Source organism: Pseudomonas sp. SWRI77 (assembly GCF_014269105.1).
Lineage (GTDB): Bacteria > Pseudomonadota > Gammaproteobacteria > Pseudomonadales > Pseudomonadaceae > Aquipseudomonas > Aquipseudomonas capeferrum.
This window is the reverse complement of the sequence record NZ_JABWRV010000006.1, coordinates 112,129-169,382: the sequence shown is the minus strand read 5'-3', so window position 1 is coordinate 169,382 and position 57,254 is coordinate 112,129. Positions and strand designations below refer to the sequence as shown.

55 protein-coding genes (2 of these 55 only partly in view) are annotated in these 57,254 nt (G+C 59.6%); 21 read left to right on the top strand and 34 right to left on the bottom strand.

The genetic code is table 11. From position 1 onward, the window contains the following. The 5 genes from zwf to HU766_RS08850 form a co-directional block, all read left to right on the top strand. Positions 1-761: the 3' portion of a glucose-6-phosphate dehydrogenase gene (zwf, locus tag HU766_RS08870; RefSeq protein ID WP_033702404.1), read on the top strand. Its footprint begins 682 nt before the window's first position; the window shows 761 of its 1,443 coding nt (coding positions 683-1,443); its start codon lies beyond the left edge, outside the window; the stop codon is at positions 759-761. A gap of 88 nt (positions 762-849) precedes the next feature. Next, positions 850-1,167, top strand: coding sequence for a hypothetical protein (locus HU766_RS08865; protein WP_186655559.1), 318 nt, complete (start codon positions 850-852; stop codon positions 1,165-1,167). Between the two features lie 107 nt (positions 1,168-1,274). Further along, complete coding sequence (gene uvrD / locus HU766_RS08860; RefSeq protein WP_186655556.1) at positions 1,275-3,458, top strand: DNA helicase II; 2,184 nt, start codon at positions 1,275-1,277, stop codon at positions 3,456-3,458. Positions 3,459-3,607: 149 nt separating this feature from the next. Beyond that, positions 3,608-4,462 (top strand): TIM44-like domain-containing protein, encoded by an 855-nt coding sequence (locus tag HU766_RS08855; RefSeq protein ID WP_186655552.1) that lies wholly within the window; start codon positions 3,608-3,610, stop codon positions 4,460-4,462. Between the two features lie 114 nt (positions 4,463-4,576). Further along, the gene (locus HU766_RS08850) at positions 4,577-4,984 is read left to right on the top strand and encodes an SMI1/KNR4 family protein (RefSeq protein ID WP_033702408.1); all 408 of its coding nucleotides are present in this window, start codon (positions 4,577-4,579) and stop codon (positions 4,982-4,984) included. Positions 4,985-5,085: 101 nt separating this feature from the next. Here the strand turns inward: HU766_RS08850 and HU766_RS08845 are convergent, their stop codons facing one another. Next, on the bottom strand, positions 5,086-6,846 hold the full coding sequence (locus HU766_RS08845) for a cation:proton antiporter (RefSeq protein WP_033702409.1): 1,761 nt from the start codon (positions 6,844-6,846) through the stop codon (positions 5,086-5,088). A gap of 321 nt (positions 6,847-7,167) precedes the next feature. On the opposite strand from HU766_RS08845, the gene HU766_RS08840 reads away from it, so the two are divergent. Beyond that, positions 7,168-7,653, top strand: coding sequence for an acyl-CoA thioesterase (locus HU766_RS08840; RefSeq protein ID WP_186655542.1), 486 nt, complete (start codon positions 7,168-7,170; stop codon positions 7,651-7,653). On the opposite strand, the gene pdxY is transcribed toward HU766_RS08840, so the two are convergent. Then, entirely contained in the window at positions 7,650-8,522 is an 873-nt protein-coding gene (pdxY, locus tag HU766_RS08835) for a pyridoxal kinase PdxY (protein WP_186655539.1), read from the bottom strand. The genes HU766_RS08840 and pdxY overlap by 4 nt on opposite strands. 120 nt (positions 8,523-8,642) lie before the next feature. Between pdxY and HU766_RS08830 the strand changes: the two genes are divergently transcribed. Next, positions 8,643-9,035: a DUF3301 domain-containing protein gene (locus HU766_RS08830; RefSeq protein ID WP_095063947.1), complete on the top strand. Its 393-nt coding sequence runs from the start codon at positions 8,643-8,645 to the stop codon at positions 9,033-9,035. On the opposite strand, the gene HU766_RS08825 is transcribed toward HU766_RS08830, so the two are convergent. The 3 genes from HU766_RS08825 to zigA are packed head-to-tail and all read right to left on the bottom strand — an operon-like array spanning position 9,036 to position 11,879. After that, positions 9,036-10,007 carry a CobW family GTP-binding protein gene (locus tag HU766_RS08825; protein WP_186655537.1) on the bottom strand — a complete coding sequence of 324 codons (972 nt, stop codon included), beginning with the start codon at positions 10,005-10,007 and terminating at the stop codon, positions 9,036-9,038. A 40-nt stretch (positions 10,008-10,047) separates the two neighbouring features. Continuing rightward, positions 10,048-10,674: a DUF1826 domain-containing protein gene (locus HU766_RS08820; protein WP_186655535.1), complete on the bottom strand. Its 627-nt coding sequence runs from the start codon at positions 10,672-10,674 to the stop codon at positions 10,048-10,050. Then, positions 10,671-11,879, bottom strand: a complete 1,209-nt coding sequence (zigA, locus tag HU766_RS08815; protein WP_186655533.1) for a zinc metallochaperone GTPase ZigA — start codon at positions 11,877-11,879, stop codon at positions 10,671-10,673. The genes HU766_RS08820 and zigA overlap by 4 nt, the downstream gene beginning before the upstream one ends. Before the next feature lie 115 nt (positions 11,880-11,994). Between zigA and HU766_RS08810 the strand changes: the two genes are divergently transcribed. Both HU766_RS08810 and folE2 read left to right on the top strand, forming a co-directional pair. Next, positions 11,995-12,375 (top strand): hypothetical protein, encoded by a 381-nt coding sequence (locus tag HU766_RS08810; protein ID WP_047582508.1) that lies wholly within the window; start codon positions 11,995-11,997, stop codon positions 12,373-12,375. A 24-nt stretch (positions 12,376-12,399) separates the two neighbouring features. After that, positions 12,400-13,305: a GTP cyclohydrolase FolE2 gene (gene folE2 / locus HU766_RS08805; protein WP_186655531.1), complete on the top strand. Its 906-nt coding sequence runs from the start codon at positions 12,400-12,402 to the stop codon at positions 13,303-13,305. Here folE2 and HU766_RS08800 read toward each other — a convergent pair. Continuing rightward, positions 13,289-13,816 carry a DUF3617 domain-containing protein gene (locus HU766_RS08800; protein WP_033702418.1) on the bottom strand — a complete coding sequence of 176 codons (528 nt, stop codon included), beginning with the start codon at positions 13,814-13,816 and terminating at the stop codon, positions 13,289-13,291. The genes folE2 and HU766_RS08800 overlap by 17 nt on opposite strands. 131 nt (positions 13,817-13,947) lie before the next feature. On the opposite strand from HU766_RS08800, the gene cls reads away from it, so the two are divergent. After that, complete coding sequence (cls, locus tag HU766_RS08795) at positions 13,948-15,387, top strand: cardiolipin synthase (protein WP_186655529.1); 1,440 nt, start codon at positions 13,948-13,950, stop codon at positions 15,385-15,387. A 67-nt stretch (positions 15,388-15,454) separates the two neighbouring features. Here the strand turns inward: cls and cfaB are convergent, their stop codons facing one another. After that, positions 15,455-16,639 carry a C17 cyclopropane fatty acid synthase CfaB gene (gene cfaB, locus HU766_RS08790; RefSeq protein WP_095063950.1) on the bottom strand — a complete coding sequence of 395 codons (1,185 nt, stop codon included), beginning with the start codon at positions 16,637-16,639 and terminating at the stop codon, positions 15,455-15,457. 208 nt (positions 16,640-16,847) lie between these two features. On the opposite strand from cfaB, the gene lpdA reads away from it, so the two are divergent. The 7 genes from lpdA (at position 16,848) to HU766_RS08755 (ending at position 26,288) form a co-directional block, all read left to right on the top strand. Next, positions 16,848-18,248 (top strand): dihydrolipoyl dehydrogenase, encoded by a 1,401-nt coding sequence (lpdA, locus tag HU766_RS08785; RefSeq protein WP_186655526.1) that lies wholly within the window; start codon positions 16,848-16,850, stop codon positions 18,246-18,248. Positions 18,249-18,410: 162 nt separating this feature from the next. Next, positions 18,411-19,217 carry a shikimate dehydrogenase gene (locus tag HU766_RS08780; RefSeq protein ID WP_186655521.1) on the top strand — a complete coding sequence of 269 codons (807 nt, stop codon included), beginning with the start codon at positions 18,411-18,413 and terminating at the stop codon, positions 19,215-19,217. A gap of 146 nt (positions 19,218-19,363) precedes the next feature. Continuing rightward, positions 19,364-20,173 carry an IclR family transcriptional regulator gene (locus tag HU766_RS08775; protein WP_033702422.1) on the top strand — a complete coding sequence of 270 codons (810 nt, stop codon included), beginning with the start codon at positions 19,364-19,366 and terminating at the stop codon, positions 20,171-20,173. A 250-nt stretch (positions 20,174-20,423) separates the two neighbouring features. Beyond that, on the top strand, positions 20,424-21,767 hold the full coding sequence (locus HU766_RS08770) for an aromatic acid/H+ symport family MFS transporter (RefSeq protein ID WP_186655518.1): 1,344 nt from the start codon (positions 20,424-20,426) through the stop codon (positions 21,765-21,767). A gap of 37 nt (positions 21,768-21,804) precedes the next feature. Then, complete coding sequence (locus HU766_RS08765; protein ID WP_186655515.1) at positions 21,805-22,614, top strand: TIM barrel protein; 810 nt, start codon at positions 21,805-21,807, stop codon at positions 22,612-22,614. A 43-nt stretch (positions 22,615-22,657) separates the two neighbouring features. Continuing rightward, positions 22,658-24,376, top strand: a complete 1,719-nt coding sequence (locus HU766_RS08760; RefSeq protein ID WP_186655512.1) for an FAD-dependent oxidoreductase — start codon at positions 22,658-22,660, stop codon at positions 24,374-24,376. An 88-nt stretch (positions 24,377-24,464) separates the two neighbouring features. Then, positions 24,465-26,288, top strand: a complete 1,824-nt coding sequence (locus HU766_RS08755; protein WP_238338579.1) for an FAD-dependent oxidoreductase — start codon at positions 24,465-24,467, stop codon at positions 26,286-26,288. A 21-nt stretch (positions 26,289-26,309) separates the two neighbouring features. Here HU766_RS08755 and arsH read toward each other — a convergent pair whose 3' ends face one another. From arsH to HU766_RS08710, 7 genes are all read right to left on the bottom strand, one after another. Beyond that, positions 26,310-27,023: an arsenical resistance protein ArsH gene (gene arsH, locus HU766_RS08750; protein ID WP_186655509.1), complete on the bottom strand. Its 714-nt coding sequence runs from the start codon at positions 27,021-27,023 to the stop codon at positions 26,310-26,312. A 23-nt stretch (positions 27,024-27,046) separates the two neighbouring features. Next, a complete protein-coding gene (locus HU766_RS08745) occupies positions 27,047-27,517 on the bottom strand; it encodes an arsenate reductase ArsC (protein WP_186655494.1) in 471 nt (156 codons plus the stop codon). A 14-nt stretch (positions 27,518-27,531) separates the two neighbouring features. Next, positions 27,532-28,815, bottom strand: a complete 1,284-nt coding sequence (locus tag HU766_RS08740) for an arsenic transporter (protein ID WP_186655492.1) — start codon at positions 28,813-28,815, stop codon at positions 27,532-27,534. A 29-nt stretch (positions 28,816-28,844) separates the two neighbouring features. Continuing rightward, positions 28,845-29,201 (bottom strand): metalloregulator ArsR/SmtB family transcription factor, encoded by a 357-nt coding sequence (locus HU766_RS08735; RefSeq protein WP_033702429.1) that lies wholly within the window; start codon positions 29,199-29,201, stop codon positions 28,845-28,847. Between the two features lie 816 nt (positions 29,202-30,017). Beyond that, on the bottom strand, positions 30,018-30,740 hold the full coding sequence (locus tag HU766_RS08720; protein ID WP_186655488.1) for a TraX family protein: 723 nt from the start codon (positions 30,738-30,740) through the stop codon (positions 30,018-30,020). Next, positions 30,737-31,177: a YqaA family protein gene (locus HU766_RS08715; RefSeq protein WP_186655486.1), complete on the bottom strand. Its 441-nt coding sequence runs from the start codon at positions 31,175-31,177 to the stop codon at positions 30,737-30,739. Before HU766_RS08715 ends, HU766_RS08720 begins: the two co-directional genes overlap by 4 nt. A 29-nt stretch (positions 31,178-31,206) precedes the next feature. Beyond that, positions 31,207-31,524 (bottom strand): metal-sensing transcriptional repressor, encoded by a 318-nt coding sequence (locus tag HU766_RS08710; RefSeq protein ID WP_186655483.1) that lies wholly within the window; start codon positions 31,522-31,524, stop codon positions 31,207-31,209. A 511-nt stretch (positions 31,525-32,035) separates the two neighbouring features. Between HU766_RS08710 and HU766_RS08705 the strand changes: the two genes are divergently transcribed. Then, entirely contained in the window at positions 32,036-32,773 is a 738-nt protein-coding gene (locus HU766_RS08705; RefSeq protein WP_186655474.1) for a HupE/UreJ family protein, read from the top strand. Between the two features lie 11 nt (positions 32,774-32,784). Then, complete coding sequence (locus tag HU766_RS08700) at positions 32,785-33,441, top strand: hypothetical protein (protein ID WP_186655472.1); 657 nt, start codon at positions 32,785-32,787, stop codon at positions 33,439-33,441. Between the two features lie 232 nt (positions 33,442-33,673). On the opposite strand, the gene HU766_RS08695 is transcribed toward HU766_RS08700, so the two are convergent. Beyond that, positions 33,674-34,645, bottom strand: coding sequence for a zinc ABC transporter substrate-binding protein (locus HU766_RS08695; RefSeq protein ID WP_172229069.1), 972 nt, complete (start codon positions 34,643-34,645; stop codon positions 33,674-33,676). A 52-nt stretch (positions 34,646-34,697) separates the two neighbouring features. After that, a complete protein-coding gene (locus HU766_RS08690) occupies positions 34,698-36,002 on the bottom strand; it encodes an MFS transporter (RefSeq protein WP_186655469.1) in 1,305 nt (434 codons plus the stop codon). 156 nt (positions 36,003-36,158) lie between these two features. Here HU766_RS08690 and HU766_RS08685 point away from each other — a divergent pair, with 156 nt between their 5' ends. Further along, positions 36,159-37,100, top strand: coding sequence for a chromate resistance protein ChrB domain-containing protein (locus tag HU766_RS08685; RefSeq protein WP_186655467.1), 942 nt, complete (start codon positions 36,159-36,161; stop codon positions 37,098-37,100). Beyond that, positions 37,093-38,454, top strand: a complete 1,362-nt coding sequence (gene chrA / locus HU766_RS08680) for a chromate efflux transporter (RefSeq protein ID WP_186655464.1) — start codon at positions 37,093-37,095, stop codon at positions 38,452-38,454. The genes HU766_RS08685 and chrA overlap by 8 nt, the downstream gene beginning before the upstream one ends. Before the next feature lie 97 nt (positions 38,455-38,551). Here the strand turns inward: chrA and HU766_RS08675 are convergent, their stop codons facing one another. From HU766_RS08675 to mnmG, 18 genes are all read right to left on the bottom strand, one after another. Further along, entirely contained in the window at positions 38,552-39,217 is a 666-nt protein-coding gene (locus HU766_RS08675; RefSeq protein ID WP_186655462.1) for a DUF2076 domain-containing protein, read from the bottom strand. A 256-nt stretch (positions 39,218-39,473) separates the two neighbouring features. Continuing rightward, positions 39,474-40,787, bottom strand: coding sequence for a hemolysin family protein (locus HU766_RS08670; RefSeq protein ID WP_186655459.1), 1,314 nt, complete (start codon positions 40,785-40,787; stop codon positions 39,474-39,476). Between the two features lie 817 nt (positions 40,788-41,604). Then, entirely contained in the window at positions 41,605-43,440 is a 1,836-nt protein-coding gene (gene glmS, locus HU766_RS08665) for a glutamine--fructose-6-phosphate transaminase (isomerizing) (RefSeq protein WP_033702430.1), read from the bottom strand. Between the two features lie 2 nt (positions 43,441-43,442). Beyond that, positions 43,443-44,219, bottom strand: a complete 777-nt coding sequence (locus HU766_RS08660; protein ID WP_033702431.1) for a DeoR family transcriptional regulator — start codon at positions 44,217-44,219, stop codon at positions 43,443-43,445. A 260-nt stretch (positions 44,220-44,479) separates the two neighbouring features. Next, a complete protein-coding gene (gene glmU, locus HU766_RS08655; RefSeq protein ID WP_033702432.1) occupies positions 44,480-45,847 on the bottom strand; it encodes a bifunctional UDP-N-acetylglucosamine diphosphorylase/glucosamine-1-phosphate N-acetyltransferase GlmU in 1,368 nt (455 codons plus the stop codon). 122 nt (positions 45,848-45,969) lie between these two features. Further along, positions 45,970-46,389: a F0F1 ATP synthase subunit epsilon gene (locus tag HU766_RS08650; RefSeq protein WP_033702433.1), complete on the bottom strand. Its 420-nt coding sequence runs from the start codon at positions 46,387-46,389 to the stop codon at positions 45,970-45,972. Positions 46,390-46,432: 43 nt separating this feature from the next. Then, positions 46,433-47,809, bottom strand: a complete 1,377-nt coding sequence (gene atpD / locus HU766_RS08645) for a F0F1 ATP synthase subunit beta (RefSeq protein ID WP_016489910.1) — start codon at positions 47,807-47,809, stop codon at positions 46,433-46,435. A gap of 27 nt (positions 47,810-47,836) precedes the next feature. Beyond that, positions 47,837-48,697 (bottom strand): F0F1 ATP synthase subunit gamma, encoded by an 861-nt coding sequence (atpG, locus tag HU766_RS08640; protein WP_033702434.1) that lies wholly within the window; start codon positions 48,695-48,697, stop codon positions 47,837-47,839. Between the two features lie 48 nt (positions 48,698-48,745). Beyond that, positions 48,746-50,290 carry a F0F1 ATP synthase subunit alpha gene (atpA, locus tag HU766_RS08635; protein ID WP_012274911.1) on the bottom strand — a complete coding sequence of 515 codons (1,545 nt, stop codon included), beginning with the start codon at positions 50,288-50,290 and terminating at the stop codon, positions 48,746-48,748. A gap of 21 nt (positions 50,291-50,311) precedes the next feature. Next, positions 50,312-50,848: a F0F1 ATP synthase subunit delta gene (locus tag HU766_RS08630; RefSeq protein WP_003253191.1), complete on the bottom strand. Its 537-nt coding sequence runs from the start codon at positions 50,846-50,848 to the stop codon at positions 50,312-50,314. A gap of 12 nt (positions 50,849-50,860) precedes the next feature. Beyond that, complete coding sequence (locus HU766_RS08625; RefSeq protein WP_003260032.1) at positions 50,861-51,331, bottom strand: F0F1 ATP synthase subunit B; 471 nt, start codon at positions 51,329-51,331, stop codon at positions 50,861-50,863. 58 nt (positions 51,332-51,389) lie between these two features. Continuing rightward, positions 51,390-51,647 carry a F0F1 ATP synthase subunit C gene (gene atpE, locus HU766_RS08620; protein ID WP_003097235.1) on the bottom strand — a complete coding sequence of 86 codons (258 nt, stop codon included), beginning with the start codon at positions 51,645-51,647 and terminating at the stop codon, positions 51,390-51,392. Between the two features lie 142 nt (positions 51,648-51,789). After that, positions 51,790-52,659, bottom strand: a complete 870-nt coding sequence (gene atpB, locus HU766_RS08615) for a F0F1 ATP synthase subunit A (protein WP_033702435.1) — start codon at positions 52,657-52,659, stop codon at positions 51,790-51,792. Positions 52,660-52,675: 16 nt separating this feature from the next. Then, complete coding sequence (locus HU766_RS08610; protein WP_033702436.1) at positions 52,676-53,083, bottom strand: F0F1 ATP synthase subunit I; 408 nt, start codon at positions 53,081-53,083, stop codon at positions 52,676-52,678. A gap of 149 nt (positions 53,084-53,232) precedes the next feature. Beyond that, complete coding sequence (locus tag HU766_RS08605) at positions 53,233-54,105, bottom strand: ParB/RepB/Spo0J family partition protein (RefSeq protein WP_033702437.1); 873 nt, start codon at positions 54,103-54,105, stop codon at positions 53,233-53,235. A gap of 9 nt (positions 54,106-54,114) precedes the next feature. Further along, positions 54,115-54,906 (bottom strand): ParA family protein, encoded by a 792-nt coding sequence (locus tag HU766_RS08600; protein ID WP_027592075.1) that lies wholly within the window; start codon positions 54,904-54,906, stop codon positions 54,115-54,117. Positions 54,907-54,924: 18 nt separating this feature from the next. Continuing rightward, a complete protein-coding gene (gene rsmG, locus HU766_RS08595) occupies positions 54,925-55,575 on the bottom strand; it encodes a 16S rRNA (guanine(527)-N(7))-methyltransferase RsmG (RefSeq protein WP_033702438.1) in 651 nt (216 codons plus the stop codon). Continuing rightward, positions 55,572-57,254, bottom strand: the 3' portion of a protein-coding gene (gene mnmG / locus HU766_RS08590) for a tRNA uridine-5-carboxymethylaminomethyl(34) synthesis enzyme MnmG (protein ID WP_186655455.1). 210 nt of this gene lie beyond the right edge of the window; only the last 1,683 of its 1,893 coding nucleotides appear in the window; the start codon falls outside the window, past its right edge — the gene reads right to left on this strand; its stop codon occupies positions 55,572-55,574. Before mnmG ends, rsmG begins: the two co-directional genes overlap by 4 nt.

The window sequence follows — 57,254 nt, the reverse complement described above, 5'->3', positions numbered from 1 at the left end:
CGACCCGCGACATGCTGCAGAACCACCTGCTGCAGTTGCTGTGCCTGGTGGCCATGGAGCCGCCGGCGCAGTTCGAGGCCGAGGCCGTGCGCGACGAGAAAGTGAAGATTCTGCGTGCGCTCAAGCCGATCTGCGGCCAGGACGTGCAGGACAAGACCGTGCGCGGGCAGTACGGTGCCGGGCACATCGGTGGCCAGGAAGTACCCGCTTACTATTTCGAGAAGGACGTGGACAACGACAGCGACACCGAAACCTTCGTGGCCGTGCACGCTCACGTCGATAACTGGCGCTGGGCCGGGGTGCCGTTCTACCTGCGCACCGGCAAGCGCATGGCGCGCCGCTCGTCGCAGATCGTCATTCAGTTCAAGCCCGTGCCGCATGAGCTGTTCAACGGCGGCCAGGTCAACCAGCTGCTGATTCAGCTACAGCCGCAAGAGCGCATCAGCCTGCGCATGATGACCAAGAGCCCGGGCAAGGGCATGCGCCTGGAGCCGGTCGACCTGGACCTGAACCTGGCCCAGGTATTCGGCCAGACCCGCCGCTGGGAAGCCTATGAGCGCCTGCTGCTGGACGTGCTGGAAGGTGATTCGACGCTGTTCATGCGCCGCGATGAAGTCGAAGCGGCCTGGGCCTGGATAGACCCGATCATCAAAGGCTGGGAAGAGCACTTTCAGGCCCCGCGCCATTACGCCGCCGGTAGTAACGGGCCGGAGCAGGCCAACAGCCTGCTGGCCAGGCACGGCAGCCATTGGCATGGCTGAAAGCCTGCCCGATCCCATTACCCCTTTGGAGCAGAGACAGTAGCGCTGCGCCTGCTGGCGCACACCTCAAACTGCAAAGGGATCCATCATGAGCAAAATCGAAAACCTCTATGCGTACAACAGCGAAGTGCCAGGCGAACCGGTCTGCTTCGAAGTTCAGGGAACGGTGACCGTTGCTCACCCAGGCATCGAACCCGTTCTGGTGGCGCCCAAGATTCGCCACAAAGGTGGCTGGGAAGTGCTTCAGCTGAAACTGGAGGACAAGGGGGGCATCAACCCGCAGGTCCTGACCCAGAAGCCGGTATTCTTCAGGCGCGAAGGCGGGACTTCGTGGAAGCGGCTGGAGATCATTCACGCCGAAGGTTCGCAAATGGTCGAGATCGGCCACCGGGTAGCAATCAACTGAGTCTGGCAGGGTGCTGTAGGCCAATCCGGATGAGCGACAGCACGTAAAGGTGGAAATTCATACAGTAGGCGTTTGCCCCGTAACCAGCCTGCCCCTAGAATGGCCGGATGCGCACAGACGACCTCTCCCTCCTGCTGAACTCCCTCAATGACGCCCAACGCCAGGCCGTAGCCGCCTCGCTTGGGCGTCAACTGGTGCTTGCCGGCGCCGGTTCCGGTAAAACCCGCGTGCTGGTGCACCGCATCGCCTGGCTGATCCAGGTCGAGCAGGCCTCGCCGCATTCGATCTTGTCGGTGACCTTCACCAACAAGGCTGCGGCAGAAATGCGCCAGCGCATCGAGCAGTTGCTGGGGATAAACCCGGCCGGCATGTGGGTGGGCACGTTCCACGGCCTGGCCCATCGCTTGTTGCGGGCTCACTGGCAGGAAGCCCGGCTGGTGCAGAACTTCCAGATTCTCGACAGCGACGACCAGCAGCGCCTGGTCAAGCGGGTGATGCGCGAGCTCGGCCTGGATGAACAAAAGTGGCCGGCACGCCAGGCTCAATGGTTCATCAACGGCCAGAAAGACGAAGGCTTGCGCCCTCAGCATATCCAGGCCGGCGGTGACCTGTTCCTGTCGACCATGCGCGATGTCTATACCGCCTACGAACAGGCCTGCGAACGCGCTGGGGTCATCGACTTCTCCGAACTGCTGCTGCGCGCCCTCGACCTGTGGCGCGATCACCCCGGGCTGCTGGAGCACTATCAGCGCCGCTTCAGCCATGTGCTGGTGGATGAGTTCCAGGACACCAACGCCGTGCAGTACGCCTGGTTGCGCCTGCTCGCGCGCGGCGGCCAGAGCCTGATGGCGGTGGGCGACGATGACCAGTCGATCTATGGCTGGCGCGGCGCCAAGATCGAGAACATCCACCAGTACACGGCCGACTTCCCAGACGCCGAAATGATCCGCCTGGAGCAGAACTACCGCTCCACCGGCGGCATCCTCAAGGCGGCCAACGCCCTGATCGCCAACAACAGCGGGCGCCTGGGCAAAGAACTGTGGACCGACATGGGCGAAGGCGAGCCGCTGACCCTGTACGCGGCCTACAACGAACACGATGAAGCGCGCTATGTGGTAGAAACCATCGAGAGCCTGGTCAAGCAAGGCAATGCGCGCAACGAAATCGCTATTCTGTATCGTTCCAACGCCCAGTCGCGGGTGCTGGAAGAAGCCCTGTTGCGCGAACGCATCCCCTACCGCATCTATGGCGGCCAGCGCTTCTTCGAACGTGCCGAAATCAAGAACGCCATGGCCTACCTGCGCCTGCTCGAAGGCCGTGGCAACGATGCGGCGCTGGAGCGGGTAATCAACGTGCCGCCGCGCGGTATCGGCGAAAAAACCGTCGAAGCCATTCGCGATCACGCCCGCCACAGCCAGCTGTCGATGTGGGAAGCCATGTGCCAGCTGCTCGCCGCCAAGGCCCTCAAGGGCCGTGCTGCCAGTGCGTTGGGTGCCTTCATAGAACTGATCGAGGGGTTGGCCGCCAAGGTCGTGGACATGCCGCTGCATACCATGACCCAGACCACCATCGAACAGTCCGGCCTGATCATCTATCACCAGGAAGAAAAGGGTGAAAAGGGCCAGGCACGGGTGGAAAACCTTGAGGAACTGGTCAGCGCAGCGCGCAACTTCGAGGCCGGCGACGAAGACGCCGACCTCTCGCCGCTCTCGGCCTTCCTCGGCCACGCCTCGCTCGAAGCGGGCGACGCCCAGGCCGATGAACATGAAGACAGCATCCAGCTGATGACCTTGCACAGCGCCAAAGGCCTGGAATTCCCCTATGTGTTCCTGGTGGGCATGGAAGAAGGGCTGTTCCCGCACAAGATGAGCCTGGAAGAGCCTGGCCGCCTGGAAGAGGAACGCCGCCTGGCCTATGTGGGCATTACCCGTGCCATGCGCCAGCTGGTCATGACCTATGCCGAAACACGTCGCCTGTATGGCAGCGAGACCTACAATAAAGTGTCGCGTTTCGTACGCGAGATTCCGCCAGGTCTGGTTCAGGAAGTGCGCTTGTCCAACAGTGTCAGCCGCCCGTTCGGCGGCGCAAAGGTCGCCACCAGCAACCTGTTCGCCAATGCCAATATTCCGCAGACCGCCTTCAACCTCGGCCAGCGCGTGCAACATGCGGTGTTTGGCGAGGGGGTGATACTCAACTTCGAGGGCTCTGGCGCCCAGGCACGGGTACAGGTGAACTTTGCCGAAGGCAGCAAGTGGCTGATGCTGGGGTATGCCAAGCTGGAGGCCATCTGAGGCTGTACGCGGGCAGCCCCGCGTACAGGCGGTTACAGGCACGCTTGTAACATTCAGGCAAAAGCTCGAAACATTATGTCGCTGGTCATGTGCCCGGGAACCTGTGCACCATGACGCGCGTGCAATCCACAACAGGGGATATCCCACTTATGCAACGTTTTCTTAGCATCGCTCTGGCGCTCTGCGTCGGCTTGACGCTGAGCCTGGACGCCAGCGCCAAGCGTTTCGGCGGCGGCAAGAGCTCGGGCTCCGCGCCTATTCACCAGACCCGCCAGGCCACGCCAACCACGCCTGCCGCCGCGCCGACCGCACCTGGCCGTGCGCCGGCCGCCGCCAGCGGTGCTTCGCGCTGGCTGGGCCCACTGGCCGGCCTCGCCGCCGGTGGCCTGCTGGCCTCCATGTTCATGGGGGACGGCTTCCAAGGCATGCAGATCATGGACTTCCTGATCATGGGCCTGATCGCGTTTCTGGTGTTCCGCTTCATTGCCGCGCGTCGCCGCCAGCAGCAGCCGCAAATGGCCTCACCTGGCCATGCGCCGTTCCAGCGTGAAGCTCACGGCCAGCCTGCCCAGCCGTCGGTCTTCGGTGGTTCGGCCGCACCTGCTGCCGCAGCCGCTCCGGTGATCAAAGCGCCGGCCTGGTTCAATGAGCAGAGCTTCCTGGCCGCCGCGCAAAGCCACTTCCAGTCGCTGCAGCAGCACTGGGATGCCAACGAGATGGACAAGATCGCCGAGTTCGTCACGCCGCAGATGCTCGAGTTCCTCAAGCGCGAGCGCGCCGAGTTGGGTGATGGCTTCCAGGCTACCTACATCGACAACCTCGAAGTACAGCTGGATGGTGTCGATGATCGCGCCGACCGTACCGACGCCACCCTGACCTTCCGTGGCGTGTCGAAGACCTCGCGCTTCGACCAGGGCGAAGTGTTCAGCGAAAGCTGGCACATGGTTCGCGCCCAGGGCGAGAACCAGCCTTGGCTGGTCGCCGGTATCCGTCAAAACGGTTAACCGACACGCGTTGTACAAAAACCCCGGGCTCTGTCCCGGGGTTTTTGCTTTTGCCACAGCGGCCTACTAGGGTATAACGCGCAGCGTTATCATCAAGGTCAGAGGAAGTGAACCGTGGAAGAAGTGATCGAACAACTCCGTGAAGCCAATGAGCCGGTACCGGTGCCCTTGGAGCTTCCCGATGAAGATCAGCTGGTGGAAGTCGAAGAACAGCTGTTCATCAACATTCCCTTTGTGTTCAAGGAGTTCCTGCTGACCGTCAGTGATGTGGTCTACGGCTCGCTCGAACCGGTCACGATCACCGACCCGCAATCGCATACCTACCTGCCGGACGTTGCATCCAATGCCTGGGATGCTGGCGTGCCACGCGACCTGATCCCGATTTGCCAGGACGGTGATAACTATTACTGCGTCGAGGAAGACGGCACGGTAGTGCTGTGGGATGCCGAAGACGAGATCGTGGGTGAAGACAGCTGGGAATCGGTGTGGCACTGGGCGCGGGACGTGTGGCTGGAAAGCTGATCGCGCGCCTACAAGTCGCCAGGCCTTCTACGCCTGGCGACATCGCTACCGCTCCATCCCCTCGGACGACGGTGAAATCTTGCGCAGTGAGCCTTGCTGCCTCAATGCGTATTCTCGCGGCTGTTCTCCAGCGTCTCCAGCAAGGCAATCTGCATGCGGGTATGCACGCGGATGAACCAACGCCACAGCAACGCCACCACCACCGCCGCCACTACCGCAATCACCAGCAGCAGTTCACTGGTGGGCAGGATGCTGGCCGATAGCGCCGACAGCAGCAAGAAGATCACCAGCAACGACAGCAGCGGGATCACCTCGGCGATCACCCGCCGCACTCGCTGGGTATGGCGCCCCGCCATTTCAGGCTTAACGCCCATTTCCGCCAGCAGCATCGACAGCGCCTTGAGCTTGCGATACGCCGCAATCAGGAAGGGCAGCGACAGCAGCAACGCCGCGCCCCAGATCATCGCCTTTTGCTGGCTGACATCGGCGACCCACTCGCTGAGCCAATTGCCAATGCGCCCGGCAAAGTAGCCCCCGCTGAAGAAGATGGCGATCACCAGCGCCAGGTTGACGCCAACCTGCAACAGGATGCGCCGGATCATCGCCGCAAGCACGGCACCCTCGCCCTGCGGCTGGATGTTGCGCAACCACTCGCCATACAGCGACAGCACACGCGCCAGACGGCTGGGCACCACCTTGCCAAGTTTCAGCGAGAGCGGGTCGGCCGCACGGATCAGGTAAGGCGTCAGCAGCGTGGTGATTGCCGAAACCGCCACGGCCACCGGGTAGAGGAAATCGCTGGTTACCTGCAGCGTCATGCCCAGCGCAGCGATGATGAAAGAGAACTCGCCAATCTGGGAAAGCCCCATGCCAACCCGCAGCGAAGTGCGGCCGTCATTACCGGCGATAAACGCTCCCATGCCACAGGACAACATCTTGCCCAGCACCACCGCCACGGTGATGACCACGATCGGCCAGGCGTAGTCGATCAGTACTTGAGGGTCGATCATCAGGCCGATGGCGACAAAGAAGATGGCGCTGAACAGATCGCGTACCGGTTCGATCAGCCGTTCGATCTTCAGCAGTTGGCGCGATTCGGCCATGATCGCGCCAATCAGGAAGGCACCAAGGACCATGCTGTATTCCAGCTTCACCACCAGCAAACAGAAACCGAAACACAGGCCCAACACGGTGATAAGCAACATCTCGTTGCTTTCGAATTTCGCCACATATGCCAGCAAACGCGGCACCAGCAAAATGCCGATGACCAGCGCGACGATCATGAACAGCGACAGTTTGCCGACCGTGGAAAACACCTCGCCAGAGCTGACCGTGCCGCTGACGGCGATGCCCGACAGCAAGGCGATGATGCCGATACCCAGAATGTCCTCGACGATCAGCACGCCGAAAATCAGCTGGGCGAAGCGCTCGTTCTTCATCTTCAGGTCGTTGAGTGCCTTGACGATGATGGTCGTCGAGGAGATGGCCAGGATGGCGCCGAGGAACAACGCGTCCATGGTGTTCCAACCAAACCAGCGACCGATCTCGAAACCGATCCAGATCATCAGCACGATTTCCAGGAACGCCGCGATAAACGCCGTGGCACCGACCTTGAACAGCTTGCGCAGGCTGAACTCAAGGCCCAGGCAGAACATCAGGAAGATCACCCCCAGCTCGGCCAGGGTCTTGATGGTGTCTTCGTCGTGGATCAGGCCAAATGGCGGCGTGTGCGGGCCGATGATGAAGCCGGCGACGATGTAGCCCAGCACCACGGGCTGCTTGAGCCGGTGGAAAATAATCGTGACCACCCCGGCTACCAGCATGATCACTGCCAGGTCCTGGATGAAGCTGATGGCATGCATGGCGCGATACTCCTTTTCTCGATGCCCGGGCAGACCGCTCCTCTGCCAAGGCAAACCGAGCGAGCAGCAAGTACATACTGTATTGAATGCAGGAAAGCCCATGTTGCATGGGCGTACTCAGGTTAACATCGCACCCCGCCGCTCAACGTCGGTGCAATATGTAGAAACAGATCGGCAGGTTAAGCGCTGCCGATGGCGTGATCAGCGTGACGACGGAGCGTCAGCCAACGTCCCGTACCAGGAAGGCAAACTCAAAGAGGGGAAACAGAAGTGTCAGCAGATACCCGCCCCGATTCAGCGCAACCACACCGTGAGCACACTATGGAACCTGGAAACGCCCAGCTGAGCATGACCGTCCTGATGACCCCGGACATGGCCAACTTCTCCGGCAACGTGCACGGCGGCACCCTGCTCAAATACCTGGATGAAGTGGCCTATGCCTGCGCCAGCCGTTATGCCGGCAGCTACGTGGTGACCTTGTCGGTCGACCAGGTGATTTTCCGCGAACCCGTGCACGTCGGCGAACTGGTGACATTCCTTGCGTCGGTCAACTACACCGGCAACACCTCGATGGAGGTGGGCATCAAGGTGGTGACCGAGAACATTCGCGAACGCTCCGTGCGTCACTCCAACAGCTGCTTCTTCACCATGGTGGCGGTCGACGACAACCGCCGCCCGGTAGCGGTGCCGCCGCGCCAGCCGCACAGCAGCGAGGAAAAGCGCCGGTTCCTGCAGGGCCAGCAACGCCGGCAGATCCGCCAAGAGCTGGAAAAGCGCTACCAGGACCTGAAAACCGACGCCAACTAGTACGCCAGGCGCTGCGCCTCGAAGCGTACGCGCGGGTGGGCGATGCGATCCTGGGCCCGCACCAGCTGCAACTCGTAGGTGGCGCTGGCCTGGGTTTCGAGCAGTACTTCATGTACCGCAGCACCAGCGTACTCGAACGCCTGCAGCCAGTTGTCCCCGAGCAACACACGGGCCAGAAACAGGCCCGAAGTCAGGTCGCCCACCCCCACCGGTTGACGCGGAAATGCCAGCAGCGGGCGACGCAGGTGCCAGCTTTGCTCGGCCGTCACCAGCAGCATCTCGAACTGGTCTTCGGCGCGCCCCGGGTAGGCCAGGTGCTTGACCACGACGACCTGCGGCCCACGCGCGAGCAGGCTGCGCGCCATCTGCACGCAATCTTCCAGCGACTGTGCGCGGCGGCCACAGAAGCTGTCCAGCTCCAACTGGTTAGGGCAAAGGATGTCCGCCTTGGCGGCCGCCTCCTCCAGCAGAAACTCGCTGACCTCGTGCGGCACGATGCAGCCTTTCTCAGGGTGGCCCATGACCGGGTCACACAGGTACAACGCCTTGGGGTTCACCGCCTTGATGCGCTCGACGCCAGCCAGGATCGCCCGCCCTTGTTCAGCACTGCCCAGGTAGCCAGACAGCACCGCATCGCAGTGGCCCAGTTCGCCGATGTTGGAAATACCTTCCACCAACGCAGGAATTTGCGCGGGAGCAAGCACTTCGCCAGCCCACTGGCCATACTGAGTATGATTGGAGAACTGCACGGTATTGAGCGGCCAGACATTGACCCCGATACGCTGCATGGGAAACACCGCGGCGCTGTTGCCGGCGTGGCCGAACACCACGTGGGACTGGATGGCGAGCAGGTGCGGGGTACGTTTCATGCGGGAGATTTCCAAAGCTGTTTCAAGGATTGTGCGCAGCGCAGTATGAACTCGATTGCCACCTGTACGACAGGCCAGGGACGCAGTTAAGCTGGTTCGACCTGTTTGGAGCATATGCAAATGTTGACCCTGGAGAATGTCTTCGTCCTGATGCTGGTAGCCACGGCAGGCGCCTGGTTGTGGCATAACCATGGGCTGCGCGAAAAAGCCCTGGAGCGGGTCAAGCAGCATTGCGCCAAGCTCGACCTCGAACTGCTGGACGATGCCGTCGCCCTCAAGCGCATCGGCTTTGTTCGTGATGCCAACGGCAAGAAGCGCCTGGCGCGGATCTACGCCTTCGAGTTCACCGTCACCGGCGAGCAACGCCACCCAGGCACGGTGACCCAGTTCGGTGCCCACAGCGTGCAGATCGAACTGGCGCCCTACCCGTTCGAGATCAAGACGCCGCCACGCACCGACAATGTCATCGAGATGCAGCAGTGGCGCCAAGAGCATAACCGCTGGCGCAACTGATCAGACGCCAAGGCATTCCCTCAAACCGGCCTGCAGAGCCGGCTGCGGTTGAGCTTGAGCAAAAATCAGCTCGATGCGCGTATCCCTGCGCCAGTCGCTCGGCTGCCAGTCCGGCAGCACGCCCTCAAGCCCATTGAATGATTGCCAGCCGTGCGCAGTGTGGATAACTCCCTTGGCGCGGAGCCATGGCCAGCCGTGTAAAAACGCCCGAATCCGCTGTGGATAAAACTGCCGACTCGGATGCCAGCGCCAGCCAATACTCCAGCCCCCCTCACCTTGTTGCACCAGGCAGATAGGCTCATCGGGCCTATTCCATAGGGCTGCGGGGGTATTTCCAAGATTGTCGACAATCCTGTTATCCACATATTCAATGGAAATAGCCCCTGTGGATGAAACGGGAAGCACCGCAAGTGGTAGGTTTCCGTGGCTGGCCCACAGTATATCTTTTTCATTAAACTTCTTAGTTATCAACAACCTATGGCATTCATCCACAGCCTCTGACTTGTTGAAAACCACAGCCTTGGCAGCATCAAAAGCCTGCAGTTGAGCCTCAGGCAGGGCCTCGCCCCGTGCCATTTTCTGTGCGTCCACAACCATCAAAAGTGGCTGGATTGTCAGCACTCCTGCCCAAGGGGCCTGCTTGAGTTGGGTGAGTAACTGCAAGGGATGGCCGAGGCCGGAAGGCTCGATGAACAGCCGATCAGGCCGAGACTTGCGCAGCAACCGGCCCAAGCCAACCTGAAACGGCATGCCGTTGACACAGCACAGGCAGCCCCCTGCGACCTCGCCGATGGCAATGCCGTCTTCATCGCGGCTGAGTAGCGCAGCGTCGAGCCCCACCAGCCCAAATTCGTTGATCAACACGGCCCAACGTTCGTCAGGCGGGCGCTGCGCCAGCAAATGGCGGATCAATGTGGTCTTGCCGGCGCCCAGTGGGCCGGCAATCACGTGGGTAGGAATGTTCTGCAACATGGCATGACTTCGGGCTGGAGGTAGGCCTCACTATGCGCCGTCACGCCAACCAGTCAAGGCTCAGCAGCAAGCGCCGTTGGTGCCCGGATGGCGAGCGATGCACCAGCCCGGCGCCCTCATTGCCTTGCCATTTTTCGCCTTTGAGAACGGCCACATCGCCCGCCTGCAGCCGTTGAATGTTATCCACAGCAGGCATTGCCTGGTGCAGTTCACGCCGGCCTATCGCACCTTCCTGCAGCCATTCACTGCCCGCCCCCGCGTAGCTTGTGAGCAAGCGCAGCGGCACGTGGTCCACATGAAAGCGCGGGCACATCGGTGCATCCAGCACGCGCAGGCGCAAGCCCAACCGTCGTGCGCCGAGCAGGCAGGTATAGGCGGCCACCAGCCAGGCCACGTCGGCGACAAAGCTCTCATAACCCTGCAAGTCTGCGGTTTCATGCAACAAGCCCGGTAACGCCGGTGCCTGCTGTTCGTCCACATCGATTACCCGCTGGTCAGCCAGGGGTTGACCAAGGCTGACGACCAGCTGGGCGAAATCCTCCAGTTGAGCCGGCATGCGCCGACGCCATACCGCCAGGTTCACATTGTCCTGCAGAACTTCGGTCAGTACTTGCGGCGAGTCACCCGACACCTGAAAGATATCCACAGGCTTGTGTGCGACGATCATGCTGCCGCCTCCTCGTGCCAAGGACCGAACGGATCTGGCAAGCGCAGCCAGCCCATCGGCCCCAGGCCCATTTCTTCATCCGTCAACAGGCATGATTGCAGCTCTGTGGATAACTTTTCGAAGTCAATATTCTGCCCGATGAACACCAGCTCCTGGCGGCAGTCACCGCTCTCGACGGCCCAGTTTTTCAGTATTGCCGCCGTGTTATCCACATCCTGTGGCCACTGTTCACGCGGCACGAATCGCCACCAGCGGCCAGCCATGCCATGGCGCATCATGCCACCTGCCTGCGACCAGCTGCCGGCCTCTTGATACTTGCTGGCCAACCAGAAAAAACCTTTCGAGCGCAGCAGCCTACCGTTGGCCCAAGGGGTGTGGATAAAGTCGAAAAAGCGCTGTGGATGAAGCGGACGCCGAGCCTGCCATGTGCTGGCGGCGATGCCGTATTCTTCGGTTTCCGGAACGTGCTCGCCACGCAACTCCTGCAACCAGCCGGGCGCCTGCGCGGCTTGGTCGAAGTCGAACAGGCCGGTGTCGAGGATACGCGCCAGCGGTACCTCGCCCATGACCATGGGCACGATCTGCGCCCTGGCGTTGAGGCTGCGCAGAATGGCGATCAGCTCTTCCCGTTCGTGCTGGCCGATCAGGTCGATCTTGCTCAACAGCAGCACATCGGCGAACTCGACCTGTTCGATCAGCAGGTCGCTGATCGAACGCTCATCGTCCTCACCCAGGGTTTCGCCATGGCTGGCCAGGCTGTCTGCCGCCTGATAGTCGCGAAGAAAGTTCAGGCCATCGACCACGGTGACCATCGTATCGAGGCGCGCCATGTCGGAGAGGCTACGGCCTTGCTCGTCGCGAAAGGTAAACGTCTCGGCCACCGGCAACGGCTCCGAGATCCCGGTGGACTCGATCAACAGGTAATCGAAGCGCCCCTCCTCAGCCAACCGCGCAACCTCCTCAAGCAGGTCTTCACGCAGCGTGCAGCAGATGCACCCATTGCTCATCTCCACCAGCTTTTCTTCAGCACGGTTGAGGCTGACGTTACGCTGAACCTCGCTGGCATCGATGTTGATTTCACTCATGTCGTTGACGATCACCGCGACTCGCAGGTTGTCGCGGTTACGCAGCACATGGTTCAGCAGGGTGCTCTTGCCGGCACCAAGGAAGCCGGACAGAACGGTAACGGGGAGACGGTTGGACATGGCGAAACCTCTTCAGGCGAAGGCATTCGAAACGATGCATTGCATAATGTTATAAAGTAACAATACAATTTCGCCAAGCTGTTCTCGTCGGATGAATGCTCCCCGGAGATGAAATATGAAGCCGTCGCGTGCGGTGTTATTGCTATTGCTGGTTGTGCCATCGGTACTGTCGGCCATGCCACAGGGCAACCCGTTGGCGCTGTGCACCCGCAGCGCAACCCTGTTGGCCTGCCAGGACGGCAAGGGCAGTTACTACAGCGTACGCACCGAAGGCAGCACGTTTTATCTACGTGGCTACGACTACGAAAGCCGCCGTTTGTGGGCACAGACCAACAGCCGCTACGGCACGTTGACCTTTTACACGGGCCTGGCAAGCGATGGCGAAGCGTGGGTGGGCTATAGCCGCCGCATCGGATGGACCACCTTGAACCGTGTTTCCAGCTCCAGCGGGCAGCGCTTCAACCTGCACTGCAGCTTGCTTGGCGGTTGCCGCTGATCGCCTTTTCATTTGGAATTACCCATGACCCAGCTCAAGCTTCCCGATATCGCCAGCCAAGCCCAGCAGCACGCCTTACCGCTGGACTGGGTGGGCATGTGTGGCATTGACTTGCCGGTGCAATTCGAGGGCCGTATCGCCGCAGCCAAGGTCGACGCAGGTGTCAGCCTGGTGGACGGCAGCTCACGCGGCATCCACATGTCGCGCCTTTACCTGGCCCTTGAATCACTGGAAGGTCAGCCACTCACCGAGCTGGTTATTCGTCAGCTATTGGCTGATTTTCTGAACAGCCATGAAGGGCTCTCATCAGCGGCCTACCTACGCCTGTCCTTCGACCACCTGCTTAAACGGCCGGCCTTGGTCAGCCCGTTGGCAGGCTGGAAAAGCTATCCAGTAACTCTCGATGCACGCATCGAAAGTGAGATGTTCCACGTGGAACTATTTGTTTCCGTGCCCTACTCATCCACATGCCCTTGTTCGGCTGCGCTTGCCAGGCAGCTGATTCAACAACAATTCCAGGCGGATTTTGCCGAGCAGCAGGTGGATAAGGACAGGGTGATGGCGTGGCTTGGTAGCAGCCAGGGCATCGTGGCGACGCCCCATAGTCAGCGCAGTAGCGCGCAAATTCACGTGCGCTTGAAAAGCAATGTGCTGGAGCTGCCGGTGACCGAGTTGATCAACCGTGTGGAGGCCAGCCTGGGAACTGCCGTGCAAACTGCGGTCAAGCGCGCAGATGAACAAGCGTTCGCGTTGGCCAACGGACAGAACTTGATGTTCTGCGAAGACGCCGCACGACGGTTGCACCAGTCGTTACGACAATTGAAATGGGCCACTGCCTTCAAACTGCGCGTGGAACATGCAGAGAGCCTGCATGCCCACGACGCAGTCGCCACCAGCCAATGGCAGTGGCAAATCAGCTACGCGGTTTGACCGCCCCGCAGTCATTGCCCAGCCAGACCGCACGGGTGTTCATGCTGCCTTGCTGCTGCACACCAGACGCATTGAACGTACCGCTGACCTGGGTGGTGAACTCTCTGTCACTCAGAAAGGTAGCCTGGCCAGTGCCCTGGGCCTTGGGGCAACTGAACTGGAACTTCCATACGTTGCCGGTGCGGTCGGTAATCTGCTGCGTGCAGCCCGACTTAGGGTCTTGCAGCGGAATATCATTGGTTGCCACCTGCTCTGGCGTCAGGCACGAGCGCACCCCATTACCCCCCACTGTCACCCCTTGCTTGGCCAACACGCCCTCCATCATGGCGCGCTGCTCCGGCGGCAGGTTCTTCAATTGGCCGAGCATGAACGCCATGTCGGGTAACGGCTTGCCATCGACCTGCATGTTGCTGGTGGTCAGCTCCCACAAGCCGGGCTGCAACATCTGTGCATGCACCAACGGGCTGCTCAGGCCAAGGGCCAACGCCAACAGTGGCAGACGAATCTTCATGGGCAAACGCTCCTGGAATAAACCGGCCAACGGGCCGGGCTGAGCCTTAGACGCCAAATCCACCTGCAGGTTGCAAGCCGGACCGGGAACGTGTTCTGTTACCCACAGTGTACTCGGCAAGCAGGATGCATATGGATTACCACAGCCCCTACTTCTTCGGTTATGTGCTCGGCCTGATTCACCTGTTGGGCATCATCGCCGCACTGCATGCAGTGTTCACCGTGCGTACCGCCCAAGGTGCGATTGCCTGGGCCATGCCACTGGTCTTCATTCCCTACCTGACCTTGATCCCCTACCTGATCTTCGGCGCTCGCTCTTTCTATGCCTACATCAAGGCACGGCGCCAAGCCAACCAGGAAATGCACGTGGCCATGGCCAACCTCAACTGGCGCCCGTGGGTAGAAGAGGCGCTCACCGCCCGCGAGTCCGAAAGCTATGCTGCGTTGCGTGCCATGCCAAAGCTCGGACGCATGCCCTGCCTAGCGAACAACCAGGTAAAGCTGTTGATCGATGGTGAAGCGACGTTCGATGCCATCTTCGCCGCAATCAATCAAGCCCGCGAAGTGGTGCTGGTACAGTTTTTCATCATTCACGACGACACCCTAGGCAAAGCGCTACAGCAGTTACTGCTGCGCAAAGCGGCCGAAGGGGTGAAAGTGTTCGTCCTCTTCGACCGGGTCGGTAGCCATGCTTTGCCGGCAAGCTATAGCCAGGTGCTGCGAGCGGGTGGTGTGGAGATTCATGCCTTCGCCACGCGCCGTGGCTGGTTCAACCGCTTTCAGGTGAACTTCCGTAACCACCGCAAGATCGTGGTGGTGGATGGCCTGGTCGGTTTCATTGGCGGGCACAATGTGGGTGATGAGTACCTGGGTGCGCATCCGCAACTGTCGCCTTGGCGAGATACCCACGTGCAAATCGGTGGGCCCGTGCTGGCCTGCTTGCAGGAGTCGTTCGCCGAGGACTGGTACTGGGCAACCCGCCAACTGCCACCGTTGATCCTGCCCGACACCTACCCGGAGAACGGCGTGTTGTGCCAGGCGCTTGCCAGCGGGCCAGCGGACCCGCAGGAAACCTGCTCGCTGTTCTTCCTTGAAGCGATCCATTCGGCTACGCGTCGGGTGTGGATCACCAGCCCCTACTTCATCCCCGATGAGGCAGTGTTCGCCGCCTTGCGCTTGGCGGTGCTGCGGGGGGTGGATGTTCGCATCCTGATTCCGTCACGGCCCGACCACCGGATCGTCTATGCCGCCTCCAGCCTGTTTGCCTTCGAAGCGGTACGCGCCGGTGTGCGCATGTTCCGCTACCAGCCAGGCTTTCTGCATCAGAAGGTGGTGCTGGTGGATGACGATGTGAGCGCGATCGGCAGTGCCAACCTGGACAACCGTTCGTTCCGCCTGAACTTCGAGATCACCTTGCTGACGGTGGACCGTGCATTTGCCGATCAGGTGCAAACCATGTTGGCCAACGACTTCGAGCAGGCTCGGGAGATCACTGCAGAGGACAGCCTGGATACCCATCGCCTGCAACAACTTGGGATGCGGATTGCTCGGTTGATCTCGCCGATTCTTTAACAGGCACTAATAACCCGGGGCCGCATAGCGGCCCCTGGTATGTGTGGTCGAACGTGAAACACTCAGCCTAGCGGTACAAATCCTCACGGGTCCATGGCAGGTCATGGCGGCCATCGGCATAAGGTTTCACGGCCAATATCTGGTGCAGGTTGATCCAGCCCTTCTCGAAGGCGTAGGCACAACCGGCCAGGTACAGCCGCCAGATGCGCAGGGTCTTTTCCGGCACCATGGCCGCCGCACGATGCAGCTGGTTTTCCAGGTTCTCGCTCCAGTGGTGCAAGGTCTTGGCGTAATGCAGGCGCAGGCTTTCTACATCGACGACCTCAAGCCCCGCCTCACAAATGCTGGCGCTGATCATCGACAGATGCGGCAGCTCGCCGTGGGGGAAGACATAACGGTCGATGAACTCCCCCGCCCCCCGCCCTACCGGTCGCCCATCCACATGCTTGGCGGTGATGCCGTGGTTCATGACCAGGCCACCTTCACGCACCGCACCGAACAGCTTCTGGCAATACAAAGGCAGGTTGGCATGCCCGACATGTTCGAACATGCCGACACTGACCACCTTGTCGAAACGGCCATCCTGAGGCAGGTCTCGGTAGTCGAGAATCTGCAGGTCGACCTGCCCGGCCAGTCCCTCTTCCTTCACCCGCTCACGGGCCAGCTTGAGCTGCTCCTTGCTCAAGGTAATACCGAATACCTTGGCACCGTACTCACGTGCGGCAAAGCGTGACAGGCCGCCCCAGCCACAGCCCACATCCAGCAGGTAGTCACCCGCCTGCAGGCGCAGCTTGCGGCACAGGTGGTCGAACTTGTCCTGTTGGGCCTGGGCCAGCGTGTTGTCCGGCTCACGGAAGTAACCACAGGAGTAGGCCATGTCCGGGTCCAACCACAACTGGTAGAACGCATTGGACAGGTCGTAGTGATAGGAAATGGCTTCGGCGTCGGTGTCCTTGTCATGGGCAATACGCTGTGGCGTCGTGTCGTCATCGTCACTCAGCAGGGCCTCGCTGAGTACGTCGCACACGCGAATAACCTCGCCGATATCACCCTCGAGCTCCAGCTTGCCTTCAACGAAGGCCTCACCCAGCTCGTTAAGGCTTGGGTGGGTGAACTGGCTGATCAGCTGAGGCTCCTTGATCAGGATCGTCACTTGCGGGCTCGGCCCAAGATCGAACTCGTTGCCGTCCCACAACTTCAGACGCAAAGGTAAATGCAGGCTCTGCAACGCAGGTGGAAGTTGCGCAAGCATCAATGACCCTCCCTTCAGGTAACGGGGCGCCACGCCTCATAAATTCGGACGCCACGGAGTCAGGGTAGTTCATAGCTGTAGATTTTGGGCTAAACGCGACGATGGTCTAGAACCAACCGACATGAAAAACACGCAGATTGTATACAATTCTAAGCACGCAGACTAACCTTGTGCCCCTCTCGCGCTTCTTCATCCTGGAGTGGAACCCATGAAATCCTATGACGTGGTGATCATCGGCGGTGGCCCTGGCGGCTATAACGCGGCAATCCGTGCAGGCCAACTGGGCCTGAGTGTTGCCTGTGTAGAAGGCCGCTCGACCCTGGGCGGCACCTGCCTCAATGTTGGCTGCATGCCATCCAAGGCGCTGCTGCATGCATCCGAGCTGTACGAGGCCGCCAGCGGCGATGAATTCGCCCACCTCGGCATCGAAGTGAAGCCGACCTTGAACCTCGCCCAGATGATGAAACAGAAGGACGAGAGCGTGACCGGCCTGACCAAGGGCATCGAGTACCTGTTCCGTAAGAACAAGGTTGACTGGGTCAAGGGCTGGGGCCGGCTGGATGGCGTTGGCAAGGTCGTGGTCAAGGCCGAAGACGGCAGCGAAACCACGCTGCAGGCCAAGGACATTGTCATTGCCACCGGCTCAGAACCCACACCCCTGCCAGGCGTGACCATCGACAACCAACGCATCATCGACTCGACCGGTGCACTGTCCCTGCCCCAGGTTCCCAAGCACCTGATCGTCATCGGCGCCGGCGTGATTGGCCTGGAGCTGGGTTCGGTCTGGCGCCGCCTGGGCAGCCAGGTCACCGTCATCGAATACCTCGACCGCATCTGCCCGGGCACCGATGAAGAAACCGCCAAGACCCTGCAAAAGGCCCTGGCCAAGCAAGGCATGAGCTTCAAGCTCGGCAGCAAGGTGACACAAGCCACGCCGTCGGCCGATGGCGTCAGCCTGACCCTGGAACCCGCCGCCGGTGGCGACGCACAAACCCTGCAAGCCGACTATGTGCTGGTGGCCATCGGCCGCCGCCCGTACACCCAGGGCCTGAACCTGGAAAGCGTGGGCCTTTCGACCGACAAGCGCGGCATGCTGAGCAATGACCACCACCGCAGTGCGGTGCCCGGCATCTGGGTGGTCGGCGATGTCACCTCTGGCCCAATGCTCGCGCACAAGGCCGAAGATGAAGCGGTATCGTGCATCGAGCGCATCGCCGGCAAGGCCCATGAGGTCAACTACAACCTCATCCCCGGCGTCATCTATACCCGCCCGGAACTGGCCAGTGTGGGCAAGACCGAAGAACAGCTCAAGGCCGAAGGGCGCGCCTACAAGGTCGGCAAGTTCCCCTTCAGCGCCAACAGCCGCGCCAAGATCAACCACGAGACCGAAGGCTTCGCCAAGGTCATTGCCGACGCCAACACCGATGAAGTACTGGGCGTGCACCTGGTGGGCCCGAGCGTCAGCGAAATGATCGGCGAGTTCTGCGTAGCCATGGAGTTTTCGGCTTCGGCAGAAGACATCGCCCTCACCTGCCACCCACACCCGACCCGCTCCGAGGCCTTGCGCCAGGCGGCGATGAATGTGGACGGGATGGCAATGCAGATCTGACAGATCGCGCTCAGGCAATGCGGCCCCGGCATTGCCTGACACTCTTCGCTATCCACATTTGCCCACCATAAAGGAATCTGTTTCTTAAATGGAATGATATTCCGATATCCGTGTGATAAGTTTGTGCTGCAACGCTGGCGCGGCCTACCCACGGAGAACTCAATGTCCCAATTGTTGATACCCAGCCCTACAGGCAATACCCGAATCTTTGCGGTCGTAGGTGACCCGGTAAAGCAAGTGAAGGCCCCGCAGCTGCTCAACAAGGTATTCGCTGAGCAAGCTGTGGACGCGGTAATGATTGCAGTGCATGCCCGGCCTGAACAGCTCGCGACGGTAATACGCGGCCTGCAAGCGATGGAAAATTTCTCGGGCATGCTGATCACCATTCCTCACAAGTTTGCCGCTCGCGAATTTGCCGATGAGGTCAGCCTTGCCGTCCAGGTCTCCGGCAGCACCAACGCATTGCGGCGCAACGAACAAGGCGTATGGGAAGCTGACAACTTCGACGGGACAGGGTTTGTCCTGGGCCTGCAGCGCAAGGGGTACGCGCTAGCCGGCAAGCGTGTCGTACTGGCCGGAGGTGGGGGTGCGGGAAGTTCGATTGCTGTCGCATTACTGCAAGCAGGAATCGGCCAGTTATCTCTGCAAGAACCGGATACCGTCAAAGCCGATGCACTGCTCTCCAGGCTGGACCAACATTGGCCGGGGCGATGTGAGGTCGCTCAGCGCCAGCACCTCGGGCTAGCCGATATCGTTATCAACGCAACGCCGTTAGGGCTCTCGGATGAAGACCCGCTTCCTGTTGATCTGGCTGCCCTGGCCCCCAGAACGCTGGTGGCAGACATCATCATGCAACCCGTTGAGACTCGCCTGCTAAGCGAGGCGCAAGCGCTGGGGCACCCTGTGCATCCAGGCAGCTACATGCTGAGTGAGCAATTGGGCTGCTACAGGAAGTTTTTCAGAATCTGAGGCCTTAACAGCGTGCACATAACCCCTGATTGGCGGCCCCTGTACGCTGGCGTCAATATAGGCATCCCTTTCTTTTGCAACGCGTCATGGGTAGCCTTCAATGCATTTTCTACGGGAGCTCATCTCTCACACATCAAGGAACAACTATGAGCAATGCGCTGGAACGCGGCCTGCACGCTATTGAGCTATTGGCCGGGAAACGCACCGGGCTGCCTCTTCAGCAAGTTGCCGAAGCCTTGGACATTCCGCCGAGCGCCACTCACCGCATGCTTAATTGCTTGGTTGAACAGGGTTTTGTGCGCCAAGACCCTCAGCACGGTAATTATGTTCTCGCCCTCAAGGTGGTATCGCTTGCACTGAAGCACCTGTCCCAGAGCGACATCGTCGACCTCGCCAAACCGATCCTTGAACGCCTAGCCCGTGTGTCTGGCGAACTGGTGCGTTTGAGCATTGTCGATGGCGACAACCTGGTGTGGATCTCCAAGGCGCAAGGCACGCGCTCCGGGCTTCGCTACGACCCTGATGCCGGTGCCGAAGCCAAACTCTGCTGTACAGCGTCGGGGCTTGCGTGGTTGAGCTGTCTGAGTGACGAACGCGCGCTGGAGCTGGTTTACCGTCAAGGCCTGGCCAAAGCCGGTGAATATGGGCCCAACGCGGCGACCACGATCGACCAGCTGCTTAAACACCTGCAGCTCGCACGTGATCAAGGCTATGCGTCAGTTGACGAGAGTTTTGAAATTGGCGCGGCGGCGATGGCTATCGCAATCCTCGATTCGCAGCGACACGTCATCGGCGTGATCAGCATAGCCGGCCCAAGCGTTCGCTTGACCCAAGAGCGTATGCAGGCTCTCAAAGCGGCATTGTTCGAGGCCGCCGAAGAAATCACCGCAATCAGTCTGGACAGTCTTCCCAAGCTGTCGATGATGACCTCCCGGATCACCGATCAGACCGGCTGATCGGACCACCGATCGAACGCGGCCTGTCATCCGACGTGGCCGCCTCCTCTCCTCAAGCCCTGCTGTCGAATGCGTTAAGCCAAGCGCGCTGACTCCTGCCGATCAAAATCATAAATGGAATGCTTTTTACTTTTGGAATGATCTTCCATTTATGATAGTGTCATCACCGCCCACTGAGAAAGCCTGGTGCTCTGCAAAAGATGCCGCTGCCAGAAAGGCGTTCTGATAAAAACAAAAACAGGAGTCATCTATGTCGAGTTCTCCCAACCTTGATGTCAGCACCTTCATGGACGCTAGAAAAATGAGCGCCAGGCAATGGCTGGTGCTGTTTCTGGGCTTCATGGTGCTTGTCTTTGATGGGTTCGATACGACCTCGATCGGTTTCATAGCACCCGCGCTGGTCGACGACTGGGGCTTGCAGCGACATGACCTTGGGCCCGTGATGATGAGCGGCCTGCTCGGGCTGGCTTTCGGCTCATTGACTGCCGGATCGTTGGCAGATCGTTTTGGCCGCAGGCCGGTCATCATCGGTTCAGTGCTGCTGTTCGGCCTGTGGAGCCTAGCTTCGGCCTGGGCCACCGGGGTCGTCAGCCTGACAGTGCTGCGGTTTCTGACCGGGGTCGGTCTGGGTGCATCAATGCCGAATACCGCGACACTGATTTCCGAATTCGCACCCAAGCGTTACCGCTCTCATATGGTCTCTTTCATCTACTGCGGTTTCGCCTTTGGCGCGGCCCTGGGTGGCCTGGGCAGTGAGTGGCTGATCGCCCATTTTGGCTGGCGATCGGTATTGGTGGTCGGCGGTGTGCTGCCCATTGCCTTTGCGCTCCTGCTGCTTTTCAGCCTGCCGGAGTCCATCCGCTTTTTGGCCCAGAACAGTGCGTTGAAGGAACGTCTGATCAAGGAGATCAACAAAGTTGCCCCTGGCTTGGCCAACGCCCGTACCCGATTTCATATCAGCGAAGCGTCGATCCAACAGGCTGGCAAGGTCAGCGCGTTGTTCGCGTCCGGTTATAGCCTCGGTACCTGCATGATCTGGATCACGCTGTTCATGGGCTTGCTGACCATGTACTTGCTGTCGAGCTGGCTGCCGCTGCTGACCCGCGATGCCGGCCTTAGCATGGGCGATGCGGCACTGCTGGGCTCGTTGCTGCAAATTGGCGGCATGCTGGGCAACTTTACCGTCGGCATGAAGATGGACCGCTGGGATCACCATAAGGTGGTCGGCATTACGGTGTTCTGCGGTGGCGCCTGCGCGGTGCTAATCGCGCTGCAGCAGCCGACGATGCAGGTCCTCTGCCCGCTGATCCTGTTGCTGGGCTACTTCCTCAATGGCGTCAACGTCGGTGGCTATGCGTTGGCAGCCGCTTTCTACCCAACCCAGATCCGTGCCACCGGGGTGTGCTGGGCAACCGGCATCGGTCGCCTGGGCGCTATCAGCGGCGCCGGGATCGGCGCACTCATGCTGGCTGCCCAATGGGATTTCAGCCAGGTCTTCTTGTTCCTCGCCATCCCTTCCTTGCTCGGGGTCACGGCGCTATGGGTCAAAGGCCGTCAGCACAGAACGTCGGCGATTCCCACCCCAGCCAACTGAATTCCAGCGCGCTTAACCCCCTCTACGGAGACCTGCCATGCAAGCTAGCTATTCCATCGCCCAACTGACCGCTCTCGATTTCAGCCCGCCCGAAATCATCGAACTGGCTGCCCGCACCGGCTATGACCAGGCTGGCGTGCGGTTGTTACCCGTCGCGCCAGGGGCCGTCGCCTATCCACTGATGGATGACGCACGCATGCTGCGTGAAACGCTCGCACGGATGAACGACACCGGCGTGAAGGTCTTCGATCTGGAATTGATACGCCTCGATGCCCAATTCGATCTGCAACGCTACCTGCCGTTTTTCGAGGTTGGTGCGCAGCTAGGGGCCAAGGCGGTACTGGTAGCCGGGGACGATCCGGAGCAAGGCCGACTTGTAGAGCACTACGCTCGGCTATGCGACGCAATGCAACCATTCGGCCTCTCAGCAGACCTCGAATTCATGCCGTGGACGGCCGTCAATGACCTGGCCAGTGCTCTGCATATTGTGGAACAGGCCGATCGAGCCAACGGCGGCATCCTGGTAGACGCCCTGCACTTTGATCGTTCAGACAGCCGCTTCGAGGATTTGCAGCGAATCCCAGCGCAGTGGCTGCACTACGCACAAATATGCGACGGCCCTGCGATGCGCCCCGACACCCATGAGGGACTGATCCAGGCGGCGCGCTGCGGGCGTTTGCTACCGGGGGAAGGTGACATCGATCTGGCCAGGATATGGCGCGGCCTGGCAGCCGCGGTTCCGGTCAGTGTCGAGATCCCGAATGACCGCAGGGTAGCGCAAGTGGGCGTAGAGGCTTGGGCCCGAGAGGCGTTGGCGGCAGCCAAGGCAATCATTGAGCCCCTGTAAATCATTGACGCTGACCAAGCCCACTACACCAGGAGACCTCTTGATGCTTACCGACACTTCCCTGCACACCACGGTGGACTGCGATGTCCTGATCATCGGCTCTGGTGCAGCCGGGCTTAGCGCAGCCGTGACCGCCGCGTGGCATGGTCAGCGGGTGATCGTGGTCGAGAAGGATGAGGTGTTCGGCGGTGCCACCGCCTGGTCGGGTGGCTGGATGTGGGTGCCGTGCAATCCGTTGGCTCAGCGCGCCGGGATCATTGAGGACCGCTCGCTGCCACGGACCTACCTTGAACATGAATTGGGTGACCACTTCGACCCGACCATGATCGATGCCTTTCTCGAAGCAGCGCCCAACATGGTCTCCTTTTTTGAGCGCCATACCGCTTTGCAATTCGCCGACGGTAACGCAATTGCTGATATCCACGGGGATACACCAGGCGCCGGCACCGGCGGTCGGTCGGTGATCGCCGCCCCTTACAATGCCTACGCGGTAGGCAAACTGCTAAAGCGGCTGCGCAAGACGATGCGCGAAACCTCGTTCATGGGCATGCCGATCATGGCCGGCCGTGACCTGACTGCCTTCCTCACCCTGACACGCTCCTGGCGTTCGCTGCTGCACGTGACCCAACGCTTCGGCAAACACTTGATCGACCTTGCGCTCAAGGGGCGCGCCATGCACCTCGTCAACGGCGTCGCCTTGATCGCCCGCCTGGCCAAGTCAGCCGAAGACCTTGGCGTACAGCTCTGGGAGTCAGCGCCGGCCACTGAACTGATCCATGAACACGACCGGGTCGTCGGCGCCGTCGTCGAAACAGCAAAAGGCCGTATCGCCATTCGGGCGCGCAAAGGTGTGGTGCTGGCTGCAGGTGGCTTTGCCAATGACATCGAACGACGCAAGGCACTGTTCCCGCGCACGCCAACGGGCCATGAACATCTGGCGTTGCCGCCTCTGGGCGTCAATGGCGATGGTTTGCGCCTGGGCGAGAGCGTCGGCGGCCAGGTCGCTGAAGACCTGGCCAGTGCCGCCGCTTGGGCGCCCGTGTCTCGAGTACCTTACAAGGACGGTAGCGCCGGCCACTTCCCGCATATCATCGAACGCGGCAAGCCCGGCATCATCGGCGTCCTCGCCAACGGCCAACGGTTCGTCAACGAAGCCAATGGCTACTATGACTATGTTGCCGCCATGGTCGCGGCCGCACCCGGCACCGAGGTCGCGTCCTGGTTGATCTGCACCCGCGCGTTTCAGCGGCGTTATGGGCTGGGCGTTTCCCGGCCTTTCCCACTGCCCGTTGAGCCATTCATCCGCTCGGGTTACCTGAAGACTGGCCACTCCATCGAGGCGTTGGCCTTGGCGTGCGGGATAGACCCCGCGGGCCTGAGCCAGACTGTGACCGAGTACAACCGCCACGCCCGCAACGGTGAAGACCCCCAGTTCGGTCGCGGCACTACGCCCTACAACCGCAAGCAGGGTGATGCGCAGCACGCGCCAAATCCTTGCGTCGCGCCAATCGAGCAGGGCCCATTCTATGCGGTGAAGGTCGAGGCAGGCTGCTTCGGCACCTTCGCAGGCCTCAAGACCAATGCCCATGCGCAAGTCCTCAACACTCACGGGCAGCCGATCGCAGGCCTTTATTCAGCGGGGTCCGACATGGCCAGCATCATGGGCGGGCACTATCCGGCCGGCGGAATCAACCTGGGGCCAGCCGCAACCTTCGGCTATATCGCCGGGCGCCACCTGGCTGGCGCCACAGCCTACGAATAACGCCCGGCCTACAGGCCTTGATCCTCGAGGGATCCCCCATGTCGTTTGCTTCCAAGCCCTTCGCCCCTACCACTCAGGAGAACGTACGATGAGCACCATCACCCCCCTTCCCCCACGCTGGGACCAGGAAGTCGACCTGTTGGTGTTCGGCGCAGGCACCGCAGGCATGACTACAGCGTTGATGGCCAAGCACCACGGGCTGGACGTGCTGCTGTGTGAAAAAACCGCTGCCGTGGGCGGCATCAGTGCGACCTCAGGCGGTACCACCTGGGTACCCGGCACCACCCAGAGCCAGCGCGCCGGAGTACCGGACAGCGTGGCAGATGCTGCAACCTTCCTTAAGGCGGTGGTCGGTGAGCGCGGTGGTGAAGCCTTACGCGAAGCCTTTCTGGCCAGCGGGCCGCAGGCAATTGACGAGTTGGAGCGCATCAGCGAAGTCAAATTCGTGGCCGCCGCAGCCCACCCCGACTATGTCAGCGGCCCAGGAGCAGCGTTCGGTGGCCGCGCCCTGGCACCGCTCGCGTTCGACGCCAGGCTACTGGGGAAAGATTTCGCCCGCGTACGGCCACCACGCCCGGAGTTCATGGGGCTCGGCGGCATGATGGTGCCCCGCGCCGACCTCGACGCGCTGCTGTCGCCCTTTACCTCGCTGAAAAACCTGACCCGTACCCTGAGCGTTGTCGGCCGCTATTGCATCGACCGCCTGAGCCACCCCCGTGGCACCAACCTGGTGATGGGCAACGCCTTGGTTGCCCGCCTGTTCTACAGCCTGCGCCAGCGCAACGTTACCATTCGTTTTGAAACGCCCTTGCACGACTTGATCCAGGAGAACGGCAAGGTGGTGGGCGCTGTGGTGCTGCACAATGGCCAGCCCCAGCGCATCCGCGCCCGCCGAGGCGTGGTGATGGCCACCGGCGGCGTGACCCGCCACCCGACGTTGCGCAAGCAACTGTTCCCCGCCGCGGCCCAACCCCTTTCACTGGCGCCCCTGACCCATACCGGCGACGGCATCGATCGCGCGCTGAAGGCTAACGCTCAGCTCGACAACGGCCATGACAGCCCGGGTCTATGGATGCCCTGTTCGATCCGCACAAGCAAGGACGGCTACCAGGCCGTCTGGCCACACATCCTGCTAGACCGTGCCAAGCCAGGGCTGATCGCAGTCAACCGCCGGGGCCTGCGCTTCGTCAATGAGTCGGACTCCTACCACGACTTCGTCATGGGCATGCTCGCCGATGGCAGCCCCACCGCTCACCTGATCTGCGATGAAGCCTTCTTGCGCCGCTATGGCCTGGGCCTGGTGATGCCGCTGCGCACCGCCGCCAACATCGCCAGCTTCGTCAAGGCCGGCTACCTGGTCAAAGCCAGCACGCTGGCCGAGCTTGCCAGCAAGCTCAAGATCGATGCCGAGGGGCTCGCAAACACGGTCAACACCTACAACGCCTCCGCCGCACACGGTGAAGACCCGGCATTCAACCGTGGCAGCAGCCCCATGAACCGTCACAATGGCGACCCACAGCAAACACCCAACCCCTGCGTGCGCCCGCTGGGCGAGGGGCCTTACTATGCCGTCACCGTACAACCCGCCGACCTCGCCTGCAGCGCAGGCTTGAGCGGCAACGCCGACGGCCAGGTGCTGGACACCCAAGGCCAGGTGATCGAGGGGCTATACGCCTGCGGTAATGACCTGGCCTCGATCTTTCGCGGCACCTACCCTGGCCCAGGTACCACCCTGGGGCCTGCGATTGTGTTCGGCTGGCGGGTGGCCCGGCATGCGGCGGGGTTGGAGGGTGCCAAGAGGGGCATGCCCGGTGCGCTCCACAGCCGTGACGCTCACGGGTCGAGCGGGGTGCCCGGACAAGGCGTCAAAAGCAGCACACCCGGAGCATGGGGCAACGATTTCAATGAGTAAGGGTGCGACATGCTCATGACCTCAAATAGACCGAATATTGACTCTCTTGGATAGTTCTTCCGCCGACTCTTTGCGCTCGGAGTAGCGGTCTACCAAATAATCCTGGCGATCACGCAGCAGCAGCGTGAACTTGGTCAGTTCCTCCATTACGTCGACCAGTCGATCGTAGAAAGAAGACGGCTTCATGCGCCCGGCTTCATCGAACTCCAGGAAGGCTTTCGGCACCGACGACTGGTTCGGGATGGTAAACATACGCATCCAGCGGCCAAGCACGCGCAGTTGGTTCACCACGTTAAATGACTGCGAGCCTCCACACACCTGCATCACCGCGAGGGTCTTGCCCTGGGTTGGGCGAACGGCGCCCATGGCCAGCGGTACCCAATCGATCTGCGCCTTGAAGACAGCACTCATTGAGCCGTGACGCTCGGGCGAGCACCACACCTGGCCTTCGGACCATTGCATCAGCTCGCGGAGTTCCAGCACCTTCTCGTGGGAGTTCGGAGCGTCATCCGGCAGCGGCAGGCCGGAAGGGTCGAAGATACGGGTTTCGGCGCCGAACGCTTCCAGCAGGCGCGCAGCTTCCTCAACCATCAAGCGGCTGAATGAGCGTTCGCGGGTCGATCCGTACAGCAGCAGGATGCGCGGTTTGTGCGTGGAAGGATCCTTCGGCGCCAGCCGCTCCAGCGACGGCAAATCAATCAGTTCTGGTTGGACATTTGGCAGGTGGTCGTTCATTTCGGTCTCCATTGATCCAGGGCCTACAGGGCGCCAATACGGGCAAGTTCGGCTTTCAGTTCGTCCTCGCTCAGTTGCGAGAGAGGCAGCGCAATGAAGGCGCGCACGCGCTCATCGATCTTCGCAAGTGTGGCCTGGAAGGCCTCTTCGATTTCGGCCTCACTCCCGATGACCGCCGAAGGGTCGGCCAGACCCCAGTGGGCTTTGAGCGATGGACCGAAGAAGATCGGGCAGGCTTCGCCGGCAGCGCGGTCGCACACGGTGACAACGATGTCGGGAGGAGAGCTCTCGAAGGCATCCGAGGCCTTGCTTGAAAGACCAGCGGTGGGGATACCGGCGGCTTCCAAGGTTTTCAGTGCCCGCTCATTGACCTTGCCGCTTGGGAAGCTGCCCGAGCTCACAGCTTCCATACCCTCGGGGGCCAGGTGATTGAACAGCGCCTCGGACAGGATGCTGCGGCAGCTGTTGTGAGTGCACATGAACAAGACTTTCATCAGGTATCTCCGATTCAAAAGCTCAGGCGGATGGCCAATGCGGCCAAGGTGGCAAGCAGGATCGGCAGCGTCAGGACGATGCCGGTGCGGAAGTAGTAACCCCAGGTGATGACGATGTTCTTGCGGGCCAGCACGTGCAGCCACAGCAAGGTGGCCAGGCTGCCGATTGGGGTAATTTTCGGACCGAGGTCACAGCCGATGACGTTGGCGTAGATCATGGCCTCGCGCACGATGCCGGTGGCCTCGGCGGAATGGATCGACAAGGCCCCTACCAGCACGGTGGGCATGTTGTTCATAACCGACGACAGGCCAGCGGCGAGCAGCCCCGTCCCGAGGGAGGCGCCCCAGATCCCGTAGCCGGCGAAGATATTGAGGATCTGCGTCAGGTAGTCGGTGAGGCCGGCGTTACGCAGGCCATAGACCACGAGGTACATGCCAAGCGAGAACACCACGACCTGCCAAGGCGCGTCCTTGAGCACCTTGCGGGTTGAAATCACGTGCCCGCGCGCGGCGATCAGGTAGAGGATCAGCGCACAGGCAGCAGCGATGGCGCTGATCGGAACGCCCAGAGGCTCGATGGCGAAGAAGCCGACCAGCAACAGCGCAAGCACCCACCAGCCGGCAACGAACGTCGCCTTGTCGCGGATAGCGGCTTCGGGAGCCTTGAGTTGGTCGAGTTCATAGGTACGCGGCAGGTCCTTGCGGAAGAACCACAGCAGCATTCCCAGGGTGGCGGCGATACTGACCAGGTTCACCGGCACCATGACCGAGGCGTATTCGCTGAAGCCAATGCCAAAGTAGTCGGCGGAGACGATGTTCACCAGGTTGGAAACCACCAGCGGTAGGCTCGCGGTATCGGCGATGAAGCCCGCCGCCATGACGAATGCCAGCGTCGCCGCCGGGGAGAAGCGCAGGGCCAGCAGCATGGCGATGACGATCGGGGTCAGGATCAGTGCCGCACCGTCGTTAGCGAACAGCGCCGAGACGGCGGCGCCCAGCAGGATGATGAAGGCGAACAGCTTGCGGCTGCTGCCGTTGCCCCAGCGGGCCACGTGCAATGCCGCCCACTCGAAGAACCCCGCCTCGTCCAGCAGCAGGCTGATGATGATGACGGCGATGAACGTTGCGGTGGCGTTCCACACGATCTGCCAGACCACTGGAATATCGGACAGGCTTACGACGCCAGCCAGCAGCGCCACGACAGCTCCTAGAGCTGCACTCCAACCCACGCCTAAGCCCTTGGGCTGCCAGATGACGAGAACGATCGTCACCAGAAAAATCAGAAATGCGATCAGCATGACGACAACTCAATCAGCGAAGGGAAGTATCAAGCACAAGCAACAGGGCTCTGCGGCCGCTCGCCCATTTCGGCAAGGCGCAACGCATCGGGGCTCAACCATTGCTGGTTCGCATCGACCACTCCCTTCAGCATCGCGTCCACCCACTGCGGCAGTTCGGGGTGCAGTCGGTAGTACACCCATTGACCCTTGCGGCGATCCATCAGGAGTCCAGCCTCGCGCAACTGGGCCAAATGCCGGGAGATCTTCGGCTGGCTCAGCTCCAGCGCGTGGGTAAGTTCGCAGACACAGAGTTCGCCTTCGCGGGCGATCAGCAGGGTCATCCGGGCCCGAGTGTCATCAGCCAGGCATTTGAAAACGATGGGGGGAGTCAGTGTTTCCCGCATGTGACCTCCTGGGGAATGCGTGTACGACTAATATCTGGAAATCCGAATATATGCCTATTCGAATATGTGGTAAACCAGATATTCACAATCGCCGCGCCTTACGGGACGTCATAAAACAGGAAATAGCCCGCGCTCTGGGCCCTAAGGAATTGGTCGGACTCGTCTGATTCGCTCACGGGTTGTCGTACCGGCCCAGCGAAAGTCAGGGATCGGTACCCTGCTGCTCAGAGCACTTGAGCGAATAGCGGAAGCTGACGGAGCCCAGAGATTCATGACCCTGAACGGCAAGGGGCATCAGAGAACGCCAGATCTAGGTAGGGAGGGGTGAAGCAGGGAGGATGGTGAAGCGCCCGATGAAGGGAAGCGAGCGCTTCCCTCTACCGGCAACAGTTTCAATTGTTCGACAACAGTCTAATTCAACGAAACCACCATCTGGATTTAGAGAACTAAAACTGTCGCAGCCGCGAATTTAAAGGACTCCAGGGACTTTCCGAAGCCTGGCCTGCGCCTTTCATCGGCTCACCCCATATCAGAGATGCTTCAGCTTGCTGAGTGAAGGCAATTGGCCATAACCTCAGCCAGTGGCCGGTGCCACATACAAAAACCAAGCATGGAATAGCCTGATGAAATTCGTTTCCCTCATGATCGCTGCAGTCCTTTCGTTCTCCTCAGTTGCTGCCTTCGCCCACAGCGGTGGTACCGACTCCAAGGGTTGCCATACCAATCACAAAACTGGTGAGCGCCACTGCCACTAAGGCAGTCAGCAGGCCCTGTGAGTGCTGGCGTTCTTGACCTTGAGGATGCCAGCCGCAACGACTACAGCAGGTTGCGAATGCCCAGTAATGCCACCAAGTGGCCAGGATAAAACCAGTAGCTCCACTGCGTAACGGGTAAGACCCTAAACGGCAATCGGGCCCAGAACAGGGCCAAACCGAGCAGAGGCGCCAAAGCGGCGATGAGCAGCGCAAGGATGGCGAATGGCTCAAGCTGCGCCGCCCGTTCAAAAAGCCCCGTCCTCGTATTGATCGCCACACACAACACAACCGGCAATAACGCAAATAGCTTTGGCCGCCTGATGGCTAGGACTAAGGCGGCCGGTACCAATACTCCATAAAAGCCATACATCAGCGGCTCACTCAGCAAATAAGCTGCCGCGATAGCTCCAACCGCTAGCACCAGACTTTCAAACGTCTGATGCTGAACGCCCCAAGCTACTAGCAGGCCAAGCGCCAAGGTCACCAGCACGTTAAACGTCCCCGAAGTCCCAACCATTCGGTAAGGCACTTCCGAGAGAACAGCGAACAGCAACAACAGTGCGAGATATCGGCCATTGCTGCGGGTAAACAGCTCGCCTGGCTGATTGCGCGAAACGTTGATGGCCAAGGCCAAGCAAAAAAAGGGAAACGACAGACGGCCCAGCACAAATAAGTCGCTGGTTGCAGGCCAAGCCAGGCGCATGTGATCAAGCACCATCGTGACCAAAGCGATCCATTTGATGAGGTCCTGACCGGCATGCCGCTCCGCCGATGCGTGGCTCATGGCATGCTCCCGAGCACCAAGAGCGTCAAGAGTAGGTATCGACCGCCTTTGGCGAGGCTAACCAGGAGTAGAAAACGCCAAAACGGTTCACGCATCACGCCGGCCACCAACGTGATTGGGTCCCCTATGATCGGAACCCAGCTCAGCAACAAGGACCAGTAGCCATACCTTTGATAGAAAGACTGAGACTTTTCCAGCTTCGCCTCACTGACCGGGAACCAACGTTTGTGCTTGAAGTGCTCAACCCCTATGCCCAATGCCCAATTGGCTACCGAGCCAAGCACATTGCCTGCGGTGGCCACCGCCAGAAGGATGAGAGGAACGTAATGCTCCGATACGAGCATCGTGGCGAGCACAGCTTCTGACTGCATGGGAAGCAGCGTTGCTGCCGCGAAAGCCGCCAGGAATAGGCCCAAATAGCTGGTGAATTCAAACATCGTCCGGGCTACTCATGAGCGAGCGAGTTCTACAGGTATTTGGTGATCTGCTTGAACTCGTCAATCGCCGATCGATCCCCTTTGCTCAAGGCTGTTACCGAGTCTTCAAGGCAGTGGTCGATATGATCCTGGATCAGCGTGCGTTTAGCCTGGCACACCGCCTTCTCAACAGCATGAAGCTGCTGGGCAATGTCTACACATTCACGTCCATCCTCGATCATGGCGATGATACTGCGCAAATGACCATCAGCACGCTTTAAACGCTTGATAATCGCGTCATGGCTTTGATGTGTATGAGTGTGGCCATGAGGGGCATCGTGCGGATGATCATGTGAGTGATCGGACATATCTTGAGTCTCTGTCGGTGATACATTACGCTTGAGATGCTATCCCCCCCTGGGGGTTAGGTCAAACGTGCGGCTTTCCGTTGAATCATCTTGAAAGGCTTCTTGATGTCTCGTCGTTTCCTGTCATCGAGCATGATCGTAGCTCTGGCTCTGGCCTTTATGCTGGCCTGGACAGGACACGCCTATTCGTTGTCGGTACCGACTCAAGCCTCAGGTCAAGATGCAGTGGCATCGAAGCACGGACATGACCACAGCGACGCCTCTGCCAGCTGCGGGCACTGCACCGACCATTACCACTCTCCCCTGACGCCCGACCATCAACACGAGACGCCGCAACTCTCCTCCGCACGCCATCTGGCACCGATCTTTGGCCCTTCTACTTCCGTGGCTTGGTCAGGTGACTCGGTACCTCACCCGCCAATTTTCCGGATCGAACGCCCCCCTCGTCCTGTTTTTGCCGCCTGACCCTGGCCGCTCTGCGGCTCTCGATCACTGCAAAAAGGATTGATCCATGCATCTACACTCGATACCGGGTGGAGGCGTGTTCGCTTCGCGTGCTCGCCATTCCATCCTCCTATTGTTCCTGTTCGTCGCGTCATTGCTCATCGGCATGCCAGAAGCCTTGGCACACGCCGTAGCGGAAGGCGACAAGGGCTTCATCCAGGAAAGTTCTGGGGTCATGTTGATCCCGTTCATCTATATGGGCGCAAAGCACATGATGACGGGGTATGACCATTTGCTTTTCCTCTTCGGCGTCATCTTCTTCCTTTACCGCCTCAAGGACGTTGGCCTCTACGTCACGCTGTTCGCTGTCGGTCACTCGGTGACGTTGCTGTTCGGCGTGCTGACGGAGATCAGCATCAGTTCCTACATCATCGACGCCATTATCGGTTTCTCCGTGGTTTACAAAGCCATGGATAACCTGGGGGCGTTCAAGCGCTGGTTTGGTATTCAGCCCAACACCAAGGCCGCGACGCTGATCTTCGGCCTGCTGCATGGCTTCGGCTTGGCCACGAAGATCCAGGAGTATGAGATCTCCTCAGATGGCCTGATCCCGAACCTTCTCGCCTTCAACGTCGGCGTGGAGATCGGTCAGTTGCTCGCGCTGAGCGCCATTCTGATCGTGATGGGCTTCTGGAGGAGAACCGGTGGATTTTGGCGTCATGCCTATACCGCCAACGTTGCCATGATGAGCGCCGGCTTCCTGCTGATGGGTTATCAGCTGACTGGCCTGTTTGTTACTGCTTGAGGATCTTCAGAATGTTCAACTCCCCACTTCCTTCGGCAAATGAACTGCCGAGCGGCCGTCAACTCGTGCGCTCCACTGCAATCGCCTTAGCTGTGGCCATGGGCTTGCTGGTTACTGTCGTCATGCCATCCGAGTATGCGGTTGACCCAACCGGGCTGGGCCGTGCCATGGGTCTGACCCAGATGGGCGAAATCAAGATAACCCTTGCCCAGGAAGCTCTGGCCGACGAAGCTGCCGCGAAGAATGCTGCCCCTGCACCTGCTGCTGCGTCAGCAATCATTCCCGCGACAGTGCCAGCACCCGTTCAGCAAGTCGCGGTCGCGCAGCCTGCCAAACCTGCAGCGCCGGCAGCAAAGTCGGATCAAGTCAGCCTCACGCTCAAGCCTGGTGAAGGCCGTGAGATCAAACTGGAAATGCTCAAAGGCAGCGTAGTCGCTTATGAATGGAGCGCCTCCGGACCGGTCAACCATGACACCCACGGAGAGACCTACAACGCCGCTCAGGGTGACTTCCACAGCTACAGCAAAGGTCGGCAGATCAAAGGTGACAAGGGCGAACTGACAGCCTTGTTTGATGGTACCCATGGCTGGTTCTGGCGTAACCGCACAACAGGCAACGTTACCATCGTGCTGAATACCACTGGCGACTACCTGAACGTCAAGAAGTGAAACCCTGTGCTGCCTGCAGCGTGGGCACCAGCCATACCTTTATCCATTTGGAGTCCTACGATGATCATCAAATTGTTGCGCTCTGTTCTACTGATCGGCTTCCTTAGCCTGCTTGGTGCTTGCAGCGAAGAGCCACAGGTAAAGAATGACAGTGCCGGACATGGACATTCCCACGATTGAGCATTGTAAAGAGCCAAGGATGGCTCTATTTCAGCCGGCTTCGGGGCAATCCCTAGGACCCCGCCTTGTCCAGGCTCTCCAGACACTTGGCGAGCTCATCTCCGATTCGAGTTATTAGCTCTCCATATCCACCGGCTCTGACCGTTACCCCGTAGCCCAAGGCATCGAGCTCAGCGAAGCGTACTGGAAGGCCAGATGTCAGCGTATCACTGAGCTTTGGGCGTACCGGTGGTTCGCTGAAGAGGCAGCTAGGGCCTGCGGCCTCAAGCTTGGCCCGCATTTCTGCGATATGACGTGCGCCTGGCCGAACGTCACCGCCGATAGCCAGCACACCCGTGTGGTTCAGGCCGTAAGCCTCCTCGAAGTAATCGAAGGTCTGATGAAATACGAAAAACGGCTTAGCCGCGAGCGGTGCCAATCGGTTTTTTAATCGTCGATCTTGTTCGCCGAGCCGCGCACTGAAGGCTTCGAAGTTCGCCTGGTAGCGAGCGGAATTCTGAGGATCAGCGGCAGAAAGGTCGGTGGCCATCTGCTTGGCGATCACCAACGCGTTGCTCGGGCGAAGCCACAGATGAGCATCAATAGAACCGGGGCGGTGCTGATCGTCATGATCATCTCCCACAGCGGTGGACCTTACCGGCTCTTCGTGACCATGTTCAGCATGCTCATGCTCCTCGCCAAAATGGCGAATGTGTAGCCCCGGCAGTTTTTGAATTACTACCGTCTTGCCGCTGCGAGCGGTGATGCTTTTGGCCAGGTAATTCTCAAGGTCGGGGCCGATCCAGTACAGGATGTCAGCAGCCTGAATATCTCGAACGGTCGATGGTTTGAGCGAAAAGCTGTGTGCGGATGAACCGGCAGGTACCAGCACTTCTGGCTCGCCAACGCCATCCTGGATTTCCGCCGCAATGAGCTGCAATGGTTTGATGCTGGTGACAACCCTGACCTCGGCAAATGCACTACAACTGGCAATGGCCAAGAGCAAAGACCCGCCGAACAACGACGCGGTTTGACACTTTTTCATGGGTATTCCTGTGTGTGCTCAGAGCTGAACGGATGGGTCTGAGTGTTAGTGATCAATGGCCGGGCCACTTTCGATGCTCGTCATCGATCACGAATGGGTGAGCATGTTGTTTTCCCCCTTGGACGTGAGGGTGATCCGCAGGTAAATCATCATGGCGATGGGCAACGACCTCGTCTTCAAACCGAGGATCCCAAATGCTTTTGCTGAGTACCCAGGCTGCACCTGCGATTACCGCTAGGCCGCCAAACGCCGCTGTGGTACTGAACGTCGCCCCCAGCCAACCCGCTACCGGATAGGTAATCAACCAACAGGCGTGTGATAGGGCGAACTGAGCAGCAAACAATGCGGGCCTATCTTGAGCGCTGGACGATCTTCGCAAAATGCGACCAGAAGGCGTCTGCGCAAGCGAGTAACCTGCCCCGACCACGACCCAGAGCACAATCAGCGCTTCATAGTTTGGGAGCCACACACCCAAGGCCAGGCCGACAACCAGGATAGCGCCGCCAGCGAGCATTACCCTTCGATCATCGAGCTGCTCAAGCAGCCTCGGCAGCGCTAACGCCACGGCCATCGACCCCGCTCCGAATGCCATAAGTGCCAAAGCCATCGAGCGTTGATCTAACCCGAACCTTGCCTGCACCAGCACCACGGTGTTCACAATGACCATCGCGCTGGCTGCAGCAACTGCCAGGTTCAACGCCAACAGGCCTCGTAGGCGTGGCGTACGCATGAAAATTCGCACGCCTTTGGTAGTCCGTTCGTACACGCTGCGCTTAGGCCCTGGGGTGGGGCGTGGAAGAACAGCGGTAGTCACCATGGCTGCTGAAACCAGAAAACCGATAACAGTGCCGCCGAATAGGCTATGGAAGCTCACAACTGTCAGCAAAGCTGCTGCGAGCATGGGACTGATCACACTTTCCAGGTCATAGGCTAAACGGGAAAGCGACAGTGCACGGGTGTACTCACCTTCGTCCGGAAGAATATCCGGAATGGTGGCCTGGAATGTCGGTGTAAATGCGGCGGAAGCGGCCTGCAGCAGGAAGATCAGCAGATAGACCTGCCAGATTTCGGTGACAAAGGGCAGCATCACCGCTACGCCAGCCCGGACTAAATCAAGGCTCACCAGCATCGCTTTGCGGGGTAGATACTCGGCAAAAGCTCCGGCCACCGGCGCGACGCTAATATACGCCACCATCTTGATAGCCAGAGCGGTACCCAGCACTGCGCCTGCATCCGGGCCCGCCAAGTCATATGCCAGTAGACCGAGTGCGACCGTAGCCAGCCCTGTACCCACCAAGGCGATTACCTGGGCAAAGAACAAATGCCGGTAGGTAGGGTTTTTCAGGACTGAAAGCATCGAGCTCTCCGAAGCGATAGAAGTCGCCATTCCCTGAATCGTATCCCCCCCAGGGGGATACGGTCAACGCGATGGCTTACCCATCACGTTAGCGATTGACTTCAATAGCGAAAGGGATAATGTAGAATTAATAACAAAATATGTTGAGCACGCAACATGATTGGATGGGCGTTGTTGATTCTGGGCCTTCCGACGGCCAACACCACCGAGCGAATGCGCGCATGGCGCACACTGAAAGCCTGCGGCGCTGCTGCCCTGCGCGACGGTGTGTATTTGTTACCCGACTTGACCGATGCCAGAGAAGCATTTGAGACGGTCGAGCGTGACGTACTGAGCATCAACGGTACGGCCTACGTACTGAGATTCTCCGATCAAGAAGATCGCTTCAGCGCGTTGTTCGACCGAAGTGACGATTACGCAAAGTTGATAATGGAGATCAGTGATGCCCAAGCAGACCTGGCCCAGGACAATGCGCATAAGATTGCGCGCCAGGTTCGAAAGCTTCGCAAATCCTATGGGCAGCTGGCCGCCATCGACTTCTTTCCCGGTCCGGCCAAGGTTCGGGCAGACTCCGCACTTCGAGAACTGGAGACGGCCATTAGTAGAGCGCTGTCCTCAGACGAGCCAACAGCGCATGAGGAACAGATATGCGTTCTGGCTCGACATGACTATCGGGGTCGTACGTGGGCAACACGACAGCGCCCATGGGTCGATAGGCTTGCGTGCGCTTGGTTGATCAACCGCTTCATTGATCCCGAGGCACAGTTTATCTGGTTGGAAAAACCTCAAGACTGCCCCGCTGATGCACTAGGTTTTGATTTTGATGGCGCGCAGTTCAGCCATACCGGGCTGTTGGTTTCGTTCGAAACGCTCATCGCCAGCTTTGCGCTAGATGAGCCGGGTCTCCAAAGGCTCGCCTCAGTCGTTCATTACCTGGACGTCGGTGGAAGCCAGCCCGCTGAAGCCGCCGGCATAGAACGGGTTCTCGCAGGGCTACGGGAAAGCATCCCTGATGACAATCAACTGAGCCAAGTTGCCGGAGGCATCTTCGATGGCCTGCTGACGGCGTTTGCCAGCGAGGACATTGCTAATGGTTGATACCAGCACTCCCGTCAGCGACCCGCAGCAGGGCGAACGACAATCCGTGGGGCTTTTTGAGGCTTTCCTGTTCTGGCTGAAACTGGGTTTCATCAGTTTTGGAGGTCCAGCCGGGCAGATTTCAATCATGCATCAGGAGCTGGTTGAGCGCCGACGCTGGATCAGTGAAAAACGTTTCCTGCACGCGCTTAACTACTGCATGTTGTTGCCTGGGCCAGAAGCGCAACAGTTGGCGACCTACATCGGCTGGTTGATGCATCGCTCGTGGGGTGGGGTTATCGCAGGAGCGCTATTCGTCCTACCGTCGCTGTTTATCCTGATTTGTATGTCTTGGGTGTACATCGCTTTTGGTGAAATGCCGGTAGTGGTCGGCATATTCTATGGCATCAAACCGGCGGTGACCGCAATCGTGGTGCATGCCGCGCACCGGATCGGCTCCCGAGCCCTCAAGAATTCTGGGCTGTGGGCGATCGCTGCGGCTTCTTTCGTTGCGATCTTTGCGCTGAACGTACCTTTCCCTCTAATCGTGCTGGGGGCAGGCATCATTGGTTACATCGGCGGTCGACTGGTGCCGGAGAAGTTCATGACTGGCGGCGGGCACGGTGCAACCAAGGCGACTTACGGGCCTGCTTTGATTGATGACAACACGCCAACACCGGAGCATGCGCGGTTCCGCTGGACACATCTGCTGCGCCTGGCTGTGATTGGCGCTGCCCTGTGGATGCTTCCAATGGGGGTATTGGTAGGGGCTTTCGGCTGGGACGGTACGCTGACCCAGATGGGCTGGTTCTTTACCAAGGCCGCTCTGCTCACCTTTGGTGGGGCATATGCCGTACTGCCTTACGTGTATCAGGGTGCCGTAGGCCATTACGGCTGGCTCACGCCAACCCAAATGATCGATGGTCTTGCCTTGGGCGAAACCACGCCTGGGCCGTTGATTATGGTAGTAGCATTCGTAGGGTTTGTTGGAGGCTATGTCCATCCGATGTTCGGAGCCAGCCACCCATTTGTTGCCGGCGCGATAGCAGCGAGCCTGGTCACCTGGTTCACGTTCCTGCCATCCTTCATCTTCATCTTGGCCGGGGGTCCTCTGGTGGAGTCGACCCACAATGAGTTGAAGTACACCGCCCCTTTAACCGGAATCACAGCGGCTGTCGTTGGCGTGATCCTTAACTTGGCGCTGTTCTTCGGCTATCACGTGCTTTGGCCGAACGGCTTTGAAGGCGCTTTTGACTGGCCATCTGCGCTGATTGCAGTCGGTGCCGCGGTAGCGCTCTTGCGCTTCAAGCGAGGCGTGATCCAGGTACTGTGCGCCTCTGCATTGGCCGGACTCATTATCGAGACCATTTTGTAATGCTGGACGCCCACCCTGCTCTGGCGGGAGGCGGAACTCGCCAGCCAGCACAACATGCCGGTCTTGACGGCCAGCATGTTGTACTCATTCCGGGAAGTTAAACGAACTCTTCGTCGTCCCCACCCCCGAAGAAGCCCTCGTCAGCGTAGTGGTCATCCGATGCCGGCTCTTCCTGTGCCATTGGTGGTTCTTCTGCAGGTGCCTGGCTCGCGAGTTGATCAGTACCCTCGTCCTGGAACATATCCATCAGCATGTTACCAAGCACCATGCCACCCGCCACACCGGCGGCCGTTTGCAGGGCGCCCGAAAGGAAGCCGCCACCTTGCGCCGGCGCCCCGCGCTGGACAAATCCTGGCTGCTGTCCTGCAGCTGGTTGTTGACCAAAACGCCCACCAGCCAGCGAGTGTTGTGCGCCGGTATTGCTAGTAAGGGAACTGGCTGGGCGACTCTCAACGGGTTGAGCTTGGCTACGACCGCCAAACAGGCCAGCCAGGAAACCGCCACTGTTCTGCTGCGAGGCGTTCTGGGCACGCTTGAGCGCTTCAATCTCTGCGGCCTGCTCTTTGATGCGAGCGTCCAACTGCTCGATCGCGTTTTCCTGCACGATGATGGCCTGCGCCATGAAGTAGGGGGCTGCGGGCTGGCGAGCAACGTGCTCGCTGATCAATGCCTCAGCCTGAGGCTCACGCGGTGCGGATTGCCCCTCAACAGCATGCAGGCGGGCAAAAAGGCCATCTATCAGGTTCTTCTCTTCAGGTTGCATTAGTGTCTACTCAATGCCTTATGGCAGGTGCCGCATCATCAGAATCGGCCTCAGAGATGTCAAAAAACAGCTATTTCAAGAGGTTTCAATGCGTGAGCAAGCGCTGGATGAATCTTTCCAGTGACATCATTTTCAGGAATATGAATGCCTCAGAACGGTGCAGGAGCACTTCTGACCACAGGGGAAATGACTTGCCAGCTAGGCAACCGCCGCCTATTGAAGGCGGCGGCAGTTAACGCAACGAGGCGTCAGCAGCTCACTGCTGCATGGGTTCGTCACTTATGCTCCCAAGCACAATTGGGGTCGCAAGCACTTTATCAATTCGCTTGTCGTCCATATCGACGATCTCGAAGCGCCATCCATTCCAGTCAACACTATCTGCCGTCGAAGGCACGCGGCCCAGCAGCAGCATGATCATCCCACTGATCGTGTGATAACGGCCCTTGTCCTCCTCAGGTACCGTCTTGAGTTCAAGGCGGTCCTTCATTTCCGGAATAGGGATGGCTCCATCTAGCAACCATGACCCATCAGCACGTTGCACGGCCCAAGAGTCTTCACCGTTACGGGGTGTGAACTCACCCGTGACAGCTTCCAGAACATCTTGCAGGGTCACCAGGCCTTCAATTTCGCCATACTCATCAATCACGAATGCCATCTGCATGTCGTTGGCACGGAACTGCTCCAACAACTCCATGCCCGTGAGTGTCTCGGGAACATATACACAGGGCTGTAGGTTCGCGGAATAGTCTGGAACTTCGCCTTTGGCAACGCGCGCCAAGACCTGTTTGGCATGAATAACACCGAGCAGTTTGTCGAGTTTTCCGTCACATACTGGGAAACGGGAGTGGTCAGACTCAATCAGTATCTGCAGGTTTTCCTCTGGTGGACGTTGGACGTCGATGTAAACGACATCGGAGCGCGGAATCATCAGCGAACCCAGCTGGCGGTCATCGAGCCGGAAGACATTTCGCACCATTTCGTGTTGATGCTGCTCGATCACCCCTGACTCGGACCCTTCCTCAAGCATGGCGTGGATTTCTTCTTCCGTGACACCGCTCTGATTGTTCTGTTTGACCCCCATCAGACGAAGCAACGCGTGCGTGGAGACCGTCAACAGCAGAACAAAGGGGCGGGTAACCACCGCCAGTATCTGCATCGGACGCGCAACAAGTCGCGCAATGGGTTCCGGGCTGATTTGGCCAATCCGCTTGGGGACCAACTCACCGACCACGATCGAAACATAGGTCACCACGATGACAACAGCAGCAGTGGCACCGATGCTCGCAGCACTCTCGGGCACACCGAACGATTGCAACCAGTGTGAAAGGGGGGCAGCCAGCACTGCTTCACCAACAATACCGTTCAGGATACCAATGGAGGTGATACCAATCTGAATAGTCGAGAGGAATTTTGTCGGGTCCTCGCCCAGTTTGAGGGCCACCGATGCTGCGCTGTCTCCCTCTGCAGCAAGCTTCATGAGGCGTGCTTTGCGGGCAGTGACAAGGGCGATCTCCGACATCGCAAAAATGCCGTTGAGTACGATCAGGCCGATGAGAATCATGATTTCCATTGGCGACCTCCCTGATCATCTGCATCTTGGGCAGACGCACGCATAAATACCGGGAAAGGCTCGGGTTTGGCAGGGGCGAAGGAAGGAATACGTGTAGCAGAGGTTGCACACAGGGGGTGGTGTGCGGTTGAAGATTCAAGATATCGACAACTGTGACTGTCCATAAAGAGCCGGCCTAGCCGGATGCTCCTCTTACAAAAGGGACAACGATTCTACAGCAACCCGAAATCTCACAAAACTAAGGTCAACCTCAAACAGGTTTCAGGTTATTTCCCACGCACGCGCCGCAGTTAGTTCAGTGCGTAATCGGTAGAGCATGAGCCAAATCGAAGCGGCAACGATGACGTAGGGCAACCACCATGGTCATCCGATCTTCGATTAGACGCCATCATGTAAACCCGACGGACTCGGTATCCCATTCACTTTTAATGACATTAAAGGCCGCTTGCATTGTGTGACAGTGCACAAGCCGATTGAAGCCATAGCAACCTGGCCACCTGAGTTCTGCAGCGAGCATGCGGACGCCGGAGGTCCTGGATCATACGGCTAGCAGCCAGTGTTTTGAAGGTTGCTGCCTTAGGATCCGCCCAGTAAAGCAGCAGGATTCTACTCACGTAAGACAGAAGAGATTCATCAGCCTGGATGGGTAGGGGCATCAGAGAAAGCCAGATCAAGATAGGGAGGGAGCGGGACGCGGGAGAGGATGGTGAACCGCCCGATGAAGGGAAGCGAGCGCTTCCCTCTACCGGCGACAGTTTTAATTGTTCGAAAACAGTTTTAATTCAACAAAACTACCATCGCCATTAACCGCTGCGGCTTACTCGACCGTCACCGATTTCGCCAGGTTACGCGGCTGGTCAACGTCGGTACCCTTGAGCACGGCGACGTAGTACGACAGCAGCTGCAGCGGAATGGTGTACAGGATCGGCGCCAGAGCGTCCGCGATGTGCGGCACCTTGATCACGTGGGTGCCTTCACCGTTGGTCATGCCAGCGTGCTCGTCGGCGAACACCACCAGCTCACCGCCACGGGCACGTACTTCCTGCAGGTTGGACTTGAGCTTCTCCAGCAGTTCGTTGTTCGGCGCCACGGTGACCACCGGCATGTCGTTATCCACAAGCGCCAGCGGGCCGTGCTTCAGCTCGCCCGCCGGGTAGGCTTCGGCGTGGATGTAGGAGATCTCCTTGAGCTTGAGCGCACCTTCCATCGCCACCGGGTACTGGGCGCCACGGCCCAGGAACAGGGTGTGGTGCTTGTCGGCGAACAGTTCGGCGATCTTCTCGACGGTCGCGTCCATGGCCAGTGCCTCGCCCAGGCGGGTCGGCAGCCGGCGCAACTCTTCAACCAGCTCGGCTTCCACACCGGCTTCGAGGGTACCGCGCACCTGGCCCAGGGCCAGGGTCAGCAGCATCAGCGAAACCAGCTGGGTGGTGAATGCCTTGGTCGAGGCAACACCGATCTCTGGGCCGGCCAGGGTCAGCAGGGTCAGGTCGGATTCGCGCACCAGCGAGCTGATGCCGACGTTGCAGATGGCCAGGCTGCCGAGGAAGCCCAGCTCCTTGGCATTGCGCAGGGCGGCCAGGGTGTCGGCGGTCTCACCGGATTGCGAGATCGAGACGAACAGGGTGTCTGGCTGGACCACGACCTTGCGGTAGCGGAACTCGCTGGCCACTTCGACCTGGCAAGGGATGCCGGCCAGGCTTTCGAGCCAGTAACGGGCAACCATGCCGGCGTGGTAGCTGGTACCGCAAGCGACGATCTGCACATTGCGAACCTTGGCAAACAGTTCGGCGGCATTAGGGCCGAAGGCCTGCACCAGAACATTATCCTTGCCCAGGCGGCCTTCCAGCGTGCGCTGGACCACGCTTGGCTGCTCGTGGATTTCCTTGAGCATGAAGTGACGGTAGGTACCTTTGTCGGCCGCCTCAGCGCCTTCGTGGTACTGCACGGTTTCACGCTGGACCTTGGTGCCGGCCTGGTCCCAGATGCTGACTTGGTCACGGCGGATCTCGGCGATGTCGCCTTCTTCCAGGTACATGAAACGGTCGGTGACCTGGCGCAGGGCCAACTGGTCCGAAGCCAGGAAGTTCTCACCAAGGCCGAGGCCGATCACCAGCGGGCTACCGCTGCGAGCGGCTACCAGGCGGTCTGGCTGTTTGGCACTGATCACGGCCAGGCCATAGGCACCGTGCAGGCGCTTCACAGCGGCCTTCAGCGCATCGGTCAGGTCCGGGACAGTCTTGAGCGTGTGGTGGATCAGGTGAACGATGACTTCGGTATCGGTCTGCGAAGTGAATACGTAGCCGAGCTCTTTCAGCTCTTCACGCAGCTCTTCGTGGTTTTCGATGATGCCGTTGTGCACGACCGCCACTTCACTGGCCGAAAAGTGTGGGTGGGCGTTGCCTTCGGTGGGCGCACCATGGGTGGCCCAACGGGTGTGGGCGATGCCCAGCTGGCCGGTGAGGGGGTCGGCGGCGACGGCGGCTTCCAGCTCGCTGACTTTACCGATACGGCGGCGACGCTCCAGCTCACCTTGCTGGCTGAAGACAGCCAGGCCGGCACTGTCGTACCCGCGGTATTCGAGGCGCTTGAGGCCTTCGATCAGAATGGCGGTGATATTACGCTCGGCTACGGCACCAACGATTCCACACATGGTTATTGCTCCTGGCTGATCGCGGCGCAAATCAGGTTGATGCCGCGGGCTTGAATGTGTTCGCGTGCCGCTGCGGGCAGGCGTTCGTCTGTAATAAGGGTATTCACGCTGCCCCAGGGCAGCTCGAGGTTAGGGATCTTGCGCCCTACCTTGTCGGACTCGACCATCACGATCACTTCCCGGGCCACCTCGGCCATGACTCGGCTCAGGCCAAGCAGCTCGTTGAAGGTGGTGGTACCCCGGTTGAGGTCGATGCCATCGGCACCGATGAACAGCTGGTCGAAATCGTAGGAACGCAACACCTGCTCGGCCACCTGCCCCTGGAACGACTCGGAGTGCGGGTCCCAGGTGCCGCCGGTCATCAGCAGCACCGGCTCATGCTCCAGGTCGCTGATGGCGCGGGCCACGTTCAATGAGTTGGTCATTACCACCAGGCCCGGTTGGCGGCCCAGTTCAGGGATCATCGCAGCAGTGGTGCTGCCACTGTCGATGATGATCCGCGCATGTTCGCGGATACGCCCTACAGCAGCGCGGGCAATGGCCTTCTTGTAGGCGGACACGGGCTGGGTAGGTTCGCCGAGCAACTCTTGCGGCACCGGCACCGCACCGCCGTAGCGTCGCAATAGCAGGCCATTGGTTTCCAGGGCTGCGAGGTCCTTGCGAATGGTGACTTCTGACGTTTCGAAGCGCTTGGCCAACGCGTCCACACTCACCTCGCCCTGCTCGCTGAGCATGGCCAGGATGTTGTGCCGGCGTTGGGGGGTGTTACGTTTCGACATGAGCGCTTAAGTTTCGATTCGAAAGATAATGGTTGCAATCAAAACCTAAGACGCTCGTTTCGTCAAGCGCCATGAACTGTGGATAAGTCTGTTGCCGTCCGCTCACGCGGCCCTTTCGCTACCCTCCAGGTGGCGCGTATCCCTGTAGGAGCGGCCTCGCGTCGCGAAAGGAGGGCAAAGCCCTCCCAGCTTTCCAACAGCCCAAAAAAAACCGACCCATTCACACAGGTCGGCTTTCGATCGAAACAACTGTGTATAACTCAGCTTTTCTTGATCTTCTCCGGCCGCTTCCAGCCGTCGATGTTGCGCTGACGCGCGCGGCCCACAGCAAGCTGCCCTGCTTCAACAGTCTGGGTGATGGTCGAGCCTGCCGCAGTAGTAGCACCAGCCTGGATATCCACAGGCGCCACCAACGAGTTGTTCGAGCCGATGAACACGTCTTCGCCCATCACCGTCTTGAACTTGTTGGCGCCATCGTAGTTGCAGGTGATGGTGCCAGCACCGATGTTGGTGCGCGCACCGATTTCGGCATCGCCCAGGTAGCTCAGGTGGCCGGCCTTGGCGCCCTCACCCAGGTGAGCGTTTTTCAGTTCGACAAAGTTACCCACATGGGCCTTGGCATCCAGCACGCTGCCCGGGCGCAGGCGCGCGAACGGGCCGGCATCGCTACCCTCGCCCATCACCGCACCTTCGATGTGGCTGTTGGCCTTGACCACCGCACCCTTGCGCAGGGTGCTGTTCTTGATCACGCAGTTGGGGCCGATTTCTACATCGTCCTCGATCACTACCTGGCCTTCGAGGATCACGTTGATGTCGATCAGCACATCACGGCCTACGGTCACTTCACCGCGCACATCGAACCGCGCCGGGTCGCGCAGGGTGACACCCTGGGCCATCAGGCGGCGGCCTGCGCGCAACTGATAGTGGCGCTCCAGCTCGGACAGCTGGCGACGATCGTTGGCGCCCTGCACTTCCATCGGGTCATGGGGCTGCTCGGTCGCCACCACCAGGCCGTCGGACACCGCCATGGCAATGACATCGGTCAGGTAGTACTCGCCCTGGGCATTGTTGTTCGACAGACGGCTCATCCAGTCCGCCAGGCGCGCGGCAGGCAGGGCCAGAATACCGGTGTTGCCTTCCTTGATCGCTTTCTGCGCGTCGTTGGCATCCTTGTGCTCAACGATCGCCGTTACCTTGCCCTGCTCGTCACGCACGATACGGCCATAGCCGGTCGGGTCTTCGAGGGTGACCGTGAGCAGCCCCAGTTGCTCGTCGTTGGCCTTGGCTAACAGACGCTGCAAGGTCTCCACTTCGATCAACGGCACATCGCCGTACAGCACCAGCACGGTGTCTGCGGTCAACGCCGGCAGCGCCTGAGCCACGGCATGGCCTGTACCCAGCTGCTTGTCCTGCATGACGAAGTTCAGGTCGTCAGCTGCCAGGCGCTCACGTACCTGCTCGGCACCGTGGCCAATGACCACGTGGATGCCTTGGGGCTGAAGCTGGCGCGCGCTGTGGATAACATGGCCGAGCATGGAGTTGCCGGCAACCGGGTGCAGTACCTTGGGCAACGCCGAGCGCATGCGGGTACCTTGGCCGGCGGCGAGAATAACGATATCGAGTGACATTACTGGCTACCAATCCTGGGCGGTCAGTGAAATGACCGGGGGGGGGAAAATCAAAAAAAGAAAAAGGGTAGCCGAGGCTACCCTTTTACTCAATCGCAACAGAAGTCATCAGCCGTGGCCGATTACTTGCCTTTGCGCATTTGCTGGACGGTACGCAGCTGAGCTGCGGCCTCGGCCAGACGTGCGGCGGCGGCGCCGTAGTCGAAGTCCGCGCCTTTCGTATTCAGGGCGTTCTCGGCAGCCTTGAGGGCTTCCTGAGCCTGCGCTTCATCCAGGTCTGCAGCACGTTGCACGGTATCGGCAAGCACCTTGACCATGTTCGGCTGAACCTCGAGGAAACCACCAGAGATGTAGAACACCTCTTGTGCGCCACCCTGCTTGGTCAGCGTGATCGGACCTGGCTTCAGATTGGTGATCAGCGGCGCGTGGCCTGGAGCGATACCAAGATCACCCAGGTTACCGTGCGCAACCACCATCTCGACCAGACCGGAGAAAATTTCTCCTTCCGCGCTGACGATATCGCAATGGACTGTCATAGCCATCTGCTTGCCTCAACCTGATAGCGCCCCTTGCGGGGCGCAGGAATTACAGTTTCTTGGCTTTCTCGATCGCTTCGTCGATGCTGCCGACCATGTAGAACGCTTGTTCTGGCAGGTGGTCGTAGTCACCTTTGAGGATGCCGCTGAAGCCAGCGATGGTGTCTTTCAGGGAAACGTACTTGCCTGGCGAACCGGTGAAGACTTCGGCCACGAAGAACGGCTGCGACAGGAAGCGCTGGATCTTACGAGCGCGGGCTACCAGTTGCTTGTCGGTCTCGGACAGTTCGTCCATACCCAGGATGGCAATGATGTCCTTCAGCTCTTTGTAGCGCTGCAGAACATACTGAACGCCACGCGCAGTGTCGTAGTGCTCGTTGCCGATCACGTTCGGGTCCAGCTGGCGCGAAGTCGAGTCCAGTGGATCGACCGCTGGGTAGATACCCAGGGAGGCGATGTCACGGGACAGAACGACGGTGGCGTCCAGGTGGGCGAAGGTGGTCGCTGGCGACGGGTCGGTCAAGTCGTCCGCAGGTACGTATACGGCCTGGACGGAGGTGATCGAACCTTCCTTGGTGGAGGTGATGCGCTCTTGCAGAACGCCCATCTCTTCAGCCAGGGTCGGCTGGTAACCTACTGCCGAAGGCATACGGCCCAGCAGTGCGGATACTTCGGTACCGGCCAGGGTGTAACGATAGATGTTGTCGACGAACAGCAGAACGTCGTTACCTTCGTCACGGAACTTCTCAGCCATGGTCAGGCCGGTCAGCGCTACGCGCAGACGGTTTCCTGGTGGCTCGTTCATCTGACCGTAGACCAGTGCTACTTTGTCGAGAACGTTGGAGTCCTTCATCTCGTGGTAGAAGTCGTTACCCTCACGAGTACGCTCACCCACACCAGCGAACACGGAGTAACCGCTGTGTTCCATGGCGATGTTACGGATCAGTTCCATCATGTTTACGGTCTTGCCGACACCGGCACCACCGAACAGACCAACTTTACCACCCTTGGCGAACGGGCAAACCAGGTCGATAACCTTGATGCCGGTTTCCAGCAGGTCGTTGCCGCCTGCCTGGTCAGCGAACGAAGGCGCTGGCTGGTGGATACCGCGACGCTCTTCTTCACCGATCGGGCCGGCTTCGTCGATCGGGTTGCCCAGTACGTCCATGATACGGCCGAGAGTGGCCTTACCAACAGGAACGGAAATGGCAGCACCGGTGTCGACGACATCCAGACCGCGCTTCAAGCCTTCGGTGGAGCCCATCGCAATGGTACGAACCACGCCGTCGCCCAGCTGCTGCTGAACTTCGAGGGTGGTTTCCGCGCCTTGTACTTTCAGCGCGTTGTATACACTCGGCACGACGTCACGTGGGAATTCCACGTCGATGACGGCGCCGATGATTTGAACGATACGTCCGCTACTCATAGCTGGATCCTCTGAATTTTTGAACCGTTAAACCGCGGCAGCGCCGCCGACGATTTCCGAGATCTCCTGGGTGATCGCAGCCTGACGCGCCTTGTTGTAGATCAACTGAAGCTCTTTGATCAAATCACCGGCGTTGTCTGTGGCGTTCTTCATGGCGATCATCCGGGCCGCTTGTTCAGCAGCGTTGTTCTCGACCACCGCCTGGTATACCTGCGACTCCACGTAACGCACCATCAAGCCGTCCAGCAGCTCTTTTGCGTCGGGTTCGTACAGGTAGTCCCAGTGGTGCTTGAGTTCCTGATCCGGGGTTGCCACCAACGGTACCAATTGCTCGACCGTTGGCTTCTGGGTCATGGTGTTGATGAACTTGTTCGAAACCACCGAGAGGCGATCGATACGGCCGTCCATGTAGGCGTCCAGCATCACTTTGACGGAGCCGATCAGATCGTTGATCGATGGCTCTTCGCCCAAGTGGCTGATCGCTGCTACGACGTTACCGCCAAAGATGCGGAAGAAAGTCGCACCCTTGCTGCCAATCACGCACAGGTCGATTTCCACGCCCTGTTCGCGGTTTGCGCTCATGTCCTTGACCAGGGCCTTGAACAGGTTGGTATTCAAGCCACCGCACAGACCACGGTCACTGCTCACCACGATATAACCGGCGCGCTTTACAGGGCGCTCGATCATGAACGGGTGGCGGTATTCCGGGTTGGCGTTGGCCAGATGACCGATCACCTGGCGGATACGCTCCGCGTAAGGACGGCTAGCAGCCATGCGCATTTGTGCCCTGCGCATCTTGCTGACCGCCACTTTCTCCATGGCGCTGGTAATTTTTTGCGTGCTTTTGATGCTCGCAATCTTACTGCGAATCTCTTTTGCGCCTGCCATGTATCACCTATCAGGTTAGCAAGCGGGGGCCAGGGCCCCCGCTGCGGCTTACCAGGTCTGGGTGGCCTTGAACTTCTCGATACCGGCTTTCAGGCCTGCGTCGATTTCGTCGTTGAAGTCACCCTTCACGTTGATCTTCGCCATCAGTTCAGCGTGATCACGGTTGAAGAAGGCGATCAGTGCTTGCTCGAAGCTGCCGATCTTGGAGACTTCTACGTCGGTCAGGAAGCCACGCTCAGCGGCGTACAGCGACAGGGCCATGTCCGCGATGGACATCGGCGCGTACTGCTTCTGCTTCATCAGCTCGGTAACGCGCTGACCATGCTCCAGCTGCTTGCGGGTCGCTTCGTCCAGATCGGACGCGAACTGGGCGAATGCAGCCAGTTCACGGTACTGAGCCAGCGCGGTACGAATACCACCGGACAGCTTCTTGATGATCTTGGTCTGAGCGGCACCACCTACGCGGGATACCGAAACACCGGCGTTCACTGCAGGGCGGATGCCCGAGTTGAACATGGCCGATTCCAGGAAGATCTGACCGTCGGTGATCGAGATCACGTTGGTCGGAACGAACGCGGAAACGTCGCCAGCCTGGGTTTCGATGATCGGCAGCGCGGTCAGGGAACCGGTTTTGCCAGTCACAGCACCGTTGGTGAACTTCTCGACGTACTCTTCCGAAACGCGCGATGCACGCTCCAGCAGACGGGAGTGGAGATAGAACACGTCGCCTGGGTATGCTTCGCGTCCTGGTGGACGGCGCAGCAGCAGGGAGATCTGACGGTAGGCAACAGCCTGCTTGGACAGGTCATCGTAAACGATCAGTGCGTCTTCACCGCGGTCACGGAAGAACTCGCCCATGGTGCAACCGGCGTATGGCGCCAGGAATTGCAGTGCGGCGGATTCCGAAGCACTGGCAACAACCACGATGGTGTTGGCCAGGGCGCCGTTTTCTTCCAGCTTGCGAACGATGTTGGCGACGGTGGAACGCTTCTGGCCGACAGCAACATAAACACAGAAAATACCGGAGTCTTTCTGGTTGATGATGGCGTCGATGGCCATGGCGGTCTTGCCGATCTGACGGTCACCGATGATCAGCTCACGCTGGCCACGGCCGACAGGGATCATGGCGTCGACAGATTTGTAGCCAGTCTGTACAGGCTGGTCTACCGACTTACGCCAGATCACGCCTGGAGCAACTTTCTCGACCGCGTCGGTCTGGGTGTTGCCCAGTGGACCTTTGCCGTCGATCGGGTTGCCCAGTGCGTCGACGACGCGACCCAGCAGTTCCTTACCAACTGGAACTTCCAGGATGCGGCCGGTGCACTTGGCGCTCATGCCTTCGGCGAGGGTGTCGTAGGCACCCAGGATCACTGCACCTACGGAGTCTTGCTCCAGGTTCAGGGCCATGCCGTAGACGCCGCCAGGGAACTCGATCATTTCGCCGTACATGACGTCGGCCAGACCGTGGATCCGCACGATACCGTCGGAAACCGAAACGACGGTACCTTCGTTACGGGCTTGGGAGCTCACATCGAGGTTGTCGATGCGGCCCTTGATGATTTCACTAATTTCGGAAGGATTGAGTTGCTGCATTGCTCTGCTGCCCCTTCAAACTCAAGATTTCAATGCTTCGGCCAGTTTCGCGATTTTGCCGCGAACAGAGCCATCGATTACCAGGTCACCAGCGCGGATGACGACGCCGCCAATCAGGCTGGCATCCTCCGACGCGTGCAGGCGCACTTCCTGGCCTAACCGTGCACTGAGAACCTTGGCGAGTTTGTCTTGCTGTTCTTGGTTCAACGCGAAGGCACTGGTGACTTCCACGTCCACGGATTTCTCTTGCTCGGCCTTGTACAGGTCGAACAGAGCGGCAATCTCCGGCAGAAGCAGGAGACGGTCGTTTTCCGCGGCAACATGAATGAAATTCTGTGCCTGTGCATTGAACTTGTCACCGCACACGTCAATGAACGTGGCGGCCTTTTCTGCGCTCGTCAGTCGCGGGGCCTTGAGCAGGCGCTGCATGGTGTCGTCTTGCGACACCGCAGCAGCCAGGCCGAGCATGGCTGACCAATTGGCCAGTTGCTGATGGGCCTGGGCATGCTCAAAGGCAGCCTTAGCGTAAGGTCGGGCCAACGTGGTCAGTTCTGCCATGATCGCCCTCGCTTAAATTTCAGCGGCCAGTTTGTTAACCAGCTCCGCATGCGCGTTTTGATCGATTGTGGCGCCAAGGATCTTTTCAGCACCGCCAACGGCCAGGGCACCCACTTGGGCACGCAGGGCGTCTTTAGCGCTGTTCAGTTCCTGTTCGATCTCGGCCAGAGCCTGAGCCTTCACACGGTCAGCTTCGACGCGGGCCTGATCACGGGCTTCCTCGACAAGCTGAGCAGCGCGTTTCTTGCTTTGCTCAATGATTTCGGCTGCCTGTGCTTTAGCTTCACGCAGTTGCTGACCCGCTTTCTCTTGGGCCAGCTCCAGGTCGCGAGCTGCGCGGTTGGCAGCGTCCAAGCCGTCGGCAATCTTCTTTTGACGCTCTTGCAGAGCAGTGATGACCGGAGGCCATACGTACTTCATGCAGAAGAGTACAAAAATCAGGAAAGCAACGGATTGGCCAATCAGGGTTGCATTAATGTTCACGCCAACACCTCGCTCGGTCTTAATTCATCACAGCACATCAACTCGTTGTGACGAGTGATTAGCCGGCGATCTGACCAACGAAGGGGTTCGCGAAGGTGAAGAACAGAGCAATACCAACACCGATCATGGTTACGGCGTCGAGCAGACCGGCAACGATGAACATTTTGACCTGCAGCATCGGAACCATTTCTGGTTGACGAGCAGCGCCTTCCAGGAATTTGCCGCCCAGCAGGCCGAAACCAATGGCGGTACCCAGAGCACCCAGGCCGATCAGCAGAGCAACAGCGATAGCGGTCAGACCAACTACAGTTTCCATCTTTCCTCCCGACTTTTACGTCGTATTGGTTAGGTTTTTAGTTTGAAGCGGTAAAACAAATCGTGAGTACAGCTGCCCTTGCGGACTTTTTAAGCCCTCCCCCCGTACCGGCGGGGAAGGCTATCAGACACGCCAGGCGGTCTTAATGGTTATCTTCGTGCGCCATCGACAGGTAGACGATGGTCAGCATCATGAAGATGAAAGCTTGCAGGGTGATGATCAGGATGTGGAACACAGCCCACGCCCATTGCAGCACCACACCCAGGCCGCTCAGCCACAGCAGGCCCGAGCCGAACATGACGGCGATCAGGATGAACACCAGCTCACCGGCGTACATGTTGCCGAACAGACGCAGTGCCAGCGAGATCGGCTTGGCGATCAGGGTGACGAATTCCAGCAGGAAGTTCACCGGGATCAGCAGGGCTTGAACGAAGATGTTCTTGCTGCCGAACGGGTGCAGGGTCAGCTCACCGATGAAGCCGCCCAGGCCCTTGACCTTGATGCTGTAGAAGATGATCAGGGCGAACACGCTGAAGGCCATGGCCAGGGTCGCGTTCGGGTCGGTGGTCGACACGGCGCGGAACGGAATGTGCGGATCACCGGAGATCAGGATGGCCAGCTGAGGAATCCAGTCGACCGGTACCAGGTCGACGGCGTTCATCAGGAATACCCAGACGAAGATGGTCAGTGCCAGCGGAGCGATCACCGGGCTACGGCCGTGGAAGGAGTCCTTCACGCTGCCGTTGACGAAGTCGACCATCACTTCGACGAAGTTCTGCAGGCCGCCGGGTTGGCCGGAGGTCGCCTTCTTCGCCGCCATGCGGAAGATGAACAGGAAGATCAGACCCAGCGCAACGGACCAACCCAGGGTGTCCAGGTGGAACGCCCAGAAGCCCATTGCCTTGGCTTCTGCAGCCGAATGGGCAAAGCCCCAGCTGCCGTCTGGTAGTTGACCGTAGGTCAGGTTCTGCAAGTGGTGCTGGATATAGCCCGAAGCGGTTTCTGCTGCCATGGTTGCCTCAAACGCCCTAAGGTCTCGAAAGTCTTTTATTCATTAGCAGTGGCGCGAACCAGCTGACCATTAGGGTCAGCAGGAAGACGCCGAATACTGCTAACGGCGCCAATGGCTTCACTCCTGCGAAGGTCAATGCAAACAGCACTGCCGTCAAAATCATTTTGCCTGCCTCGCCAGCGTAGAACGACTTGACGATGGCCTGCGCTGCCCGGGCTCCGCTAAAGCGAAACGCCTTCCAGGCGAAATACACATTGGGTAGCCAGGCAATCAAACCTCCGCAGAGACCTGAATATCCACTGACCGCCCCTTTCCACTGCCACACCACCAAGGTTGCCAGCAGAAGTACTACACATTGAGTCAACAGTACCGGAAAAACCGCCCAGCGATGGAAAGGCAAGCGGTTTGGCGTGCGGATTTCCATCACAACTGCTCCTCGGAAGTCGACCAACAAGTCAGCTATGACTTGGCATAATTTGTGCCGACAAAATGCGCGCAGAGTATAGGGGTGGATTAACCCCTATTCAACTCTTCGGTAGTGATTTCCGACTGCGCGCTACAACAGGAATTGTTTCAGCGGATGTGAGCAAGGACGCCTTGCAACTCGTCAAGCGAGTTATAGCGAATAACCAACTGCCCTTTGCCCTTGTTCCCATGACGGATCTGCACGGCCGAGCCCAGGCGCTCTGCGAGCCGCTGTTCAAGGCGTGCGATATCCGGATCAGGTTTGCTCGGTTCGACCGGATCAGGCTTGTCACTGAGCCACTGACGTACCAGTGCCTCGGTTTGGCGCACGGTGAGGCCACGTGCGACAACATGACGCGCCCCCTCCTCCTGACGATTCTCTTCAAGGCCGAGCAAAGCGCGAGCATGACCCATCTCCAGGTCGCCATGGGCGAGCATGGTCTTGATCGCTTCAGGCAGCGTGATCAGGCGCAACAGGTTGGCCACGGTAACCCGCGACTTGCCAATGGCATCGGCCACCTGCTGCTGGGTCAGTTCGAACTCCTGCTGCAGGCGCTGCAGGGCGAGGGCCTCTTCCAGCGGGTTGAGGTCTTCGCGCTGGATGTTCTCGATCAGCGCCATGGCGATGGCCGCCTCGTCCGCCACTTCGCGGACCATGGCCGGCACGGTGTCCAGGCCAGCCTGCTGGGTGGCGCGCCAGCGGCGCTCACCGGCGATGATCTCGTAGCGGTTGTCGCCCACCGGGCGAACCACGATCGGCTGCATCACGCCATGGGTGCGAATCGAGTGCGCGAGTTCTTCCAGCGCCACCGGGTCCATGTCGCGACGCGGCTGGTACTTGCCACGCTGGATCAGCTCGACCGGCAGGTGTTGCAGTTCCTTCTGGTCGATCTTGACAGCCTGCTCTTCGAGCGCGCTGACGGAAGGACCACTGAGCAGAGCATCCAACCCACGTCCGAGACCTCGTTTCTTAACGGCCATACGGATTCCTTAAGTTGTTTGTGCAGTGCGTGATGGACGGCGCTGACGGCGCACCAGTTCCCCGGCCAGGGCCAGATAAGCCAGCGCACCACGCGACTGCTTGTCGTAGGCCAGGGCCGGCATGCCGAAGCTCGGGGCCTCGGCCAGGCGAATGTTGCGCGGGATGACCGTGTCATACAGCTGCTCGCCGAAGTGCTCCTTGAGCTGGGCCGAAACATCGTTGTTCAGGCTCAGGCGCGGATCGAACATGGTCCGCAGCAGGCCTTCGATCTTCAGCTCCGGGTTCAGCCGGGCGGCGATGCGCTTGATGTTATCCACAAGGTCGCTGAGGCCTTCCAGTGCGTAGTACTCGCACTGCATGGGGATGATCACCCCATCGGAAGCCACCAACGCGTTGAGGGTCAGCATCGACAACGACGGCGGGCAGTCGATGAGAATGAAGTCGTAGTTCTCGCGGATCGGCGCCAGGGCGTTGCGCAGGCGGCTTTCCTTGACCTGCATTTCCAGCAGCACCACTTCGGCGGCGGTCAGGTCACGGTTGGCCGGCAACAGCTGGAAACCACCGTGCTCGGAGTAATGCATGGCCTGAGCCAGGTCGCATTCCCCGATCAGCAAGTCGTATACCGAGTGCTCGAGCTCGTGCTTGTCGACACCGCTGCCCATGGTGGCGTTGCCTTGCGGATCGAGGTCGATCAGCAGCACACGACGTTTGGTCGCGGCCAGCGATGCCGCGAGATTGATACAGGTGGTGGTCTTGCCCACACCACCTTTCTGGTTCGCGATTGCGAATACCTTAGCCATTGATGCGCGTGTTCCCAGTCATGCCTTGCGGCGCAGTATCAGCAGATGGCGCTGGCCCTGGCAACCTGGAACGGTCAGGGCCTGCTCGCTTTCCACTGTGAAGTCTGCGGGCAATGCTACCAGTTCATCGGCAGGATGCAGCCCCTTCATTGCAAGCCATTGCGTCCCGGTGTCGCCCAGATGGCGGGTCCAGTTGGTGAAGTTCTCCATGCTGCTGAAGGCACGCGAGATGATTCCGCTGAACGGTTGCGCCGGTTTGAAGGCTTCAACCCGGCTGTGGATAACCTGCAGGTTGTCCAGCTTGAGCTCCATTTTCACCTGGGTCAGGAAGCGGGTCTTCTTGCCGTTGCTGTCCAGCACCGTCACCCGCTTGTGCGGGTGCAGGATAGCCAAGGGAATGCCCGGCATGCCACCCCCGCTGCCGACATCCAGCCAGTTATCGCGCTCGCTGTGGATAAACGACATGACGCTGAGGCTGTCGAGCAGGTGCCGGGAAACCATCTCGTCCGGATCGCGCACGGCAGTGAGGTTGTAGGCCTTGTTCCATTTGATCAACAGGGCCAGGTAGCCCAGTAGCATCGTGTGCTGCTGCGCGCTCAGCTCGATGCCGAGCTGGCGCGCGCCTGTGGACAATTCTTCGGCGTGTTGCGGGGTGACCAGGGAACTCAAGCGCTTTGCTCCAATTCGCGGCCTGCGCCGCGTTTTTTCAGATGAATCAGCAGCAGCGAAATGGCCGCTGGCGTCACACCAGGAATACGCGAAGCCTGGCCCAGCGTCTCGGGACGGGTCTGGCCGAGCTTGCCCTGGATCTCCTTGGACAGGCCGGAAATCGTGGTGTAGTCGATATCCACAGGCAGGCGGGTATCTTCACTGGCGCGCAGACGGGCGATCTCGTCCTGCTGGCGGTCGATGTAGCCCGCGTACTTGGTCTTGATCTCGACCTGTTCGGCAACCTGTGGGTCGATGGCATCCCCCCCGGTAGCCTCGATCAGGCCGGCGTAATCCACTTCTGGCCGTGCCAACAGGTTGAGCAGGCTGTATTCGTGGCTCAACGGCGTACCGAACTTATCCACAACCGCCTGCCCCTGCGGGGTATTAGGGCGAATCCAGGTCGACTTGAGGCGCTGTTCCTCACGCTCGATGCCATCACGCTTGGTGCAGAACGCCGCCCAACGCTGGTCATCGATCAGGCCCAGTTCACGGCCTTTCTCGGTCAGACGCAGGTCGGCGTTGTCCTCGCGCAGGATCAGCCGGTATTCGGCACGCGAGGTGAACATGCGGTACGGCTCCTGGGTACCCAGGGTGATCAGGTCGTCGACCAGTACGCCGATGTACGCCTCGTCGCGGCGCGGGCACCAGCTTTCGCGGCCTTGCGCGCGCAGTGCAGCGTTGGTACCGGCCAGCAGGCCTTGCGCACCGGCTTCTTCGTAACCGGTGGTGCCGTTGATCTGGCCGGCGAAGAACAGGCCGCCGATGACTTTGGTCTCGAGGCTGTACTTCAGGTCACGCGGGTCGAAGTAGTCGTACTCGATGGCATAACCCGGGCGCACGATGTGGGCGTTTTCCATGCCGCGGATCGAACGCACCAGCTCCAGCTGCACATCGAACGGCAGCGAAGTCGAAATACCGTTGGGGTACAGCTCATGGGTGGTCAGGCCTTCCGGCTCGATGAACACCTGGTGGCTTTCCTTGTCGGCGAAGCGATGGATCTTGTCTTCGATCGACGGGCAGTAGCGCGGGCCGACGCCTTCGATCACACCAGAGTACATCGGCGAACGGTCGAGGTTCGAAGCGATGATCTCGTGGGTACGTGCGTTGGTGTGGGTGATCCAGCAGCTCACCTGGCGCGGGTGCATCTGGGCATTGCCCATGAACGACATGACCGGGATCGGTGTGTCGCCCGGTTGTTCGGTCATCACCGAGAAGTCCACCGAGCGGCCATCGATACGTGGCGGGGTACCGGTTTTCAGGCGGCCGACGCGCAGCGGCAGTTCACGCATGCGGTGTGCCAGCGCGATCGAGGGCGGATCGCCGGCGCGGCCGCCGGAATGGTTTTGCAACCCGATGTGGATAAGCCCACCGAGGAAGGTACCGGTAGTCAGCACCACGGATTCGGCGAAGAACCGCAGGCCCATCTGGGTTACCACGCCTTTGACCTGGTCCTGTTCGACGATCAGGTCGTCGCAGGACTGCTGGAATATCCACAGGTTTGGCTGGTTTTCCAGGATTTCGCGAACCACTGCCTTGTAGATGGCGCGGTCAGCTTGCGCTCGGGTGGCGCGTACGGCCGGGCCTTTGCGGTTGTTCAACACGCGGAACTGAATGCCGCTCTTGTCGGTGGCCAGCGC

Coding starts and splice junctions, on each gene's coding strand:
- HU766_RS08865 (WP_186655559.1), top strand. CDS start 850: ATGAGCAAAATCGAAAACCTCTATGCGTACAACAGCGAAGTGCCAGGC.
- uvrD (WP_186655556.1), top strand. CDS start 1,275: ATGCGCACAGACGACCTCTCCCTCCTGCTGAACTCCCTCAATGACGCC.
- HU766_RS08855 (WP_186655552.1), top strand. CDS start 3,608: ATGCAACGTTTTCTTAGCATCGCTCTGGCGCTCTGCGTCGGCTTGACG.
- HU766_RS08845 (WP_033702409.1), bottom strand. CDS start 6,846: ATGCATGCCATCAGCTTCATCCAGGACCTGGCAGTGATCATGCTGGTA.
- HU766_RS08840 (WP_186655542.1), top strand. CDS start 7,168: ATGGAACCTGGAAACGCCCAGCTGAGCATGACCGTCCTGATGACCCCG.
- pdxY (WP_186655539.1), bottom strand. CDS start 8,522: ATGAAACGTACCCCGCACCTGCTCGCCATCCAGTCCCACGTGGTGTTC.
- HU766_RS08830 (WP_095063947.1), top strand. CDS start 8,643: ATGTTGACCCTGGAGAATGTCTTCGTCCTGATGCTGGTAGCCACGGCA.
- HU766_RS08825 (WP_186655537.1), bottom strand. CDS start 10,007: ATGTTGCAGAACATTCCTACCCACGTGATTGCCGGCCCACTGGGCGCC.
- HU766_RS08820 (WP_186655535.1), bottom strand. CDS start 10,674: ATGATCGTCGCACACAAGCCTGTGGATATCTTTCAGGTGTCGGGTGAC.
- zigA (WP_186655533.1), bottom strand. CDS start 11,879: ATGTCCAACCGTCTCCCCGTTACCGTTCTGTCCGGCTTCCTTGGTGCC.
- HU766_RS08810 (WP_047582508.1), top strand. CDS start 11,995: ATGAAGCCGTCGCGTGCGGTGTTATTGCTATTGCTGGTTGTGCCATCG.
- folE2 (WP_186655531.1), top strand. CDS start 12,400: ATGACCCAGCTCAAGCTTCCCGATATCGCCAGCCAAGCCCAGCAGCAC.
- HU766_RS08800 (WP_033702418.1), bottom strand. CDS start 13,816: ATGAAGATTCGTCTGCCACTGTTGGCGTTGGCCCTTGGCCTGAGCAGC.
- cls (WP_186655529.1), top strand. CDS start 13,948: ATGGATTACCACAGCCCCTACTTCTTCGGTTATGTGCTCGGCCTGATT.
- cfaB (WP_095063950.1), bottom strand. CDS start 16,639: ATGCTTGCGCAACTTCCACCTGCGTTGCAGAGCCTGCATTTACCTTTG.
- lpdA (WP_186655526.1), top strand. CDS start 16,848: ATGAAATCCTATGACGTGGTGATCATCGGCGGTGGCCCTGGCGGCTAT.
- HU766_RS08780 (WP_186655521.1), top strand. CDS start 18,411: ATGTCCCAATTGTTGATACCCAGCCCTACAGGCAATACCCGAATCTTT.
- HU766_RS08775 (WP_033702422.1), top strand. CDS start 19,364: ATGAGCAATGCGCTGGAACGCGGCCTGCACGCTATTGAGCTATTGGCC.
- HU766_RS08770 (WP_186655518.1), top strand. CDS start 20,424: ATGTCGAGTTCTCCCAACCTTGATGTCAGCACCTTCATGGACGCTAGA.
- HU766_RS08765 (WP_186655515.1), top strand. CDS start 21,805: ATGCAAGCTAGCTATTCCATCGCCCAACTGACCGCTCTCGATTTCAGC.
- HU766_RS08760 (WP_186655512.1), top strand. CDS start 22,658: ATGCTTACCGACACTTCCCTGCACACCACGGTGGACTGCGATGTCCTG.
- HU766_RS08755 (WP_238338579.1), top strand. CDS start 24,465: ATGAGCACCATCACCCCCCTTCCCCCACGCTGGGACCAGGAAGTCGAC.
- arsH (WP_186655509.1), bottom strand. CDS start 27,023: ATGAACGACCACCTGCCAAATGTCCAACCAGAACTGATTGATTTGCCG.
- HU766_RS08745 (WP_186655494.1), bottom strand. CDS start 27,517: ATGAAAGTCTTGTTCATGTGCACTCACAACAGCTGCCGCAGCATCCTG.
- HU766_RS08740 (WP_186655492.1), bottom strand. CDS start 28,815: ATGCTGATCGCATTTCTGATTTTTCTGGTGACGATCGTTCTCGTCATC.
- HU766_RS08735 (WP_033702429.1), bottom strand. CDS start 29,201: ATGCGGGAAACACTGACTCCCCCCATCGTTTTCAAATGCCTGGCTGAT.
- HU766_RS08720 (WP_186655488.1), bottom strand. CDS start 30,740: ATGAGCCACGCATCGGCGGAGCGGCATGCCGGTCAGGACCTCATCAAA.
- HU766_RS08715 (WP_186655486.1), bottom strand. CDS start 31,177: ATGTTTGAATTCACCAGCTATTTGGGCCTATTCCTGGCGGCTTTCGCG.
- HU766_RS08710 (WP_186655483.1), bottom strand. CDS start 31,524: ATGTCCGATCACTCACATGATCATCCGCACGATGCCCCTCATGGCCAC.
- HU766_RS08705 (WP_186655474.1), top strand. CDS start 32,036: ATGCATCTACACTCGATACCGGGTGGAGGCGTGTTCGCTTCGCGTGCT.
- HU766_RS08700 (WP_186655472.1), top strand. CDS start 32,785: ATGTTCAACTCCCCACTTCCTTCGGCAAATGAACTGCCGAGCGGCCGT.
- HU766_RS08695 (WP_172229069.1), bottom strand. CDS start 34,645: ATGAAAAAGTGTCAAACCGCGTCGTTGTTCGGCGGGTCTTTGCTCTTG.
- HU766_RS08690 (WP_186655469.1), bottom strand. CDS start 36,002: ATGCTTTCAGTCCTGAAAAACCCTACCTACCGGCATTTGTTCTTTGCC.
- HU766_RS08685 (WP_186655467.1), top strand. CDS start 36,159: ATGATTGGATGGGCGTTGTTGATTCTGGGCCTTCCGACGGCCAACACC.
- chrA (WP_186655464.1), top strand. CDS start 37,093: ATGGTTGATACCAGCACTCCCGTCAGCGACCCGCAGCAGGGCGAACGA.
- HU766_RS08675 (WP_186655462.1), bottom strand. CDS start 39,217: ATGCAACCTGAAGAGAAGAACCTGATAGATGGCCTTTTTGCCCGCCTG.
- HU766_RS08670 (WP_186655459.1), bottom strand. CDS start 40,787: ATGGAAATCATGATTCTCATCGGCCTGATCGTACTCAACGGCATTTTT.
- glmS (WP_033702430.1), bottom strand. CDS start 43,440: ATGTGTGGAATCGTTGGTGCCGTAGCCGAGCGTAATATCACCGCCATT.
- HU766_RS08660 (WP_033702431.1), bottom strand. CDS start 44,219: ATGTCGAAACGTAACACCCCCCAACGCCGGCACAACATCCTGGCCATG.
- glmU (WP_033702432.1), bottom strand. CDS start 45,847: ATGTCACTCGATATCGTTATTCTCGCCGCCGGCCAAGGTACCCGCATG.
- HU766_RS08650 (WP_033702433.1), bottom strand. CDS start 46,389: ATGGCTATGACAGTCCATTGCGATATCGTCAGCGCGGAAGGAGAAATT.
- atpD (WP_016489910.1), bottom strand. CDS start 47,809: ATGAGTAGCGGACGTATCGTTCAAATCATCGGCGCCGTCATCGACGTG.
- atpG (WP_033702434.1), bottom strand. CDS start 48,697: ATGGCAGGCGCAAAAGAGATTCGCAGTAAGATTGCGAGCATCAAAAGC.
- atpA (WP_012274911.1), bottom strand. CDS start 50,290: ATGCAGCAACTCAATCCTTCCGAAATTAGTGAAATCATCAAGGGCCGC.
- HU766_RS08630 (WP_003253191.1), bottom strand. CDS start 50,848: ATGGCAGAACTGACCACGTTGGCCCGACCTTACGCTAAGGCTGCCTTT.
- atpE (WP_003097235.1), bottom strand. CDS start 51,647: ATGGAAACTGTAGTTGGTCTGACCGCTATCGCTGTTGCTCTGCTGATC.
- atpB (WP_033702435.1), bottom strand. CDS start 52,659: ATGGCAGCAGAAACCGCTTCGGGCTATATCCAGCACCACTTGCAGAAC.
- HU766_RS08610 (WP_033702436.1), bottom strand. CDS start 53,083: ATGGAAATCCGCACGCCAAACCGCTTGCCTTTCCATCGCTGGGCGGTT.
- HU766_RS08605 (WP_033702437.1), bottom strand. CDS start 54,105: ATGGCCGTTAAGAAACGAGGTCTCGGACGTGGGTTGGATGCTCTGCTC.
- HU766_RS08600 (WP_027592075.1), bottom strand. CDS start 54,906: ATGGCTAAGGTATTCGCAATCGCGAACCAGAAAGGTGGTGTGGGCAAG.